This window comes from Collinsella aerofaciens, assembly GCF_040926265.1.
Classification (GTDB): domain Bacteria; phylum Actinomycetota; class Coriobacteriia; order Coriobacteriales; family Coriobacteriaceae; genus Collinsella; species Collinsella aerofaciens_BB.
In genome coordinates, this window is the sequence record NZ_JBCOIL010000013.1 from 1 (window position 1) to 57,671 (window position 57,671).

The 57,671-nt window shown below is 60.4% G+C and carries 47 protein-coding genes and 1 tRNA gene (1 of these 48 running past the window's edge); 18 read left to right on the forward strand and 30 right to left on the reverse strand.

The window, feature by feature from the left end; translation table 11 throughout:
* Window positions 1-344: 344 nt before the first annotated feature.
* The 10 genes from AB5767_RS05180 to recJ all read right to left on the reverse strand — a co-directional run bounded on the left by AB5767_RS05180 (window position 345) and on the right by recJ (window position 12,167).
* Window positions 345-953 carry a helix-turn-helix transcriptional regulator gene (locus AB5767_RS05180; RefSeq protein WP_118081240.1) on the reverse strand — a complete coding sequence of 203 codons (609 nt, stop codon included), beginning with the start codon at window positions 951-953 and terminating at the stop codon, window positions 345-347.
* A gap of 272 nt (window positions 954-1,225) precedes the next feature.
* On the reverse strand, window positions 1,226-1,585 hold the full coding sequence (gene rplT, locus AB5767_RS05185) for a 50S ribosomal protein L20 (protein ID WP_368131992.1): 360 nt from the start codon (window positions 1,583-1,585) through the stop codon (window positions 1,226-1,228).
* 46 nt (window positions 1,586-1,631) lie between these two features.
* The gene (gene rpmI, locus AB5767_RS05190; RefSeq protein ID WP_006234422.1) at window positions 1,632-1,823 is read right to left on the reverse strand and encodes a 50S ribosomal protein L35; all 192 of its coding nucleotides are present in this window, start codon (window positions 1,821-1,823) and stop codon (window positions 1,632-1,634) included.
* Window positions 1,824-1,855: 32 nt separating this feature from the next.
* The gene (gene infC, locus AB5767_RS05195; RefSeq protein WP_195621933.1) at window positions 1,856-2,425 is read right to left on the reverse strand and encodes a translation initiation factor IF-3; all 570 of its coding nucleotides are present in this window, start codon (window positions 2,423-2,425) and stop codon (window positions 1,856-1,858) included.
* A 430-nt stretch (window positions 2,426-2,855) separates the two neighbouring features.
* Window positions 2,856-2,942 (reverse strand) — tRNA-Leu (locus AB5767_RS05200).
* A 39-nt stretch (window positions 2,943-2,981) separates the two neighbouring features.
* Window positions 2,982-4,415, reverse strand: coding sequence for a transglutaminase-like domain-containing protein (locus AB5767_RS05205; protein ID WP_368131991.1), 1,434 nt, complete (start codon window positions 4,413-4,415; stop codon window positions 2,982-2,984).
* Between the two features lie 255 nt (window positions 4,416-4,670).
* Entirely contained in the window at window positions 4,671-5,537 is an 867-nt protein-coding gene (gene fba, locus AB5767_RS05210; protein ID WP_006234429.1) for a class II fructose-1,6-bisphosphate aldolase, read from the reverse strand.
* 194 nt (window positions 5,538-5,731) lie between these two features.
* Complete coding sequence (locus AB5767_RS05215) at window positions 5,732-6,415, reverse strand: MBL fold metallo-hydrolase (protein ID WP_117758818.1); 684 nt, start codon at window positions 6,413-6,415, stop codon at window positions 5,732-5,734.
* An 88-nt stretch (window positions 6,416-6,503) separates the two neighbouring features.
* Complete coding sequence (locus tag AB5767_RS05220) at window positions 6,504-8,864, reverse strand: RelA/SpoT family protein (RefSeq protein WP_138111993.1); 2,361 nt, start codon at window positions 8,862-8,864, stop codon at window positions 6,504-6,506.
* Between the two features lie 15 nt (window positions 8,865-8,879).
* A complete protein-coding gene (gene recJ / locus AB5767_RS05225) occupies window positions 8,880-12,167 on the reverse strand; it encodes a single-stranded-DNA-specific exonuclease RecJ (protein ID WP_368131990.1) in 3,288 nt (1,095 codons plus the stop codon).
* A 274-nt stretch (window positions 12,168-12,441) separates the two neighbouring features.
* On the opposite strand from recJ, the gene AB5767_RS05230 reads away from it, so the two are divergent.
* Window positions 12,442-13,440, forward strand: a complete 999-nt coding sequence (locus AB5767_RS05230; protein ID WP_368131989.1) for a bile acid:sodium symporter family protein — start codon at window positions 12,442-12,444, stop codon at window positions 13,438-13,440.
* Window positions 13,441-13,467: 27 nt separating this feature from the next.
* Here the strand turns inward: AB5767_RS05230 and AB5767_RS05235 are convergent, their stop codons facing one another.
* From AB5767_RS05235 to AB5767_RS05270, 8 genes are all read right to left on the reverse strand, one after another.
* Complete coding sequence (locus AB5767_RS05235) at window positions 13,468-14,268, reverse strand: DUF4931 domain-containing protein (protein ID WP_035137081.1); 801 nt, start codon at window positions 14,266-14,268, stop codon at window positions 13,468-13,470.
* A 3-nt stretch (window positions 14,269-14,271) separates the two neighbouring features.
* Window positions 14,272-14,949: a copper homeostasis protein CutC gene (locus tag AB5767_RS05240; RefSeq protein ID WP_035137078.1), complete on the reverse strand. Its 678-nt coding sequence runs from the start codon at window positions 14,947-14,949 to the stop codon at window positions 14,272-14,274.
* 174 nt (window positions 14,950-15,123) lie between these two features.
* A complete protein-coding gene (locus tag AB5767_RS05245) occupies window positions 15,124-15,837 on the reverse strand; it encodes an ABC transporter ATP-binding protein (RefSeq protein WP_006234438.1) in 714 nt (237 codons plus the stop codon).
* On the reverse strand, window positions 15,838-16,698 hold the full coding sequence (locus tag AB5767_RS05250) for an ABC transporter ATP-binding protein (RefSeq protein ID WP_225093347.1): 861 nt from the start codon (window positions 16,696-16,698) through the stop codon (window positions 15,838-15,840).
* The gene (locus AB5767_RS05255) at window positions 16,688-17,767 is read right to left on the reverse strand and encodes a branched-chain amino acid ABC transporter permease (protein ID WP_368131988.1); all 1,080 of its coding nucleotides are present in this window, start codon (window positions 17,765-17,767) and stop codon (window positions 16,688-16,690) included. The genes AB5767_RS05250 and AB5767_RS05255 overlap by 11 nt, the downstream gene beginning before the upstream one ends.
* A 9-nt stretch (window positions 17,768-17,776) precedes the next feature.
* Complete coding sequence (locus AB5767_RS05260) at window positions 17,777-18,658, reverse strand: branched-chain amino acid ABC transporter permease (RefSeq protein WP_040358647.1); 882 nt, start codon at window positions 18,656-18,658, stop codon at window positions 17,777-17,779.
* 139 nt (window positions 18,659-18,797) lie between these two features.
* Complete coding sequence (locus AB5767_RS05265; protein WP_006234442.1) at window positions 18,798-19,985, reverse strand: ABC transporter substrate-binding protein; 1,188 nt, start codon at window positions 19,983-19,985, stop codon at window positions 18,798-18,800.
* Between the two features lie 215 nt (window positions 19,986-20,200).
* Window positions 20,201-20,452, reverse strand: coding sequence for a hypothetical protein (locus tag AB5767_RS05270; RefSeq protein ID WP_270226216.1), 252 nt, complete (start codon window positions 20,450-20,452; stop codon window positions 20,201-20,203).
* A 251-nt stretch (window positions 20,453-20,703) separates the two neighbouring features.
* On the opposite strand from AB5767_RS05270, the gene AB5767_RS05275 reads away from it, so the two are divergent.
* Both AB5767_RS05275 and AB5767_RS05280 read left to right on the forward strand, forming a co-directional pair.
* A complete protein-coding gene (locus tag AB5767_RS05275) occupies window positions 20,704-22,047 on the forward strand; it encodes a homoserine dehydrogenase (protein ID WP_368131987.1) in 1,344 nt (447 codons plus the stop codon).
* 216 nt (window positions 22,048-22,263) lie between these two features.
* Window positions 22,264-23,013: an SDR family NAD(P)-dependent oxidoreductase gene (locus AB5767_RS05280; RefSeq protein WP_138340724.1), complete on the forward strand. Its 750-nt coding sequence runs from the start codon at window positions 22,264-22,266 to the stop codon at window positions 23,011-23,013.
* Between the two features lie 345 nt (window positions 23,014-23,358).
* Here the strand turns inward: AB5767_RS05280 and AB5767_RS05285 are convergent, their stop codons facing one another.
* Window positions 23,359-24,921, reverse strand: a complete 1,563-nt coding sequence (locus AB5767_RS05285) for a cation:proton antiporter domain-containing protein (RefSeq protein WP_368131986.1) — start codon at window positions 24,919-24,921, stop codon at window positions 23,359-23,361.
* Window positions 24,922-25,105: 184 nt separating this feature from the next.
* Between AB5767_RS05285 and AB5767_RS05290 the strand changes: the two genes are divergently transcribed.
* Both AB5767_RS05290 and AB5767_RS05295 read left to right on the forward strand, forming a co-directional pair.
* Complete coding sequence (locus AB5767_RS05290) at window positions 25,106-28,852, forward strand: phosphoribosylformylglycinamidine synthase (protein ID WP_368131985.1); 3,747 nt, start codon at window positions 25,106-25,108, stop codon at window positions 28,850-28,852.
* Window positions 28,853-28,950: 98 nt separating this feature from the next.
* Window positions 28,951-29,886 carry a DMT family transporter gene (locus AB5767_RS05295; RefSeq protein ID WP_368131984.1) on the forward strand — a complete coding sequence of 312 codons (936 nt, stop codon included), beginning with the start codon at window positions 28,951-28,953 and terminating at the stop codon, window positions 29,884-29,886.
* A gap of 272 nt (window positions 29,887-30,158) precedes the next feature.
* On the opposite strand, the gene AB5767_RS05300 is transcribed toward AB5767_RS05295, so the two are convergent.
* From AB5767_RS05300 to AB5767_RS05315, 4 genes are all read right to left on the reverse strand, one after another.
* Window positions 30,159-31,205: a GGDEF domain-containing protein gene (locus tag AB5767_RS05300; RefSeq protein WP_368131983.1), complete on the reverse strand. Its 1,047-nt coding sequence runs from the start codon at window positions 31,203-31,205 to the stop codon at window positions 30,159-30,161.
* A gap of 201 nt (window positions 31,206-31,406) precedes the next feature.
* Entirely contained in the window at window positions 31,407-32,429 is a 1,023-nt protein-coding gene (locus AB5767_RS05305; protein WP_368132841.1) for a 2-keto-3-deoxygluconate permease, read from the reverse strand.
* 140 nt (window positions 32,430-32,569) lie between these two features.
* Complete coding sequence (locus AB5767_RS05310; RefSeq protein ID WP_225093339.1) at window positions 32,570-32,893, reverse strand: AzlD domain-containing protein; 324 nt, start codon at window positions 32,891-32,893, stop codon at window positions 32,570-32,572.
* Window positions 32,880-33,575: an AzlC family ABC transporter permease gene (locus tag AB5767_RS05315; protein WP_368131981.1), complete on the reverse strand. Its 696-nt coding sequence runs from the start codon at window positions 33,573-33,575 to the stop codon at window positions 32,880-32,882. The genes AB5767_RS05310 and AB5767_RS05315 overlap by 14 nt, the downstream gene beginning before the upstream one ends.
* 137 nt (window positions 33,576-33,712) lie before the next feature.
* On the opposite strand from AB5767_RS05315, the gene AB5767_RS05320 reads away from it, so the two are divergent.
* Window positions 33,713-34,525 carry an HD domain-containing protein gene (locus AB5767_RS05320; protein ID WP_368131980.1) on the forward strand — a complete coding sequence of 271 codons (813 nt, stop codon included), beginning with the start codon at window positions 33,713-33,715 and terminating at the stop codon, window positions 34,523-34,525.
* Here AB5767_RS05320 and AB5767_RS05325 read toward each other — a convergent pair.
* From AB5767_RS05325 to AB5767_RS05335, 3 genes are read right to left on the reverse strand one after another with little or no spacing between them, the layout of a single operon-like run.
* On the reverse strand, window positions 34,522-35,727 hold the full coding sequence (locus AB5767_RS05325) for an FAD-binding protein (RefSeq protein WP_368131979.1): 1,206 nt from the start codon (window positions 35,725-35,727) through the stop codon (window positions 34,522-34,524). The genes AB5767_RS05320 and AB5767_RS05325 overlap by 4 nt on opposite strands.
* Complete coding sequence (locus AB5767_RS05330; RefSeq protein ID WP_368131978.1) at window positions 35,728-36,543, reverse strand: electron transfer flavoprotein subunit beta/FixA family protein; 816 nt, start codon at window positions 36,541-36,543, stop codon at window positions 35,728-35,730.
* A 2-nt stretch (window positions 36,544-36,545) separates the two neighbouring features.
* On the reverse strand, window positions 36,546-38,147 hold the full coding sequence (locus tag AB5767_RS05335) for an FAD-binding oxidoreductase (protein ID WP_368131977.1): 1,602 nt from the start codon (window positions 38,145-38,147) through the stop codon (window positions 36,546-36,548).
* A 343-nt stretch (window positions 38,148-38,490) separates the two neighbouring features.
* Between AB5767_RS05335 and AB5767_RS05340 the strand changes: the two genes are divergently transcribed.
* The 9 genes from AB5767_RS05340 (at window position 38,491) to AB5767_RS05380 (ending at window position 48,218) form a co-directional block, all read left to right on the forward strand.
* Window positions 38,491-38,787, forward strand: a complete 297-nt coding sequence (locus AB5767_RS05340) for a hypothetical protein (protein ID WP_368131976.1) — start codon at window positions 38,491-38,493, stop codon at window positions 38,785-38,787.
* Window positions 38,784-39,293 (forward strand): hypothetical protein, encoded by a 510-nt coding sequence (locus AB5767_RS05345; protein ID WP_368131975.1) that lies wholly within the window; start codon window positions 38,784-38,786, stop codon window positions 39,291-39,293. The genes AB5767_RS05340 and AB5767_RS05345 overlap by 4 nt, the downstream gene beginning before the upstream one ends.
* An 88-nt stretch (window positions 39,294-39,381) precedes the next feature.
* Window positions 39,382-39,981, forward strand: a complete 600-nt coding sequence (locus AB5767_RS05350; RefSeq protein WP_368131974.1) for a hypothetical protein — start codon at window positions 39,382-39,384, stop codon at window positions 39,979-39,981.
* A gap of 4 nt (window positions 39,982-39,985) precedes the next feature.
* On the forward strand, window positions 39,986-40,222 hold the full coding sequence (locus AB5767_RS05355; protein WP_368131973.1) for a hypothetical protein: 237 nt from the start codon (window positions 39,986-39,988) through the stop codon (window positions 40,220-40,222).
* Window positions 40,223-40,263: 41 nt separating this feature from the next.
* Entirely contained in the window at window positions 40,264-41,676 is a 1,413-nt protein-coding gene (locus AB5767_RS05360) for a hypothetical protein (RefSeq protein ID WP_368131972.1), read from the forward strand.
* A 118-nt stretch (window positions 41,677-41,794) separates the two neighbouring features.
* Window positions 41,795-42,511, forward strand: coding sequence for a DUF554 domain-containing protein (locus AB5767_RS05365; RefSeq protein WP_368131971.1), 717 nt, complete (start codon window positions 41,795-41,797; stop codon window positions 42,509-42,511).
* Between the two features lie 88 nt (window positions 42,512-42,599).
* On the forward strand, window positions 42,600-44,360 hold the full coding sequence (locus AB5767_RS05370; protein ID WP_368131970.1) for a TerB N-terminal domain-containing protein: 1,761 nt from the start codon (window positions 42,600-42,602) through the stop codon (window positions 44,358-44,360).
* Window positions 44,353-45,657, forward strand: a complete 1,305-nt coding sequence (locus AB5767_RS05375) for an ATP-binding protein (RefSeq protein ID WP_368132844.1) — start codon at window positions 44,353-44,355, stop codon at window positions 45,655-45,657. The genes AB5767_RS05370 and AB5767_RS05375 overlap by 8 nt, the downstream gene beginning before the upstream one ends.
* A gap of 116 nt (window positions 45,658-45,773) precedes the next feature.
* Complete coding sequence (locus tag AB5767_RS05380) at window positions 45,774-48,218, forward strand: DEAD/DEAH box helicase (protein ID WP_368132303.1); 2,445 nt, start codon at window positions 45,774-45,776, stop codon at window positions 48,216-48,218.
* A gap of 26 nt (window positions 48,219-48,244) precedes the next feature.
* On the opposite strand, the gene AB5767_RS05385 is transcribed toward AB5767_RS05380, so the two are convergent.
* The 4 genes from AB5767_RS05385 to AB5767_RS05400 form a co-directional block, all read right to left on the reverse strand.
* A complete protein-coding gene (locus AB5767_RS05385; RefSeq protein WP_368132302.1) occupies window positions 48,245-49,123 on the reverse strand; it encodes a spermidine synthase in 879 nt (292 codons plus the stop codon).
* A complete protein-coding gene (locus AB5767_RS05390) occupies window positions 49,124-51,031 on the reverse strand; it encodes an elongator complex protein 3 (protein WP_368132301.1) in 1,908 nt (635 codons plus the stop codon).
* A 98-nt stretch (window positions 51,032-51,129) separates the two neighbouring features.
* A complete protein-coding gene (locus AB5767_RS05395) occupies window positions 51,130-52,029 on the reverse strand; it encodes a DUF4097 family beta strand repeat-containing protein (protein WP_195919582.1) in 900 nt (299 codons plus the stop codon).
* A complete protein-coding gene (locus AB5767_RS05400) occupies window positions 52,029-52,751 on the reverse strand; it encodes a helix-turn-helix domain-containing protein (RefSeq protein WP_195919581.1) in 723 nt (240 codons plus the stop codon). Before AB5767_RS05400 ends, AB5767_RS05395 begins: the two co-directional genes overlap by 1 nt.
* 267 nt (window positions 52,752-53,018) lie before the next feature.
* Between AB5767_RS05400 and AB5767_RS05405 the strand changes: the two genes are divergently transcribed.
* The 3 genes from AB5767_RS05405 to AB5767_RS05415 all read left to right on the forward strand — a co-directional run.
* Complete coding sequence (locus tag AB5767_RS05405) at window positions 53,019-53,891, forward strand: class I SAM-dependent methyltransferase (protein ID WP_022094355.1); 873 nt, start codon at window positions 53,019-53,021, stop codon at window positions 53,889-53,891.
* A gap of 118 nt (window positions 53,892-54,009) precedes the next feature.
* Window positions 54,010-54,849, forward strand: coding sequence for a tRNA (guanine(46)-N(7))-methyltransferase TrmB (gene trmB, locus AB5767_RS05410; protein WP_368132300.1), 840 nt, complete (start codon window positions 54,010-54,012; stop codon window positions 54,847-54,849).
* A 309-nt stretch (window positions 54,850-55,158) separates the two neighbouring features.
* Window positions 55,159-57,671, forward strand: the 5' portion of a protein-coding gene (locus tag AB5767_RS05415; protein ID WP_368132299.1) for a DEAD/DEAH box helicase. 169 nt of this gene lie beyond the right edge of the window; 2,513 of the gene's 2,682 nt are visible here — the first part of the coding sequence; it begins with the start codon at window positions 55,159-55,161; its stop codon lies off the right edge, out of view.

Below are 57,671 nucleotides of genomic sequence, written 5' to 3' on the forward strand. Positions count from 1 at the left end.
GCCTCTCGGCGGCCTTGCGAAAAACAAATCCAAGTTAGACCATTTCAAATGGTTCGATGTCTGCCCGGATGCGACACTCGGAAGTGTCCATCCTCGCAGTATCCGGTTCTCAAGGTGCACGCCTGCGCCGGTTCCCGGTTGCACCGGGCCGCGCGGCAAGGAGATATATTGCCAGACCGGAGGGCCCCCGTGGGCGGGAATCTGGGACTCCACGGTTCCTACACAAATGAGGATGGGACCCTCTCTGTGAGAGCCTAGAAAGAACAGGGCCGCGGCCCCCTATTAGAGCGGCCCTTCGGTTTTCCAACGGTTAAGCTTCGGCCGCATTAATGGCTGTATACCCATTAGAAATGGGACATAGCAGCGTTAACGAGTTCAAAAACGATTAGTCCAATAAGAGCCGCTGCGGCAAACTTGATGGCATTCGCAAGCTGTGGATGCTCATAAGCCCAGCCCGTCCTCGTCTCTTCGCTGTCCGCCTTCTTTCCGTCCAAGAAGTCGGATATCTCTTGATACGTCACCAAATCATTCTTCTTCTTGATATGTTCCGCTGCAAGCGCGCAGCACATTGCGCCAGCACCAAAGACGCCTGCCAACACCATCGTCGGAACGCACTGGACCATCCCCCACCCGTGGTTTTGTTGCCACATGAGCCAGGCCATAGAGACGGTAAACGCAAGAAGCCCAGCCAACATCCCCGCACCCAAGCGATAGAGCGTGCCCCTATCGCGTTCAACCCTTTCTCTAATTATTGAAATGTCGCCTTTAACAAGCTCGTCAATCGTTACATCCAGTTGTTCAGACAGCAGTAGGAGACTCTGGATGTCGGGGTACGTTTTACCGCGCTCCCAATTACTGATGGTCTGACGTGTTACAAAAATGCGCCTTGCAAGATCCTCCTGGGACAAACCAGCATCGAGTCGATACTGTTTAAGGTGTTTTGGCAGCTGCATGGCATTCCCTTCGAATGCATCTCAACTCTTATTGGGCGGCTACACAACAGAAGCCGGCAAGCAAAGCGTAATCCCAAAATCAAACCCATACGGATGGCTGCGCGCAGATTAGAGTGTCAAAAATCTTTGACACATACGCTACCTGCTCTTTCTTGCAACTCGGACACTATCGAATTGATCGGTTTGGCTACGTCCCAAATCGATCACATCCCTAATCAATCAAAAAGGGGCGCTTCCGGATTGGAAGCGCCCCTTTAAGATGCAAGAAGCAATTAAGCCTCGAGAGCCTTCTTGGCAATGGCAGCCAGCTCGTTGAAGGACTCGATGTCCTCGTAAGCCATCTGAGCCAGGACCTTACGGTCGAGCTCGATGCCGGCAACCTTCAGGCCGTGCATGAACTGAGAGTAAGAAATATCGTTCAGGCGAGCGGCAGCGTTGATGCGGGTGATCCAGAGAAAGCGGATCTCGCGCTTCTTGTTGCGGCGATCACGATACTGATACTGCAGGGAGTGCTGGACCTGCTCTTTAGCATGCTTGTAAGTACGCGAAGCGGCACCGTAGTAACCCTTCGCACGGTGCATAACGGTACGGCGCTTCTTCTTGGCGGCAACAGCGCGCTTAATACGTGCCATGTTCTATCAACTCCTAGACGGTAAAACGAAAAACGGGAACGCGAACTTAGGCGAGACGCGACTTGATGACCTTGCGGTCGGCAGCGGCGATCTCGGTCTCCTGACGGAAGCCACGCTTACGCTTGGTGGACTTCTTGCTCAGGATGTGGCTCTTGAAAGCCTTGGCGCGCATAAGCTTGCCGGTACCAGTCTTGCGGAAACGCTTCTTGGTGCCGCTGTGGGACTTCATCTTAGGCATGAAATACTCCTTAATCGGTTACAGAACACTAGTTACTTGGTATCGCTTGCCGCTTTATCCTCATCGAAGGCGCCCTTAATCGGGGCGAGCAGCATAAGCATGTTACGGCCTTCCATCTTAGGCTTGGACTCGACCGTAGCGTAAGACTTGAGATCCTCGGCGAGACGCTCGAGAACGTTAAGACCCTGCTCCGGGTGAGCCATCTCACGGCCGCGGAACATGATGGTGATCTTAACGCGTGCGCCCTTCTTGAGGAAACGCAGAACGTGGCCCTTCTTGGTCTCGTAGTCGCCAACGTCGATCTTGGGTCGGAACTTCATTTCCTTGACCTCGACCTTGGACTGGTTCTTACGAGCGGCCTTAGCCTTCATGGCCTGCTGGTACTTGAACTTACCGTAGTCCATGACCTTGCAGACCGGCGGCTCCGCGTTGGGAGCGATCTCGACCAGGTCGAGACCCTGATCGTCAGCGACGCGCTGGGCATCGCGGATGGCGAACAGGCCGAGCTGAGAGCCATCGACGCCAATCAAACGGCACGAAGATGCGGTGATCTCGTCGTTGATGCGGGTGTCATCAGACTTAGCTATTTTCCCTACCTCCATTCATAAAAAAATAACCCGGCGCTTCTTTGCAACCAGGTCGTACACATAGACATCCTCGGTATGAGGAAGGGAATCTAGGTTGTATGACCAGTCAGCTGCTCATTGGCGCCAAAAGGTGGGAACCCTCGGGTTCCTCTTTAGGGCATTGCGGGAACAACGCCTTGCGAATAATAACACGTACCGCGCGTTATCACATTACGTACACGAAAAAGGGGGCCTTGCCCCCTTGAAGCGCAGGTGCATGTATGGCGCCCGAGGCGAGACTCGAAGGGACTTCGCTTCGCGAAGCCCCGGGCTTCGGGCGCATGGCGCCCTCGCCACGCTCCGCTACAAACAGGCCACAGGCCTGTTTGCTTAACGCTCCGCGCGCTCACGCGAGTTCGGCACGAAAAAGGGGGCCTTGACCCCCTTGAACGCTCACTTGCATGTATGGTGCCCGAGGCGAGACTCGAACTCGCACGTTGTTGCCAACGGTGGATTTTGAGTCCACTGCGTCTGCCAATTCCGCCACTCGGGCACGTAATGCGTGAGTTAGTTTATCACAGCTTTCTGTTGATTAGTCCGAAAATGGAACTTCGAGCATTTCGATAAGCTCAACCTTGCGCAACATCTCCCGCTTACGACATCCACGCCCATCAACCGAGGCCTCGCCCATCTGGTTGTCATAGGGATCCTCGCGCATGCCATCGAAAGCAGGCACAAATTCAGCCTGGAATCGATTGTTGGCCACCATACGCCACGGGTCGAGGTTGCCAAAGTAGTGCTGGCGACGCCACTCCTCCCCCATCCTGCGCGCCGAGGAACCGAACGATACGTCGGCGTTAAGCCAACCGGTCTGTGGCGTATAGAACTCAGCCCAATCGTGCGGCCCCACCGAATCGGGAGCAACATACAGGCCGCTCTGCCAACGGGCAGGCACGCCCGCGATGCGGCACATGGTGATAAACGTGAGCGCCATAACGCCGCAATCGCCGCGTAAAGAATGCGCACAGTCGTCGGCAATAGATCCCAAAAGCAGGTACGGTGGCTGATAGCGATAGTCGATATGCTGTGTCAGGTAATCATAGATAGCACGAGCGCGATCGAGCGGATCCTCGAGTCCGTCAACAACACCGGCCGTCAGCTGCTGCAGATACGGCGTGAATGCAATGTGCGGACGGTCCTCGGAAATATCCTCGGGCAGAGGCGCGTCCATACGCGGATGAACCGGAAGTGTGCCACCGTAGACATCACAATAAGCAGCATCGATGTGATAACGATAAGTCACCGAGAATGAGCGCTCACTCGAAGAAGACCACGAGGCGGTACGCGCCGAAGCGTTCGCGGGAGCAACAGCACCCTCCGGCGTCATGTCGAGAATCTCGACCCGAGACTGCTGACGGCAGGCGGCGGCTACGGGAAGCCAAGCGCGAACGGTCTCCCCCTCTAGAGCGCCGGGGACAGACAAGGACGCCTTAAGCGTAATAACGCGAGTCAATCCGTTTTGTGACTCCATCTCCTTGAGCATCTCGCTGCGCAGTGCAATTCCGTCCGTAGGATCGGGACGCATGCCGGGAACCTCTTTGGGATATACGCGAAGCGAATCGAGGAAGTTGTCGAGAACGAACAGCTCGCCATCGATAAAGCGCCAGTCAATACGCTTACGGTCAATCAGATCGTCAAACTGCTCCTCGGTAAACCCAGGCCACTCCTCGCGGATCATCTCGATAGCCCGATCACGCGACACCGAAAAATGAAGCGGCGTCTCGATCATGCGATACCGCTCGGCGCGAACGCAGGCAGCCAGCGAAGGCTCAGGGTTCTGCTCCAAAAGGCGATCGCAGGCGGCAACAGCCTGCGTCAAATACCCGGCATCCTTAAGACGAAGAATCTCAGGCGGTAGCCCAATATCGAGATGGCGAAAGTCATCGCAGCAAACATCAACAGAGCAACCAACAGGACCCTCGTCAATAACCTTCCCATCCGAAGGCAGCACATTAATAACAGCCATACCAAACTCCAAGTCATTAGAACTCTTGAAGTCCATTGTAGCGAGATAAAAAAGAAAGCCCCAACAAGGGAGCCATCAACACCGCCGAGCGGTAGTCAAAAAATGAATTCAGCCCAGTAACCCTGTAGCGAGTTAACGAAGGAGGCCCCGTTCACCCGAAGCTTTTCCCATTGCGCGACTTCTGGCAAAGCCAGGTGAGCGCAAGGGAAAAGCGTAGGGTGAACGGGGCCTCCGACGGGAAAGTTAAACCGCTACTTACGCCTTGTTGACGGAGCCAAACTCCTCCATGAGCTCCTTGGTGCGGGCAACGATGTTGTCGCGACCAGGCTTGAGGAGCTTACGGGGGTCAAAGCCCTTGCCCTGCTGATCCTTGCCGGCCTCGATGTACTCGCGAACACCCTTGGCGAAGACGAGCTGCAGATCGGTGTTGACGTTGATCTTGGAGATACCCAGGGAGATGGCCTTCTTGATCTGATCCTCGGGGATGCCGGTACCACCGTGCAGAACGAGGGGCAGGTCGCCGGTCTGAGCCTTGATCTCGCCCAGACGCTCGAAGGAAAGGCCAGCCCAGTCGGCGGGATACACGCCGTGGATGTTGCCGATACCGCAGGCGAGGAAGTCGACGCCCAGGTCAGCAATCTGCTTGCACTCAGCGGGGTCAGCGAGCTCGCCGTTGGAGGTCACGCCGTCCTCGGTGCCGCCGATGCCGCCGACCTCGGCCTCGATGGACATGCCCTTGGAGTGGGCAAGCTCAACGAGTTCCTTGGTGCGGTCGAGGTTAAGCTGGAAGGTCTCCTCGTGAGAGCCGTCATACATGATGGACGTGAAGCCGGCCTCGATGCACTTGAAGCAGTCCTCGTAAGAACCGTGATCGAGGTGAAGGGCGACGGGGACGGTAACGCCCGTGGCCTCGACGGCAGCCTTGACCATGTCGGCGCAGACCTTGAAACCGCCCATCCACTTAGCGGCACCAGCGGTGCACTGAAGGATCAGCGGAGACTTGGCCTCCTCGGCGGCCTGGAGAATAGCCAGGGTCCACTCGAGGTTGTTGGTGTTGAAGGCACCGAGAGCGTACTTGCCGGCCTCGGCCTTCTTGAGCATGTCTGCTGCGTTGACGAGCATAAAAGAAACCTCCTGTAAGGTTGCTCCGATAACGCCTGAGATTTTACCACGACATACCCGAGCATAAACGTTCGTTTGTTCACGAATACCATCCGATTGGACAAATTTTGACCGTTTGCCCCACAGAATCGACCCACTGGGGAAAATAGCTTGACGATTGAGCGGTCTTCGTGATTCGAAAGACGGCTTCGAGCCTACATCTGCATAAACGGATTCTGCATAAGTTCGCGCGCCATCGTGGTCGAATCGCCATGGCCCGTCAAGCAAACGGTATCGGGCGGAAGCGTCTTGGCAAGTTTGGAGAGCGAGCGCATAATCGCCGCCTCGTCACCGCCGGAAAGATCGGTACGACCGTGGCTGCCCGGGAAAAGCGTGTCGCCCACAAAGGCGATGTTCCCCTGCTCGGTCGCGGCGAACAGGACGATGCCGCCCGGCGTATGCCCCGGCGTCTCGATCACCTGCAGGCAGATATCGCCCAATTCAATCGTATCGCCCTCGGCAAGCAGCCGCGTCGGCTCGCCCGGATCGGGCGTCTCAATACCCCACATGGCGCGCTGCTCCTCGATATTTGCGCGAGGCACCGTCACGTCCTTAGCGCACAACTCATATAGTGCGCTGTCGCCAACGACAGCTCGAACCCCGGCGACCCCGCCAACATGGTCGGCATGACCGTGCGTGCAGACAGAGCCGAGTACGCGAACTTCGGGATGCGCAGTGCGGATATGCTCCACAAGACGCTCGCCCTCCCACGCCGGATCGACGATTAAGCACTCGTCATTCGAAATCACGGCGTAACTGTTGGTCTGAATCGGGCCGTTGACGAGTGCCTCAATCGAAGCTGCACCTCGGGGTGTCAGGTCCAAAGTCATATCGCCCATGCGCATACCCTCCTTCTAAAATACGTTCGAGGCACCAAACGATGCCTCGAACGTAACCAATATCTATGATGCTGAGAGGCTCTCGCACCTACACACGGCGCTTGAGCTGAGCTCCGCCTTCGCCGGGCATAAGACGGCGAGCGTCGTAGACCGAATCGACACTGCTGATGGAAGCCAGCAGCGGATCCAGACCGCTCGCGTCCGAGATCTCGACCATAAAGCGCAGGGTTGCAATACCCTCGCGGTTGGTCGACGTGGCGGCAGAAAGGATATTGCCGCCCGCATCGCCAATGGCAATGGTGACATCCTTGAGCAGGCCCATGCGGTCCAGGCACTCGACCACGATCTCGACCTGGAAGAGGGTGTCGGCAGCGCCGTCCCACTCCACATCGATCATGCGCTCGGGATGTTCCATAAGACCCTTGACGTTGGGGCAGTTGGCGCGATGCACCGAAACGCCACGGCCGCGCGTGATGAAGCCGACGATGTCATCGCCCGTCACCGGATTGCAGCAATGCGCCAGACGGACCAGCAGACCGCTGTTGCTCTCGCCCTTGACGATAATGCCGTTGCTGGCGCTCTTGCCGCGCTTTTGCGGCTTGCGGTTGGAGCCGCGGGCAGGCTGCTTGACGATCTCGGCAATGGCTTCGGTCTTGGTGAGCTGCTCCTCGGGCTTGGGGTCCAAGATTTGCTCGACCTTGTTACCCACAGCGCGCGGGGCAACCTTGCCGGCGCCGACGGCGGCAAACAGGTCCTCGAGCTGCTTGTAGTTAAACTGCTCCGCCACGGCGTTGAGCGCACGCGTGGATCGCGGCGTAGAGATGCCATACCCGCGCTTGCGCAGGTCCTTGGCCAGTATATCGCGGCCGGCAGCAGCGTCATCGTCTTTGGTCGCGGCGGCGAAGTAACGGCGGATCTTTGACTTGGCGGAAGGTGTCTTAACGATCTTGAGCCAATCACGCGACGGCTTGGAACTCTTGTTGGTCAGGATCTCGACACGGTCACCCGTCTTAATCTCGTGCGTGAGCGGAGCCACCGCACCGTTGATTTTGGCGCCGACGCAATGGTTTCCCACCTCGGTGTGAACGGCGTAGGCAAAGTCGAGCGGTGTAGAGCCGGCACGAAGCGCCATGACCTCGCCCTTGGGTGTAAAGACAAAGATCTCCTGGTCGAACAGATCGACCTTCAGCGAGTGCAGGTATTCCTTGGCGTCCGTAATCTCGTCAGACGCTGCCCAATCGAGCGAATGTTTGAGCCAGTTAATCTGGTCGTCCAGACGCTGGGCATCATTGGTCTTAGACGCAGACGATCCGCCCGACTTCTTATAGAGCCAGTGGGCGGCAATGCCGTACTCGGCCTGCTCATGCATCTCGTAGGTTCGAATCTGAATCTCGAGCGGGCGGGCCGTGGGGCCGATAACCGTCGTATGGAGCGACTGGTAGTTGTTGACCTTGGGCATGGCGATATAGTCTTTGAAGCGACCGGGCATGGGGTGCCACAGCGTATGCACCGCGCCGAGCGTGGAGTAGCAATCGCGCACCGAATGCGTGATGACACGCAGTGCCACCAGGTCGTAGATCTCGGAGAATTCCTTGCCCTTGCGCTTCATCTTTTGGTAGATGGACCAATAGTGCTTGGAACGGCCATTGATCTGGAAGCCCTCCAGGCCAATGCGGTTGAGCTCGTCGGTGAGCGTCTTGATAGTCTCAGCCAGATAGCGCTCGCGAACCTCGCGCGACTCAGCCACCATGCGCGCAATGCGCTGGTAGGCATCGGGCTCCAGGTAGAAGAAGGACAGGTCCTCGAGCTCCCACTTAATAGAGCTCATGCCCAGACGGTCGGCCAGGGGCGCATACACGTCCATGGTCTCGCGAGCCTTAAACAGGCGACGGTCCTCGCGAAGGGCCGCCAGCGTACGCATGTTATGCAGGCGGTCGGCAAGCTTAACGATAATGACGCGGATGTCCTTGGACATGGCGAGGAACATCTTGCGCAGCGTGAGGGCCTGCTTCTCGTCCATGCTGTCGACTTCGATGTTGGTGAGCTTGGTCACGCCATCGACGAGCTCGGCTACCGTATCGCCAAACAGGCCGGACACATCGGCAAGCGAGGTCTCGGTATCCTCGACGGTATCGTGCAGCAGCGCGGCGCACACCACATCGCAGTCCATCTTGAGATCGGCCAAAATGATGGCCACCTCGACGGGATGGTTAATGTACATCTCGCCCGAGCGGCGCTTTTGGTTGCAGTGCTTCTCGGCGGCAAAGCAATAGGCCTGCTCCACCTTAGAGAAGTCCTCCTCATTCATATATTTGAGGCACAGGCGCTCCAGCTTGTCGTAGCTGTCCGCCATAATCTCGGGCGGCAGCTCATCGGCATGCTTATAGTGCTCCATCTCCGAAAACGGCTGGAGGGTGGAATCATGGGCGGTACGGGCTGCGGCATCCATCGAGGTCCCCTTCCCCTAGGCCCGCGGTACGATCGGGCGGTTAACTTTGGCTAGCATATCAGAAGCGCACGAATCGAGTGCCCAGCTCCGGAAAGCCGAGAACTCCATGCGCGAGCGCAAGCCCTCCAAATAGCGAATTGACCTGCTCAATTGCACACGGCCGGGGTTTTCGGCCATCGCGATGCGACGGGTGTCGTCAAACCCCGAAACGCGACAGAAACCAAGCTCTTCGAAGATTCCCAGGCCGCTTTCCACCGAGCGCTCGTCGACCGGCGTGCGGGCATCGATGGCAAGGCACATCTGCGCGATGTCGATATCGCTCGCGCTAAACGAGTCGTCTCCGGTCTTGCCGCGGTTGGAGCGCCACATAGTCTGCAGCGCTCGATAGAGCGTGACGAGTTCATCGCGCTCGGGCGCGTAGCAGTCGAGCAGGCGCTCGTTAATGCGAGCGTCACGCGACGAATAGAGCAAGTGAATCACGGCAGGTTGGCCGTCGCGACCGGCGCGTCCGCTCATCTGGTTAAATTCAATGCTGCCAAACGGCATGTGGTAGAGCACGACATGGCGAATATCGGGCAGGTTGACGCCCTCACCAAAGGCAGAGGTCGAAACGATGCAGCTGAGGCTTCCGTCACGAAACGCTTCCTCAACACGGCGACGATCGGAGCGCGCAAGCCCCGCGTTATAGAACGCGATGCGGGTCGCGCAATCGGGCACCCGCTTGCGCAGTGTCTTGGCAAGCGCCACGGACTGATCACGCGAGTTGACGTAGATGACGGTCTTCTCCCCCGTAGCCACGATTGACACCAGGCGGTTCTCGCGGCTCGCAAGATCTCGGTCATCCTCGAGCTGCAAGTTCTCGCGCACCGTCTCGTCGACCACCGTACGGGTAATCGGTAGAACACGGGCGAGCTCGGCCACAACCGGAGCCGTTGCGGTGGCAGTCGCGGCCAGAACGACCGGGTCGCCCAGGGCCTTGAGGATATCGGGCATGTCGAGATAGGCGCTGCGGTCGCCGCCCTTGGCAAGACCGGCATGATGCGCCTCATCGATAACGACAAAACCGATGCGCCCCGAACGCGCAAAGCGGTCGCGGTGAATGGACAGGAACTCGGGCGTCGTGAGCACGATGCCAGTGCGGCCCGAAGCCAAGCCGGCAAACACGTCATCGCGCGCCGCCTCCACGGTCTCGCCGGTCAGCACGCCCACGCCAATGCCGAGCGCGGCCATCGTCGACGAGAGGTGATAGGCCTGGTCGGCAACAAGCGCGCGCAGCGGATAGACAAAGATGCTCGCACGTCCGCGAAGCACCGCCTCACGCGCGGCATGCACATGGAAGATGAGCGACTTGCCGCGCCCCGTTCCCATAACGGCCAGAACACTTTGGTGATCGGCCAGGGCATCGAGCGCCTCGACCTGCGCGCGGTGCGGCTGGTTCGAGCCGATAAAGCTATGGATAAGCGAGCGCGTGAGCTCGGTATAGGAAAGCTGGGCGAGCGTCTCGCGCTTGCGCGACTCCAGGCGCAGGCCAGAATCCGCCGGCTGCACGCCACGACGAAGCTCGCATGCCGGATCGTCGACGCCGGGCAGCGTGGTATCGCGGACCAGAACATCCTTGATCATGAGCTTGGGCTTCACACGCCCCTGCCAATGCTCGGCAACGGCCTCGAACACCAAGTCGACAGCGCTATCGCAGTTGATGAGCTTATCGATTTGCGGCACGCGGAACATGATGGCCGGCACGCTCGCGGCGCCATCGGTCGCCACAAAGCGCATGTGCTCGCCGGTTTTGCCCACCACGGCGCGATCGCACATCGTCACGCCCTCGGCGGCCAGCAGCGGCACCTTGTTGCCCTGGCCAAACGGCTCAAGACGGGAAATCTGCTCTATAGTCTCGATATTCAGCTCGGAAAGGTCGACCGTGGCGGCAACCTCGTCGATGTCTTCAAAGTCCTCAGCGGGAATCTCCGATAGCACGGCGGAAAGGCGACGACGGAATTCATCGAGCTTGGATGCCTCGATGGTCACACCCACCGCACCGGCATGTCCGCCGCGACGAATCAGCAGGTCGGAACAGCGCTCGACGGCGTCAAACAGGTTAACTTTGCCCACCGAGCGACCAGAGCCGCGCGCGATACCGTCCTCGATCGAGAACAGCAGCGCCGGCACGTGATAGCGGTTGGTCAGACGGCTTGCCACGATACCCTTGACGCCCTCGTGCCAGCCTTCGCCGCCCACAACGATCGCGCGCCCGCCGTCATAGGTCTCCTCGACCTTTGCCATGGCATCGCGCGTGAGCTCCGCCTCGATCTCACGGCGCTGGCGGTTGATTTCCTCGAGCTCAGCCGCCAGCGCGCTTGCTTCGATGGGATTGCGGGCAAGCAGCAGGTCGAGCGCCAGCTTGGGATCGGCCATGCGGCCGGCAGCGTTTAAGCGGGGAATGAGCGAGAATGACAGGCCATCCGCCGTAATGCTCGAAAGGTCCGCCTTGGCAAGCGCGGCAAGCGCGATATAGCCGGGGCGAGCGGTTACGCGCATCTGCTGGATGCCCTCGGCAACCAGCGCGCGGTTCTCGGGCGTGAGCGGCATCATGTCGGACACGGTGCCCAGCGCCGCGACCTCGATTAGCGAACGCCAATACGACGGCTTGCCCAGGCGCTCACCCAGGACTTGCACCAGCTTGAGCGCCACACCAGCACCGGCAAGCTCGCGCGAGGGGCCCTCGTCCTCGAGCTTGGGGTCGGTCAGGGGCACACCCTGCGGCACCTGGTCGGAGGGCTCGTGATGGTCCGTGACCACCAAATCGATCCCCAGGTCCTCCAAATAGGAAACCTCTTCCTTGGCGGCAATGCCGTTATCGACGGTCACGATCAGCTGGGGGCGAGCGAGCTCGTTAACGCGATCGAGTGCCGCGCGCGAAAGACCGTAGCCCTCATCAAAGCGATGCGGAATAAACGGCGTGACATCGGCGCCAAACGTGCGCAGCGCCTCGGTCAACAGGCAGGTCGACGTAATACCGTCAACGTCAAAATCGCCAAAGACCGCAATGTGCTCGTGGTTGCGAATAGCACGCTCGACGCGGTCGGCAACGACCGACATGCCCGGGATAATGAGTGGGTCGGCCCAGTCGCGATCGAGCGAAGATGTCAAAAACAATTGGCCCTCTTTGATGGAGTCAATGCCGTGCGCGACCATAATGCGCGCCACCAGCCCGGGAATGCCCAGACCAGCCGAAAGCTCCTTTTCGAGCTCGGGGTTTTGCTGAGCGACCGCCCAGCGATGCGTCGTCTTAAGCGATGACATAGGCACCCACCCCTGATAGGGGCAGGTCGCCGCGATACCTCTCACGGTTCATAGCGATGAGTCCTCTGTGTATGCCCGCTTCGGCAGGCAGATCTGTTGAACGGATTTATTATACCGTGCAGCGCGGACGCAAAACGCCGCGGTGCGCCGCGGTTTCGGCAAACGATGGCGGTAATGGCCTCGAAATAATCGAGCGTTTCAGCCGCACGGACGCATACGAGCGTCTAGCATATCCATACAAACGAGTTCGCGGATAAAGGGAGTCACGGGACATATGAAGCAATGGGCTGGACTGGGAAAGTTCCTCGCGGGGCATATGCAGATCATCGTTCCGATTTGCGTGGCGCTCGGCGTGCTCTTTCCCCAGCAGATCGGCGTGCTCAAGCCCATTGTTCCCGCCCTCTTCGCCTTTATGACGTTTCAGGGCGCGCTCAGCAACACTTTTCACCAGGTAGCCGAGGTGTTCCACCGTCCGCTGCACCTGATTCTGGCGCTGCTGGTCTCGGCAGTGCTTATTCCCATCGCGGCGTATGCCATAGGGTCACTCTTCTTTGGCTCCAACCCCAACCTTGTCTGCGGCATCGTGCTCGAGTACAGCGTGCCCGTGGCCGTCACCGCTTTTATGTGGATCAGCATGTTCGGCGGCAACGGCCCGCTCGCGCTCACCATCATCCTGACGTCCTCGGTTATCTCCCCTGTGACGATTCCGCTCACGCTTAAGCTCTTGCTGGGTGCCACCGTCTCGATCGATGTGCCGAGTATGATGCAAGACATGGCCTTTATGATCGCCATCCCCGCCGTGCTCGGCATCGTGATCAACGAGCTCACGCGTGGATGGGGACACGAGAAGCTCTCCCCCGTGCTCTCGCCCGCCTGCAAATTCATGATGATGGGCGTTATCGCCTCCAACTCCACCGCCATGAGCGAGTACGTGCTGCGCATGAACGCGGTGCGCTTGGAAGTCGCCCTCTTTATTTTGGTCTTCGCCATCAGTGGCTTTGTCGTCGGTTTTCTGGTCGCCCATGCGCTGCATCTGCCATATAGCGAGACGACCACCATGTGCTTTACCTGCGGCATGCGTAACATCTCTTCGGGCGCCGTCATCGCCACGCAGTACTTTCCGGGCGAAGTCGTGTTTCCCGTCATGTGCGGAACGCTGTTTCAGCAGGTACTCGCCTCGCTTATCGGGCATCTCTTTGAGCGTCTGACCGGCGAGGAGCGCGCCGCCCAGTGCAAGCGGGTCGAGGCCGGCCGCAACGCCATGGCACGCTAGACTGCCCGCAGTGTGCGGGCGCTCACTTTACGATGTGAGCGCCTCCAGATGTGCACGGAGTCGCTCTGCATCGACATCGAGCGTGGTCTCAGCATTGACCTGAGCCAGCCGATACCCGACAAAGTAGGGCGAAACCACCCAACGCGGCAGCGCCTTGGCAATGGTCCGACCGCCCAGGTGATAGAAGAACAGGTTGTACGACTCTGCGCGACCGCCGTGGTGCTCGTTCAGGATATAGCGCAGAGCCACCTGGATCGCATCGGCGAAGAGATCCGCCTCGGCTTGGTCTCTAGTGTCATCGCTGGCAGCGATTCCCTGCGGGGCTGAAACGTTGACCTCAAAGAACCCCATGATGGGTTCGGTTGAGATGTTGACCGAAATCCTCCCCTGTTGCCAGACATTGATGCCTTCGAAATTGGCAGAAGTCAGCGAAGTGTAGCCGTCTTCCTGCTCCAAACCCACAATCTGCATGTGCGGATGAACGAGACTGCCGCCCGAAAGCGGACCCTTGTTCTTGTACATGAGCACGCTTCGATACTGCTGCGAGTCGATCATCCGCTGCCAGCAACCCAGAGCAAACCGCATCACATGGTGGAGTTCATCCGGCTCATAGGTCACCAGGTCGGCATCGTGATCGGCCGACTCGATCAGCACGGTTTGATGGGTGGCGCGCAGGGTTTTGAACTTATTCTCGAGCCAGATGCAGTCACCGTCGCGCTGGATGATGTTGGTGAGCCCCTCCGTGTTGCAAAAGGGGCACGCGGTACCGGGGCGACGGTTGTCGTCGGGCTTGCCGCTCGCCTGCTGAACATCGAATACAAGCGCCACGGGCTACACCCCCAGCGGTACGATCCTTGTGCCATGGAGCTCGGAGACGCCCAGTGCCGCCGCCACGGTATCGCGGTTGGCCGTGGAAATGCCGCCGCCGGGAAGGATGGTCAAGCGGTCGCCCGCATACTCGATCAAGCGGGCCAGGTTTTCGAAGTTGTCCTCGATCGGCGTACCGGCAGCGCCACCATGCGTCAGGATGCGTGTGATGCCGCAGTCGGCGAGTGTGTCAATCGCGTCGAGCTGAGCCTCGGGCGAGAGCTGATCAAACGCCATGTGGAAGGTGATGTCGATGGGCTCACGCTTGCATTCCTCGGTCGCGCAGCCCGCGGCCATCACGAGAGCGCCCAACGTAAGCTCGTCGAGCGCCCATCCGCCAGCGCAGGGCTTGCAGCTGCCAAAGACCAAGCCGTCAACGCCGGCGCTTACGGCAAGGCCCAGGTCCATCTCCATCATGCGCAGCTCGTCTTGGTTGTAATGAAAGTCACCGCCACGCGGGCGAATCATGCACATCACTCGCGCGTCATGCTCGTGAGCATAGCTGACTGTAGCGCTGATAACACCGGCCGAGGGTGTAGTGCCACCGACGGCAAGGTTGTCGCACAGTTCAATACGCCTTGCACCGGCATCGATAGCCGCCGGCACCCGCTCAAAGTTCTCGGCACAAAACTCGTACAGCATAGATAGACCCCCAAAGACAGCAGATGTTTTCCGACGGGCATTGTCACACATCCCCATGAAGTTGCGGTGGAATAGGGACTCATTTGGCCTCTGGAGCCCGTATTCAGTCCCTATTTCACCGCAACTAAAAAGGGGCGCTGACTGAGATAGTCAGCGCCCCTTTTGTTAGGTGGGTTAGCCTCCGAGGTAGGCCTTGCGGACGTTGTCGTCGTGCAGGAGCTCTTGGCCGGTGCCGGTCATGGTGATCTTGCCGGTCTCGAGCACGTAACCGCGTGTGGCGATGGAAAGCGCCATCTGCGCGTTTTGCTCGACCAGAAGCACCGTGGTGCCGGCCTTGTGCAGGTCCTCGACAATCTGGAAGATCTGTTCGATCAGAATCGGTGCCAGACCCATGGAAGGTTCGTCGAGCATAAGCAGTTTGGGGTTACTCATAAGGGCGCGCCCCATAACGAGCATCTGCTGCTCGCCGCCTGAAAGGGTGCCGGCGACCTGGCGACGACGTTCCTTCAGGCGCGGGAACTGCTCGTAGACGCGCTCCAGGCCCGGAGCCACCGTGGACTTGGGCTGCGTATAGGCGCCCATCTCCAGGTTCTCCTCAACCGTCATCTGCAAAAAGGCGCGACGACCCTCGGGAACCTGAGCCAGGCCCTTACCAACCAGCTTATCAGCGGGCGTATGGGTAATGTCCTCGCCCATAAACTTGATGGAACCGGTCTTGGAGCGAAGCAGGCCCGAAACGGTCTTGAGCGTTGTGGACTTGCCGGCACCGTTCGCACCGATCAGGGCCACGATCTCGCCCTCGTTGACGTTAAAGGAGATGTCCTTGATGGCGTGGATGGCGCCGTACCAGACGTTGATGTTGTAGACGGAAAGCATCGGCTCTGCCATTTAGTTCTCCCCCTTATTCTGCTTGCCCAGATACGCCTCGATAACGGCATCGTTGTTCTGGATTTCCTCGGCCGTGCCCTTGGCGATGACCTTGCCAAAGTTAAGCACGCAGATACCCTCGCAAATATTCATGACGAGCGACATGTCGTGCTCAATAAGCATGATGGCGATACCAAAGGTGTCGCGAATCTTAACGATGTTCTCCATGAGCTCGGCGGTCTCGGACGGGTTCATGCCTGCGGCAGGCTCGTCGAGCAGCAGCAGTTTGGGGTTGGTGGCAAGCGCGCGGACGATCTCCAGACGACGCTGAGCGCCGTAAGGCAGCGATCCGGCCTGCTCGTTTGCCAGATGCTCCATATCAAAGATGGACAGCAGCTCCATGGCGCGTTCGTGAGCAGCCTTCTCGTGCTTCCAGTACGTCGGCAGGCGCAGCACGCCCTCAAAACCGGAGTAGCGCTCCTGATTGTGCAGACCGACCTTGACGTTGTCCTCCACCGTCATGGTGTTGAACAGGCGAATGTTCTGGAATGTACGGGCAATACCCATGCGGTTGACCTGATAGACCGACTTGCCCGAGGTGTCCTCACCGTCGAGCAGGATGGTGCCGTGCGTGGGCTGATACACCTTGGTGAGCAGGTTGAAGACCGTGGTCTTACCGGCACCGTTGGGGCCGATCAGACCGGCGATCTCGGTCTTGCCGATAGTCAGGCTAAAGTCGTCGACTGCCTTAAGGCCACCGAACTCAATGCCCAGGTGGATGCACTCGAGTGCCGGGCGCTGACCCAGGTCGCGGTCGGGAACGATGGCGCCAGAAGGATACGGGACCATCTTGCCCTTGTTGAACTCAAATTTACTGGGCATCGGCTGCCACCTCCTTCTTGGAAGCAAAGCGGTCCTTGACGCGACCGAAGAACGCCTTGAGCTGCGGGTTGTTGGTAAAGATCATGACCAAGATCAGCACGATGGCGTAGATGAGCATGCGGTAGTCCGAGAACTGACGGAGCAGCTCGGGAAGCACCGTGAGCAGCGCCGCGGCGATAACGGAACCGCGCATATTGCCCAGACCGCCCAGGACCACGAACACCAGGATGAGGATGGACGTGTTGAAGTCGAACTTGGTGGCGGAGAGCTGCGAGAAGTTACCGCCGAAGAGAGCTCCGGCGGCACCGGCGAGGGCAGCGGAAACCACGAAGGCGATCATGCGGTACTGGGTGACGGAGATGCCCACGGACTCGGCAGCGATCTTGTTATCGCGCACGGCCATAATGGCACGGCCGGTACGGCTGCGAACCAGGTTGAGCACGATCACGAGTGCGACCATGACCAGGATGGCACCGGCGAGGAAGGTCGAATAGGTCGACACGCCCGATGCGCCCTGCGCGCCCTTGATGATGGCGGTGCCGTCCTCGAGCAGGTGCAGGTCGTCAATCGTGGAGTTGCCCGTGATGTTAAAGATCACATGCAGGCCGCGGGAATCGACGCCCACGATAAGGCAGGTGACGATCTCTTTGATGATCTCGCCAAAGGCCAAGGTCACGATGGCCAGGTAATCGCCGCTCAGGCGAAGAACCGGGATACCGATCAGGAAGCCCAGAATGGCAGCGGCGATAGCGCCGACCACAATGCTGATGATCAGGCGCATCGGATCGGACGGAACGGCACTCTCCAGCGCGACGGCGGAGACGATGCCCGTATAGGCGCCGACACTCATAAAGCCCGCGTGGCCCAGCGACAAGTCGCCCGCGATGCCGACGACGAGGTTAAGGGAGATGGCCATGACGATATAGGCCGTGATGGGAACCAGCTGACCGGCAATCATGCGCGGAATCATGTGGTTAGACTGCATAAAGAACACGATGGCGAACGCCACGATGCACATGGTGTACGTGACAAAGTCGTGACGCGTCTGCCTGTCTTTAAGAAACTTCATAACGCTCACCTATACCTTCTCGGGAACGTACTTGCCCAAGAGGCCGGCAGGCTTGACGAGCAGGACGATGATCAAAACACCAAAGACGATGGAGTTGGCAAGGCTCGTGGAAATGTAAGCCTGCGCCATTGCCTCGATGATGCCGATGAGAATGCCGCCGACAAAGGCACCGGGGATGGAGCCGATGCCGCCGAAAACGGCAGCGTCGAAGGCCTTGATGCCAGGCATGGCGCCCGTGGTGGGCTGCAGGACCGGCGAGTAGGAGCACAGGAGCACGCCGGCGATGGCAGCGAGGGCGGAGCCGATGGCAAACGTCATCGAGATGGTGCGGTTGACGTTGATGCCCATGAGCTGAGCGGCGGCCTTGTCCTCGGACACGGCGCGCATGGCCTTGCCCATCTTGGTCTTACCTGTAAAGAACATCAGGCCGGCCATGATAACCAGGCAGGCGACGATGGTGACGAGCGAGACGGCGCTTACGTTAAACTTGGCCAAGAACTCCGGCACCGGGAAGGTGACGAGCGAAGTGAAGTTCTTGGGCGTGGCGCCCCACAGAAGCTGCGCGGCGTTCTGCAGGAAGTAAGACACGCCGATGGCCGTGATCAGAACGGCCAGCGGGCCTGCTTGGCGCAGTGGCTTATAGGCCAGACCCTCAATGAGAACACCGAGAACCGTGCAGACCACACAAGAGAGAACTACAGATGCCCAGCCCGGGAGGCCGAGATACGACGTGGCGCAGAACGAGACATAGGCACCGACCATGATGACATCGCCGTGAGCGAAGTTGAGCATCTTGGCGATACCGTAGACCATGGTGTAGCCCAACGCGATGATGGCGTAGACGCTGCCCATGGACAGGCCGTTGACCAGGTATTGGATAAAGACCGTCATGTTCCACATCCCCCTTTCGAATAGGTTTCCAGTTAATGTATGAAACAGGGACGTTACACTGTCCCTAGATACCAAGCAAGCAGGGAAGGCCAAAACCTCCCCTGCTTGGGATCAAAACCGCTCTATGTAAGGCGGCCAATTAGGCCTGTACGTACTTGCCGTCGGTGATGACGTACGCCGTGGGCTCTTTCTGGACCTGGCCCTTATCGTTCCAGGTGAGCTTGCCGGTCAGACCGTCAACGGTAATCTTGAGCATAGCCTTGGACAGCTTCTCGGCGACCTCGGTCGGATCGGCGTCGACACCAAGACCGGCCTCCTTGACGGCCTCGGCCACCGCGTGCACGCCGTCGTAGGCGTCAGCGGCAAACTGGTCGGGGGTATCGCCGTACTTATCCTTGTATGCGTTAACGAAGTCGGCGTTCTTCTCGTCGTCGGCGGAGAACGGGGTCATGAGCAGCAGACCCTCAGCAAGAGAGGTATCGAAGCCCTCAACGCCCAGGATGCCGTCCATGCCGTCGCAGCCCATCATCTTGACGTCGTAGCCCATGTCCTTGGCGTTCTTGAGCAGGACGGACGCCGGCGTGTAGTAGATCGGCGCAAAGATCATGGTGGCGCCGGCCTGCTTGGCCTTGGTCAGCTGGTTGGTAAAGCTCGTGGCGGAGTCGTCCTTAAAGGTCTCCTCGTCAACAATCTCGAGCTTGGACTCAGCGGCCTGGGCCTTAAAGGAATCTGCGATGCCCGAAGAATAGGCGTCGCCGGAGTTATAAAACAGCACGAACTTCTCGTCCGCATACTTCTGCGCCAGGAACTTGGCAGCGTTGACACCCTGGTTGGGGTCGGTGAAGCAAACCTGGAAGACGCAATCCTTGCCGTCGGTGACGTCCTCGGAGGACGCGGACGGGGTGATCATGAACGTCTTGGGGTCGTTACCGCACTCGGCGGCAACGGCAACCGACGCACCCGTGGTGGTCGGGCCGACGAGGGCCTGCATGCCCCAGTCGAGCAGGGTGTTGAAGGCGTTGACGGCCTTCTCGCCGTCGGCCTGGTCATCCTCGGCCTTGCTGGCAAGCGGCAGCTCCTTGGTCGAGAAATCCTTGCAGCCAAGCTCGACACCCTGGGTAACGGACTTGCCGTAGGACGCGTTGGCGCCGGTCAGCGGGCCGATGGTACCGATCTTAAACGAAGCGTCGCTCGAAGCGGAACCGCTGTCGCCGCCGTTGGAGGAGCAGCCAGCCAGAATGGACATCGCCCCCAGACCTGCTGCGCTCGCGATAACGCTCCTGCGATTCATAACAGGGTTCAATGACTTACCGGTGAGGCTCGACATGCGGCTCTCCTCTCAAATCTCGTCGGGTTTCGGTTACCCGACAGGCCATCCTTCGCCGTGTTCGGCGTTCGCAAAATACTAGACGCTTTAGTTAAGGAAAGTGGCGATTATTTCAACTTTTCTTTGGATTTGTTCATTTATCCATAATTCTGCGTATTTCTATTACTTTATGCAGTAATGCCACTTTATTGTGTGAAAGTAATGTTTCCGTTCTGTTACAGGCGTCCCTGCCCTGAATAAAACGGCCTCACCGGTCGCGCTTTATGCGCACTTAGGCGGCGATGTACTTGCCGTCCTGGATCACATAGGCTGTCCATGCCGTCGACACCCATTAGTGCCATGTCGTAGCTCATGTCCTTGGCGTTCTTGAGCAAAACGGACGCTGGGGTGTAATAGATCGGGGCAAAAATAAGCGTGGCTCCGACAAGGAAACTCCTGCGGTTAAGTACGTTGTTGATGCTAAACATGGTGTCCCCCTTTTTCGCTGGCCGCAGTGCGGCCGTCTTGCGGTACGGGGCAAACCTTATGGTGCAAACGTTGACAGTTTGTTACGGAAGTTCGTTTGTAGCGAGCATGTTTCCAATGTTTCCGCAGCGTTTCGGGGGTGCCGTTTTGTGCGACTCCTGTTGCCTAGCGAGCACGCGCCCTCGGTTCACGCTAGAATGCACTCAACCTTTAAGCGGTTAATCCATCCATAAGATGCACGAAGGAGCTATCTATGAGCGAACCCCTGCGCACCGTGAACGTCGGCCTCATCGGTCTGGGAACCGTCGGCGGCGGCGTGGCCCGTCTGATCAAGAGCCACCACGATGAGTACCTGGCCGCCTACGGCATCGACCTTAAGCTGACCCGCGCCTGCGCGCTTGCCTGGGAGCAGGCCGAAGCCGCCGGTATTGAGCGCGAGGCCTTTACGAGCGACTGGCACGACGTCGTCACCGACCCCACCGTCGATATCGTCGTCGAGCTCATCGGCGGCGAGCACCCCGCGACCGAAATCTTCACCACCGCCTTCGAGAACGGCAAGCACGTCGTCTCTGCCAACAAGGCCCTGCTGGGCCGTCATGTCGAGACGCTCGCCGAGAAGGCGCGCGCGTGCGGCGTGCAGATTAAGTGCGAGGCCAGCTGCGGCGGTGGCATCCCCATTGTCAGCACGCTCGAGCACGACCTGGTGGGCAACAAGATCCTGACCATCGCTGGCATTCTCAACGGCACCACCAACTACATCCTGTCGCGCATGGACGCCGAGGGCGCCGATTACGCTGACGTGCTCGCCGACGCCCAGGCAAAGGGCTATGCCGAGGCCGACCCGTCCGCCGACGTCGACGGCTTCGACGCCGCCAGCAAGACGGCAATCCTCGCTTCCATCGGCTTTGGCACCCGCGTGACCACCGACGATGTCTACCAGCAGGGTATCCGTACCATCGGCGCCGAGGACATTGCCCAGGCCCGCGAGCTCGGCTACACCATCAAGCTGCTGGGGATCGCACGCAACACCGACGCCGGCGTCGACGTCCGCGTGCATCCCACGCTCATCCCGGCAGACCATATGCTCGCCAAGGTCAACGGCGCCATGAACGCCGTCTACGTGGTGGGTGACGCCGTGGGCGAAACCATGTTCTACGGTGCCGGCGCAGGCTCCTTCCCCACCGCGAGCGCCGTCGTGGGCGATATCCTGTCGCTCTCCGAGCAGATCAGCCGCGGCGTGGCTCCGCTGCCCGAGATTGAGCCCTATGGTCACAACCTCGCCTTTAAGCCCATGGACGAGCTCCAGACCAAGTACTATGTGCGCCTGAAGGTCGCCGACCGCGTGGGTGCCCTGTCCGAGACGGTCGACATCTTTGCCAAGCACAACATCTCGATCTCGCTCATCAACCAGGTCGAGGACGGCAAGTCGGGCGCCAGCGATACTTGCTCGGTCATCTTCCTGACGCACCGCGCGCTCGAGAAGGACGTCCAGGCTGCCACCGCCGAGCTTGCCAGCGTCGACTGCGTAGCCGAGGTCGCCAACGTCCTGCGCATCGAGGACGTGGAGGCTTGGACCGAAGGCGTCATGGCGAACTAGTTCGGTTTACACCCCACAACGCATTTGCTCGAAGGGCTCCCGTCCGATGTGGGATGGGAGCCTTTTTGTCTCCTGCCCTAAGCACAACGACAGGGCACATTTGCGCGAGCCGCTCATCGGTAACGCGGGCTACCGTTCACCGATATGCAAACACGGCCGATTCCAGTTACGGCTACGCTGTGCTGCGAATGTCCGCCCGCGATGAGAGGAAATACCATGTTGCTCGAGGGCAAGAAAGCAATCATCACCGGAGGCACGCGCGGTATCGGCTATGCCATCGCCTGCCGTTTTATCGAGGAAGGCGCCGCCGTCACCGTCTTTGGCTCGCGTCAGGAGACCGCCGATGCGGCCGTTGAGAAGCTGACAGCCGCCTATCCCGACGCCAAGGTCTGGGGCCGCTCCTGCGACCTCACCTCACTCGAAGCCGTGACCGAGGCCTTTACCCAGGCTGCAGCCGACATGGGCGGCTTGGACACGGTCGTCAACAATGCCGGCATCTCCCAGCGTTCACCCCTCTTGGACTACACGGCCGAGGAGTTCGCAAAGGTCATGGACCTTAACGTCGTCGCCGTCTTTAATGGCCACCAAGCTGCCGCCAAGATCATGACCGAGGCCGGCCACGGCGGCACCATCACTACCACGAGCTCGATGGTTGCCAAGTACGGCCAGCCCTCTGGCGTCGGCTATCCAACGTCCAAGTTTGCCGTCAACGGCATGGTCCAGTCGCTCTCGCGCGAGCTCGCCCCCATGGGCATTCGCGTCAATGCCGTAGCACCCGGTGTAACCAAAACCGACATGGTCGCCAACCTGCCTGAAGAGGTTATTAAGCCCATCGTCGCCACCATTCCGCTGGGTCGCATGGGCGAGCCCGAGGATGTCGCCAACGCCTTTGTTTTCCTGGCGAGCGACATGTCCTCCTACGTCACGGGCGCCGTGCTCCCCGTCGACGGAGCCGCCCGCTCTTAAGGGACCACAAGCCTCAGCTCCCAGCCTCAACATAGTCCAACAAAGAAGGCGCGCCGTCTGCATCAACTGCAGGCAGCGCGCCTTCTTCTGTTTGAAAGGGAAGCTGTGTCCCGCAGTCCCGACTCAGACCGGGACGCAGCTTCCCTCAGGGCCATGTTTCGGAAAGAGCGCCCCGTTTTGAACGCCGATTCTGGGATACCGTTTCCGCAACGGATCTCTCGCGGAAACTGCATCCCACTCTGAGCGCCCATTCCGGGACACAGTTTCCCAACGGCCCCCGTTTCGGAAACCACATCCCGTTCCGAGCCTTCAAAGCGGGACGCGGCTTCCCCGAGAGAGTATCGACTACTTGCCGTCGTCGTCCTCGGCTTCTTCTCTTGCATAGAGCTCCAACATGCGGCGGCGGTATTCGCGCACGGCGAGCTTGGCGCGCTCCAGGCGGCGACGCTCGCGCGGGGTCAGCTCGGACGGGTCGACCTCATCACCATAGGTCTTATCGGCAAGAAGATGCGCCGCGTCCACGATGCGGGCATCGATGTGGCCGCTCGCCGCCTCGGCGGAAAGACGCTCGGCAATCGTATCGAGCGTAGGCAAGCCCTCGAATACGCGACCATGGCCATGCGAAGTCAGCAGCTCGTGCTCACGTGCGAGCAGGCTCGCCAAATCGTGATGGGCGCGCAGGATGTCGAGCGCATCGGATGGATGCTCGGCAACTTCTGCCACGGCGGCGACCGGCGCGGCGTCGACCACGCGGTAGAAGAGCTGCGCGAGCAACGGCATCAAGAACACCGTGATGGCACCGGCAGCAACCATGACCGACGCAATATCTTGCGACAGCGCGCCCGCGTTGACGGCAACGCTTGTCACGGCAACGATGATCGGCAGGGCCGTGGTGCAGTACAGGGCCACGGTAATGCGACCATACGCCGACACATCGCGCGTCGCAGGACAAATGCTCATAGAAATAAGAATGGGCACGGCACGAATAATCAACAACGCCACGATAAAGCCCACGAGCAGACCCGGGCGCGACGCCACGGCCGTCAGATCGATCTTTGCGCCCGATACGGTAAAGAATACCGGAATCAAAAAGCCGCAGGCCAGGCCATCGAGCTTGGTCTCGAGCGTATGGTTGCCCTCGGGGATGATATAGCGCAAGACAAAGCCGGCGGCAAAAGAACCCAACACGATGTCGAGATCAAAGACAGCCGAGAACGCCACGAGCGTGACCAGGATGAGCACCGTCAGGCGCACGAAGGTCTGCGACGTGGTATCGGCGCGTTCCTCGACAAACGCAAAGAAGCGACTGCCGACGCGCTTGGAGCGGCTCGGGACCACGGCCAGCAACACGCAGACCACCGCAAACAAGCCAAGGATTACAAGCGTTTGGATGCCGGTGCGGGCAGACAGCAGCACCGACATGGCAAGCACAGGGCCGAGCTCACCCCAGGTGCCATACGCGAGAATCGAGTCGCCCACGCGCGTGCCGGTGAGCGAGCGCTCACGCATGATGGGCACGAGCGTGCCGAGCGCCGTCGAAGTGAGGGCAAGCGTCACGGCGATACCGTCGAAATGACTGACCGAGAACCACGGGGTAAAGCGCACGGCAAGCCAGGCGATACCAAACGTGACGACCCACGTCGCCAAGCCGTAGCGCCCCACGACGCCCGTGATGCTCTTGGGGTCGATCTCAAAGCCGGCAAGCAGGAACAAAAAAGCCAGGCCGAGCTCGGACACCAGCGACACCTCGGCATCCACATGGATAAGGCCGAGCATATGCGGGCCCAGCACCGCACCGAACACGAGCAAAAAGACCGTCTCGGGAACGGGTTTTCCAGGAATCGCCGAGGCGATGAAGGGGCTTGCAAAGGCCACGAGTGCGATGATGGCGAGCGAAGCGAATGCCATGTGATGCCTTTCTCTTGTTTGCGCTTCACTGTAGCACCCTCGCCGTCCTCAACGCACCGCGAGCTGTCGTATCATAGTGAGGTTTACAAACATGTGGCTCAAGGCGACCACGAGGTTTGCCCCGTAAACCGACCGCTGCCGCATACCGTACCGTACGCCCAACCGATCAGGAAGGCAGGAACCAATGGTCTCTCGTATCTACGTGGAGAAGAAACCCGGGTTCGACGTCGAGGCTCAGCAGCTCAAGGGCGAGCTGACCGAGATTCTCGGCATCAAGGGCATCGAGGCCCTGAGGATCATCAACCGCTACGACGTCGAGGGCATCGACGAGGAGCTTTTCCGCTCCTGCGTGCCAACCGTCTTTAGCGAGCCCCAGGTCGATGTGACCTACGACGAGCTCCCCGCAAGCGATGGCGCCGTCTTTGCCGTCGAATTCCTGCCTGGCCAGTTTGACCAGCGCGCCGACTCCGCCAGCGAGTGCGTGCAGCTCATCAGCCAGGGCGAGTGCCCTGCCGTGCGCTCCGCCAAGGTCTATATGATCTCGGGCGCCCTGGACGAGGCCGCCATCGAGGCCATCAAGCACTACGTGGTGAACCCCGTCGAGGCGCGCATCGCCTCGCTCGACCTGCCCGAAACGCTGTACATGGAGACACCCGAGCCGCAGCCCGTCGAAGTGCTCGACGGTTTCCGCGAGCTCGACGAGGCCGGCCTTGCCGCCTTTATCACCGAGCGCGGCCTTGCCATGGACGAGGCGGACATCGCCTTCTGTCAGCAGTACTTCCGCGATGAGGACCGCGACCCCACCATCACCGAGATCCGCGTGATCGACACCTACTGGTCCGACCACTGCCGCCACACCACCTTCGGCACCGTCCTGGATGACGTGACGATCGATGACGCCGTGGTGCAGCAGGCCTTCGACCGCTACATGGAGATGCGCCACGAGCTCGGTCGCGACGCCAAGCCCGTCTGCCTCATGGACATGGGCACCATCGGCGCCAAGTACCTCAAGAAGACCGGCGTCATGACCGATGTCGACGAATCCGAGGAGATCAACGCCTGCACCGTCAAGGTGAAGGTCGATGTCGATGGCGAGGACCAGGACTGGCTGTTCCTGTTTAAAAACGAGACCCACAATCACCCGACCGAGATCGAGCCCTTCGGCGGTGCCGCCACCTGCGTGGGCGGCGCCATCCGCGACCCGCTCTCGGGCCGCAGCTATGTGTACCAGGCTATGCGCGTCACCGGTGCCGGCGACCCCACCGTCCCGGTTTCCGAGACGCTCGAGGGCAAGCTGCCGCAGCGCAAGCTCGTGACCACTGCTGCCGCCGGCTACTCCAGCTACGGCAACCAGATCGGCCTTGCCACCGGTCAAGTCAACGAACTCTATCACCCCGGTTACGTGGCCAAGCGCATGGAAGTTGGCGCCGTCGTGGGCGCTACCCCGGCAAACCACGTTCGTCGCGAGTGCCCCGCCCCCACCGACAAGATCATCCTGCTGGGCGGCCGCACCGGCCGTGACGGCATCGGTGGCGCCACCGGCTCCTCCAAGACCCAGAACACCGAGTCCATCGAGACCTCGGGTGCCGAGGTCCAGAAGGGCAACGCCCCGGTCGAGCGCAAGCTGCAGCGTCTGTTCCGTCGCGGCGATGCCTGCCGTCTGATCAAGCGCTGCAACGACTTTGGCGCCGGCGGCGTCTCGGTCGCCGTGGGCGAGCTTGCCGACGGCCTGTATGTCGACCTTGATACCGTAACCAAGAAGTACGACGGCCTGGACGGCACCGAACTCGCCATTTCCGAGTCCCAGGAGCGCATGGCCTGCGCCGTCGCCGACGGTGACGTCGAGGAGTTCATGGGCTACGCCGCCGAGGAGAACCTGGAGGCAACCGTCATCGCCGAGGTTACCGCCGAGCCGCGCATGCGCATGGCCTGGAACGGCGTCGCCATCGTCGACCTGTCCCGCGAGTTCCTCAACTCCAACGGTGCGCCCAAGCACCAGGTCGCCCACGTCTGCGCCCGCAGCGTGTGGCAGCCCAGCTGGGCCGGCACCACGCTCGCCGAGCGCATGACCTCGCTTGTCACCGACCTCAACGTCGCCTCCAACAAGGGCCTTTCCGAGCGCTTCGACTCCACCATCGGCGCCGCGACCGTGCTCATGCCCTTTGGCGGCAAGACGCAGCTCACCCCGAGCTCTGCCATGGTCGCCAAGTTCCCCGTGGACGGCGAGACCACCACGGCGAGCGCTATGGCATGGGGCTTCAACCCCTATCTGATGGAGGCCGACCAGTTTGCGGGCGCCTACCTGTCCGTGGTCGAGTCCATCGCCAAGCTCGTTGCCGCCGGCTTTGAGCACAAGCGCGCCTACCTCTCCTTCCAGGAGTACTTCGAGCGTCTGCACACCGAGGCCGAGCGTTGGGGCAAGCCCATGGCAGCCGTCCTGGGCGCCCTTATGGCCCAGGTCGACCTGGGTGCCGGCGCCATCGGCGGTAAGGATTCCATGAGCGGCTCGTTTGAGGACGAAGCCGGCGAGCTCAACGTTCCGCCGACCCTGATCAGCTTCGCTGTCTCCGTAGGCAAGGCGGCCCGCGCCGTCTCCCCCGAGTTCAAGGGTCTCACGCATCGCGTCGTCCGTATCGCCCCCGCCACCTATGGCGAGGACTACCGTCCCGACGCCCAGCAGTTGCTCGCCGCATTTGACGCCGTCGAGGCGCTCACCGCCACCGGCGACGCCCTGGCCGTCTCCACGCCCGGCTACGGCTGCGGCGCCGAGAGCCTCTTTAAGATGTGCGTCGGCAACCAAATCGGTATCGAGCTTGCCGAAGATGTGGACGTGGAGAGCCTCTTCACCCCGCTCTATGGCAGCTTTATCGTCGAGCTCGCCGAGGATGCCGAGCTGCCCGAGGTCGCCGACGGCGTTGTCGTCGAGCCCCTGGGCACCACTGTCGAGGGCTATGTCATCGACACCGGCTCCGAGGTCATTGAGCTCGCCGAGCTCCAGGAGGCCTGGGAGAGCGGCATCGAGGGCGTCTTTGCCTACCGCAGCGCCGGCGAGACCCCCGAGGTCGAGACCATCGACTTCCGTGCCAAGGACATCCATGTGTACAGCGGTGCCAAGATCGCCCGTCCGCGCGTGATTATCCCCGTGTTCCCCGGTAACAACTGCGAGTACGATAGCGCCCGCGCTTTCCGCGCCGCCGGTGCCGAGGCCGACACCTTCGTGATCAACAACCTCACACCCGAGGCCGTCGCCGAGAGCACCCACGAGCTTGCCCGCCGCATCCGTGCAAGCCAGATCGTCATGATCCCCGGCGGCTTCTCGGGCGGTGACGAGCCCGATGGCTCCGCCAAATTCATCACGGCGTTCTTCCGCGCTCCCGAGGTCACCGAGGCAGTCCGTGACCTGCTCAAGGCCCGCGACGGCCTGATGCTGGGCATCTGCAACGGCTTCCAGGCCCTGGTCAAGCTCGGCCTGGTGCCCTACGGCGACATCGTCGACGCCACGCCCGATGCGCCCACGTTGACGTTCAACACCATCGGTCGCCACCAGAGCCGTCTGGTGCGCACCCGTATCTCGTCCAACCTGTCCCCCTGGCTGTCGCAGTGCAGCCTGGACGACCCCTACACCGTCGCCATCAGCCACGGCGAGGGCCGCTTTGTCGCCAACGATGAAGTGCTCGCCCAGCTCATCGCCAACGGCCAGGTCGCCACGCAGTACGTGGGCGAGGACGGCAAGCCCAGCATGGACCTTTCCGTCAACCCCAATGGCTCCGCACTCGCCATCGAGGGCATCACGAGCCCCGACGGCCGCGTCCTGGGCAAGATGGGCCATGCCGAGCGCCGCGGCGACAACCTGTACCGCAACGTGCCCGAGCATGTCCCCGGCGATAAGTTCATGCCGATCTTTGAGAGCGGCGTGGCCTACTTCGCTTAATGCGTCCCATCGGGTACAATCCCCTCGGGTAACAACACCCGCCACCGGCATGCCCGGTGGCGGGTTCTTTTTTGCTTCGCGCATACAGGAAGGACATCATGGAAAGCCGCAAGCCGTATCTCGCCACCTTGCCCGGACTCATCCTGGGCTGCCTCGTCTGCTGCGCGCTCTGGGGGTCGGCTTTCCCCTGCATCAAGATCGGTTACGGGCTCTTTGGCATCCCCGCTCACGATAGCGCCTCACAGCTGCTCTTTGCGGGCTTGCGCTTCACGCTTGCCGGCGCCCTGGTTATCGTTGGGATGAGTGCGGCCCAACGCCGCGCCCTCATTCCGCAGGCACGCGACATCAGGCCCATCTTTGTCTTGTCACTCTTCCAGACTATCGGGCAGTACTTCTTTTTCTACCTTGGACTCTCGCGCGCCAGCGCAATGTCGAGTTCCATCATCGAGGCCAGCGCCAACTTTCTCGCAATCCTCTTTGCCGCCCTGGCATTTCACACCGAGAGGCTCAATACGCCCAAGGTGCTTGGCTGTGTGCTGGGCTTTGCCGGCGTCGCGCTCGTCAACCTTTCGGGCGCGGATGACACCTTTGGCTTTACGCTCGACGGTGAGGGATTTATCTTGGCTTCCACTGTTGCGGGCGCCCTGTCGACCTGCCTCATTGGCATCTTCTCGCGCGAGCATGACGGCGTCTTGCTCGCCGGCTGGCAGTTTTTAGTCGGTGGCGTGGTCCTTACCGCCATCGGGTTTTTGATGGGCGGCACGTTGTCCCCCACCGAAATCGCCCCCGCCATCGCGCTCATCATTTATATGGCACTCATTTCCGCCGTCGCGTACTCGCTGTGGTCCCGCCTGCTCGCCGTCAACCCCGTCAGCCGCGTTTCGGTCTTTGGCTTTATGAACCCGGTCTTTGGCGTGCTGTTGAGCGCACTGTTGCTCGGCGAGGGCGCTGGTACGAGCCCCGTTACCGTACTTGTTGCCCTGCTGTTGGTCTGCGGCGGCATCATCATCGTCAACAAACCCAAAAAAGCCTAGCGAGCTCACCTTTTTAGGGAGGGCGTTCGCACACTTTAGCTTAATGGGGTGCACTGGTTCTCGTAGATTTCGTACCGAGTCGCGGCGGCAGACGCCCGTCTTGCCGCAACGCGCCTGGCCATTATGGCCAGAGGCCCCCGCAAACGCAAAAGGGGCGCACGACCATCACAACGGTCGTGCGCCCCTTTTTTCTAGCGTATCTGGACGCCGGCTTTCTTTTTCTCGGCCTTGACGCGGTAGAGCTCTGCGTCGGCAGTGCGAAGCAAGTCTTGTCAGGTATCGACGCCATCACCAACACGTGCGTAGCCGATGGACATCCGCAACAGATACGGAACCTCAGCGCGCGCGAGCTCGTCGTTGATTGTCGTGCACAGATGCATGATATCCTGCTCCGCCGTCGCCTTTTGAAGCACCACGAACTCATCGCCGCCATAACGTGCGATAAAGCCACTAGACGCCGAGCAGACTTCTTTGAGCGCAGCGGAGATGACCTGAAGCGCATGGTCGCCCTCAACATGTCCATAGCGATCGTTAATCTGCTTAAAGCCGTCAGCGTCCATCATAAGCAGATACACATCTTCGGCCTGATCAACATTTGAGAAGAGCGACAGCATATAGGTCTCAAAACGGTTGCGATTGTTGAGGCCAGTCAACGGGTCGGTCGAGATGAGCTGCTCCTGGTAGATGATATAGAGCAGCAACATGCTAATCATTATGCCGACACAAAGGCCGGGCACCGAGTATACGACCTGAAAGGTACCGCCCACCAGGGCCGGAATGGCGAAAAATGCCAAGGTTCGATAGATGGCCTTCGTCTGCAGACTCTCGACCCTGCGAGATTGCACAAACGCATGCAGGGACGTATGAATGACGTAACAGTAGCTGACGATGGGCTGGATCATATAGGCAAAGCCGCGACGATACACACCCTGCGAATCGATATAGAACAGGGCGTGCGTCCAGTAACTGGTAAACGCCAGCACGACCACCAGAGCCGTAGGCAACGCTACAAGCACCACCCTATAGCGCGAGGTCAAAAGGCGAGAACCCTGCACCGTCTCGGAATAGATAAACCAAATGAGACACACGACGGCAAAGAGCGAAAACGAAACCGCGTTAGAAATCCAGTTGGCAGCAATGCCCAACGTGCCGTCCACACCGTCCGAAAGCGTCCAGATCATATCGAATAATATGTACGCGGCAGAGGTGTAGCCAAGCATGCTAAACAATAGCTGCTGGGTGCTCGAGAACAAGGAGCGACGACTTCGCACGGCAAGCCCGATAAGAACAATCATGCATAGCACGAATATCTCAATCATGAGTGCCTTAACCACTAACCGCCATCCCCTCAATATCCAAGTGGTCTGAATCGGCCAATTCGAATCTGGGCAACAAACACCCCTACCCGCAGGGGTAAGGGGAATAATAGCAGAGCGCCCGAACGTCACTGCAAGACAGCTCTCGTTCGGGCGCTCAAACGGCGCGAGTTGCACGCCGGAATCAATTATCGGTAACGGACGTTACTCACCGTCGATATCGGTTGCGACAGCCTCCTCGATGGCCTCGACGCCAGCAGGCGACAGGTCTTCCTTACCCTGACAGAACTTCTTGTCGACCCAGCCGGTCAGAATCGGAGCCATGATCGCCGTGATGATAACGGCGGTGGCGATCTGGGCGTACGCAGTGGGCGCAAGTTCGGCGTAGCGCGGTGCGACTTCGGCGAGAGCAACCGGTGTGGTCATGGCCGTGCCAGCAATAGTAGAGCAAGCCACGGCTGCCTTGCCATTGCCGCCGCACAGGCGCTCGAACGCAAAGGTGATAGGGCCGACGACAAACAGCGTGAAAAGGCCCAGCAAGATGCCGGAAATACCGCCGGTGATAAAGCTCGACAGGCTCATGGACGCACCAAGCTGAAATCCGATGACGGCGATCGCGGGATTGGCGCCGGGAACCAGCAGGTTCTTGATGAACGGGAAGAGGTTGCCCAGAACCATGCCGATAACGAGCGGCAAAATGGAGCCGATGATGGTACCGACAGGGATGTTGGCGAGACCCGAAACGCCCAGGATGATCATGGTGACGGCGGGGCCAGCCGTAAAGAAAAGGATACCCACGGCGCCCTGCTCGGATTCGTCGCCGAATTCGCCCATGATACCCGTGTAGAGCGCCATGTTGCAAAACGTAATGCCGCCGATGATGGAAACCGAGCTCAGGCCCAAAAGGTTGTCGTTAAAGAAATACGCAACGCCCAGACCCAGCGCGGCTGCCACCACAAGCTTAGGAATCAGCACGACGATGCCGGTCTTGATGGCACCCGGCGTGGACTTAAAGCTGATGCCGGCGCCCACAAACAGCAGGATCGCGGCGACGATGGTGTTGGAACCGCCGCGGCAGGCAGCGGTAAAGAAGCCGCCGATCTCGAAGACCTGTGGGCAGAAGGTATTGAGCAAAAGGCCGACGATCATCGGGTAGATCATGATGTCACCCGGAATGCGCGGTACTTTGAATTTCTTTTGCTCGTTGGCGTTCGCTTCCTGTGCCATGAAACCCCCATTTCCGCTGACGCGGAACAAAAGCCCACGTCATACTTTGCTACAGTAAAGTTTGACCATGGTACCAGAAGAAGCAGACCGCCTCGGTGAGAAATTGGATTCGTTGGCCGGGATGATAACGCGTCCTGCTCTTATACGAGGCTCAAAACGATATAGAGCACGATGCCCGAGACACAGCACCATAGCATCGACTTTGTCTTGATTGCCACCGCCACGACGCCGGCAGCCGCGATCCAGGGAATCAAGCCCTGCCACAAGCCGGCGTCAAAAGCGCCAGGGCTTATCAAATCGTTAGCAACCAGCGCCGCGAAGGCGGCGGGCGGAATATAACCCAAGGCCTCGGTAACGCGGGGCGACAGCGTTCTCCCGCGCAAGGCGAACGCCGGGGCAATGCGGAAAAATGCGATGGCCGCCCACGACGACAGCCACAGGACCAAAAACTCATTCACGGGCATCGCGAGCACCCCTTCCTTCGGCGAGAGCATCGCACGCAAGCGCCGCGACAACGCCGACGAGCACGCTTGCCGGCACGGCGATATTCGTCCACCCCAAGAACTTGCATATGGCGACGGACACCGCAGCCAAACTGGCAGCTACGACATTGCCGCGCGACAACCTCTGCGAAAAGAGCAGGCAGATAAAGAGCGATGTGCAGACAAAACCCGCAATAGCGGTGGGAACATCGACAACGGCGCCGACGATGGCGCCCATCGTACACGAAACGCCCCATGTTGCGATGAGGATCACGTTGAGCACAAAGGACTCGAGCGGACCCCAATCCTCCCCTTTAACCAACTTGGCAAGCGAAATGCCGTATGCCTCCTCGGTAAGTGTCGCGACAACAGCCAGCGTCTGACGCTTCGAAGCACCCCTCAAATGCGGTGCGATCGATGCCGAATAAAGCGCAAAGCGCGAGGAGATTGCGGCGACGCTCGCGACGATCGATGCTGCAGGCACACCTGCCAGCCACAGATTGCAGATCATAAACTGCCCGCTGCCCGTCACGAACGTGCTGCTCAGGGCAAAAACCATCCAGGGTTCCATTCCCGTCTGCGCCATAATCATTCCGCACGGCGCGGCTATCGCAACATAGGTAAGCATCACCGGCCAGACGGTTTTAACGATTTTGAGCACCATAGCATTCCTCGTCCCGACAAGATTTCCGAGCCGCATTCAACGACGCGGCAGAATCATCGCCCGATGGTAACCGAGTTCACCTACAATTGCCCCCGGATCGAAAGACACAGAAAGACACAACTTTTTAGGAAGTCATTATGACAGCTATCGATCGAACGCGGGCTGCCGCGGCCTTCAAGACCTACACCGATGCCTACGATGCCGCCAATCCGCGTATCGCGCTCAAAATCGAGCATACGTACCACGTTGCCGAGGCATGCGATGCCGTGGCACGCGAACAGGGCTGGTCACCGCAGGACATTGACCTGGCGTGGCTTTGTGGGCTGTTGCACGATATGGGCCGCTTTGAGCAGCTGCGACGCTGGGATACGTTTAATGATGCCGAAAGCGTGAGCCATGCGGCGTTGGGCGTCGAGGTCCTCTTTGGCGAAACACCTGCAGATGCGCCCGCGGCGACAAGTATCCGCGACTTTATCGACGATCCGGTAGAAGACGAACTCATTCGAGCGAGCATTGCCTATCACAGCGATTTCCGTCTGCCCGCGCAGCTCGACGAGCGCACGCGGCGCTTCTGCGATATTGTGCGCGATGGCGACAAGATCGACATCATGCGCACCATCGCCGACAGTACCGTCGACACCATCCTCAAAGTGAATGAGGACGCGTTTCTTGCCAGCCGCTTCTCGGTACCAACGCTGGCCGCCTTTGACGAGCACCGCTGCGTCACGCGCGATGAGCGCGATGAGCCCGCGGACTATTTGGTGGGGCTTATCTGCTTTATGTTTGAGCTCGTCTATCCGGCAAGCCGCGCGCTGGCGCGCGAGCAGGGCGATATCTACCGCCTGCTCGACGAACCCTTTGGCATTGTGCGCCCCTTTACCGATCCCGCCACGCAAGCGACCTGGGAACGCCTAAAGAAAGAGATGCGAGCCTGGCTGGCCGGCGCCTAGCGCTCGAGCTGGGCCAGAAGCTCTTCGACGACTTCGACGGCATCGCCGACAACTTTGTACTGTGCAGCGCCGAAGATGGGGGCATCTGGGTCCTCGTTGACGGCGATGATGCACTCCGCGCCGCCGATGCCGGCTAGGTGCTGGATAGCACCCGAAACGCCAATGCTCACGAGGAGCTTAGGCGAAACCGACACGCCGGTCTGGCCGATCTGGTGGCGGTACTCCAGCCAACCCGCCTCCACGACGGGACGCGTGCAACCAAGCTCGGCACCCAGCGCATCGGCGAGTTTTCGCATCAAGGGTAGGTTTTTCTTGGAGCCAATACCGCGACCCACAACAACTAGACGCTCGGCATCGGCAATCGAAGCCTGCTGGCCCCATTCCTCGGCGGGAATCGAAATCTCGACACGAGCCTTGGCGTCTTCCGCAAGAAATACCTGGGCAATCGTTCCGGAGCGGCTATAGTCAAAGTCGGGCGCCTTAAAGATGCCGGGACGCACCGTTGCCATCTGAGGGCGGTGGTTGGGGCAAATGATGGTGGCCATCAAGTTGCCGCCAAACGCCGGACGCGTCTGTTGCAGCAGGCCCGTCTCCGTATCCATCGAAAGCACGGTGCAGTCGGCCGTAAGGCCCGTCCGCAGGCGCACGGCAACGCCAGGCGCCAGCTCGCGGCCAAAAGCGGTCGCACCGTACAGAATGGCTTCGGGCTTGCGCTCGGCTACCAAATCGCAGATGAGGCGAGCATAGACTTCCGCGTCGTTCTGACGCAGGCGCTCGTCACGACAGATCAGAACTTCGTCCGCGCCGACGCAAACCAGATGCTCCAGGTCCCCGAGCGAGCCCTCGGGGCCCATGCCGACCAGCGCCACCAGGCGACAGCCGCGTGCATCGGCAAGCTCGCGGCCCTTGCCCATGAGCTCGAAGGCCACGGATGCCACGGCATCGCACTCGTCAGTTTGCACGAAGACCCAAATGTCTCGATATGCGTCAAGGTCTACCGCACCGGTGGTCTCATCGCGCTCGATTGAGATGGCGTTGACGGGGCAGGCGTCGACGCACCCGCCGCACAGGATGCAGCCGTCGGTTACGTGGGCACAGCGATTGGGGCGCTCGCCCTCCACCACAATACCGCCCGAGGCGCAGGCGCGAACGCAGCGACCGCAGCCAATACAGGCTTCGCTATCGATAATCAGTCCGCTCATCTATGCCATCTCCTCGATAATTTTGGCGAGTATTGCCGCCTGCTCGGACGCCGTGCCCTCAACAGCCTCACACGTTTGATCGCGATCGGGCACAAACGAGCGCACGACCTGCGTCGGCGAACCGGCAAGACCGCAACGCGAGGGGTCGGCGTTCACATCGGCAGCACCGACCACGCGCACGTCCGCTTCCTCGGCCGCGCGAATACCGGCAATACTCGGCATACGCAGCTGGCCAATCTCCTTGGCAGTCGTCATCACGCACGGCATCTCCAGATAGACCGTCTCCTCGCCGGCGTCACAGCCGTGGACAAGCGCCAGCGAGCCGCACGTCGTAAAGCCCGCGCTCTGCACACAGCTCACATCGGTTACGCAGGGAATCTCGAAGGCGCCGGCCAGCTCGGGGCCAATCTGGGCAGTATCGCCATCCACCGCCATCTTGCCGCAGATGAGCAGGTCGAAGTCCTCATCGAGCGCCTCGATGCCGCATTTGAGAGCATAGGTGGTCGCCAACGTGTCCGCGCCCGCAAAAGCACGGTCGGTCAGCAGCAGCGCGTCATCGGCGCCGCGGGCAATGCAGTCGCGCAGCAGCGATTCGGTTGCAGGGATGCCCATCGACACCACCGTCACGCGTACATCCATGCCAAAACCGATAAAGTCGTCCTTGAGCGCCAGCGCGCATTCGAGGGCACTTGCATCGAAGGGATTAATGACCGCCTGCCTGCCATCACGCACGATGGTATTGGTTTTGGGGTCCATCTTGACCTCAGTGCTTCCCGGCACCGCCTTGACGCACACCACCATATGGAATTCGCTCATCTTCACGCGCCCCCTTTCTGGACGAGTTCATCCAAGAGCTTCTCCGAAAACAGGTTGCCGCGGCCGAGCTGCCCGGCAGGGTCGAGCTGCAGCTTGAGTCGAGCCGATTCGACCATGGCCTCGTGGCCGTACATCGTCTCCAAAAATCCTGCTTTGATCTTGCCGACGCCATGCTCGGCAGAGACGGCGCCGCCCATAGCCGTTACCTCCGCAGCCCACCGGGCAAACAGCTCGCCACCGGCGCGATAGTCCTGCGCATCGCGCGGCAGGATATTCACATGCAGATGGTTGTTGCCGATATGTCCCCAGGCGGCAGACTCAAGCCCGCTTTCGGCCAACGTGCGGCGATAGAGGGCAACGACATCGGCCAGGCGCGTGTTGGGCACCGACATATCCGACCCCAGCTTGGTAATGGTGGGGTCGGTGCGGCGACGCTCGTCGATGAGCATGTTGACACTCTCGGGGACGGCGTGGCGGAAGAACCGCTGGCATTCGCGATCGACCTCGGTGCGCGCAACCCAAGTCGCGTCGTCGCGGCCGCCCGCAAGCTCCAAAACCCATCCCAAGTGGTACAGCTCCTCGGTCGCCTGCGCCTCGTCGTCGCAGTCGAGCTCCACATAGACACAGACCTTTGCCTCGTCGTCGAGTGCCGGCAGCGAGGCAAACGCGGTCGACTGCTCGCGCTGGCGGCGAAGAATATCCAAGGCGCCGGCATCGAAATACTCGATAGCGGCGGCATGAGACAGCACGGGGCGCACGGAATCGGTAAAAGACACCGCCTTGTCCTCGCTGTCGAAGAAGCAGCTCACGCCCCATACGACCGAAGGTGCCGCCTGCAGGGCGATCTCGAGCTCGGTAATGACGCCGAGTGTGCCGCACGCACCGATAAAAAGATCGATGGCGTCCATGTCGTCCGAAACGAAATAGCCCGACGCGTTTTTGGTCTTGGGCATGGTATAGCCGGGAAGATCAAGCTCGAGCGCGCGACCCCCTGCCGTCACGAGCGACAAGCGGCGTGCGTCAGCGTGCGCCCGACCTCGATGAAGCTCGAGCAGGTCGCCATCCGCCAGTGCCACGTGAAGCCCCGTAACGTGCGGGCGCATGGGACCATAGGCGTAGCTGCGGGCACCGGAGGCATTGCACGCCGCCATACCGCCCAAGCAGGCAGATGCCTCGGTGGGATCGGTGGGAAAGAACTGCTCGGGAGCTGCCTGGAACTCCTCGTAGGCCTCAAGCGATGCCTGATCCCAGCCAGCGGTCGGCAATGCCTTCTTACCCAGCTGCTTGCGTAACTCCGAAAGCACGACGCCCGGCTCCACGCGCAGCAGAAAACGGCCTTGCTCGTCGCGGCGAAGACCCAGGTAGCGATTCATACGAGAAGTGTTGAGGATATGCCCGCCGTGGGGCACGGCACCGGCAGCCAGACCGGTCCGAGCACCCTGGACCGTTATCGGAACATGCTCGGCATGGAGCTTTCGCAGAATGGCGCGGACTTCGTCCTCCTTTGTCGGAAACGAGATGCTCGACGCCTCGCCCGATGTGCGAGATTCATCGCGACCATATTCTTCGAACTCGTCGCTGAAGGGTTTGATGGCTGCAGACACGCGAACTCCCCCTTTAGTTAACTACAGTGTTTGCAGGGAGATGTTACCGCATCGTTTCGTCGACGTAACCGAGACCGTCTCCATAATTGGCGAATTTTACGTTTGTGCAATTCGGCGAACGGCGACGTTTTCTCGGCAGACGCTCTATTTAACGCGCCCCTCCCATCGCAGCCACGCGCACAATTGGCGCTTGAAAAAACTTGAGATTTTTTTAGCGTCTCTCACCTGCGACGATGTAAACCCGTCAAGCATTTGGTCAGAAATTGGTCAAGCTGTGGCTGATACGGTCGGCATCGACAGCCAAAACCAATAGAAGGTTTGGCCCAAAAGCAGGGAGGTTCCCATGGCATATTACTGGCCCCAGTACGGCATCGCCATCGAAGTTGACGATGACCCATATCTTCTGCCCTTCGACGAGGAGGCGTTTCCCGATGCGGCCGTCTATCACGTCACCACCGACGTGATCTGCGATCCCGAATCGTTTTCGGCACTCGCCCACCATATCGCCCACATCCACGACATCAAACTCGACCCAAACTTCGACGAGCTCATCTACTCGCGACGCCTCATGCTCCACATGCTCTTTGGCGCCGATCCGTCCACGTTCGTGCGCGTCTATACCACTAAGGATGCCGCATGAACGCACGGAAGCGGTCAAGCCCCCTGGGGTCAAAACATCGAAAAAGGCTCGGCGCCGTCTGTTTGGCCATCGCCTGCGCCCTTATCGCCGTCGGCCTTTACGCCTGGCAGTCAAAGCCTATCGCCGAGACGGGTGCCTCGGTCACAGCGGCAGAGGGTAAGTCGCGCCAAGAAATCCAGGACGAGCTCGATGCCATCGTCCGCGACAACATGATGACGATCTCGGTCGCACCGGTCGCCCAGCTACAAAAAGGCGGCAAACTGCGCGTCAACGTACAAAACGTCCAGGATAACAAGTTTCCCCAGCGTTTCCGCGTGATCCAAAACGACGAGACCGTCTATGAATCGGGCGTGGTCGAGACCGGCAAGACCGTTGAGACCTGCCCTGCAGGCGACATCAAAGAAGGTGAGGCGTATATCGAGATTCAAGCGCTCGACGCCAAGACCTACGACGCCCATGGAAATCCCACGCGCATCAAGGTGCGGGTTGCGCAGGCCGAAGACTAGATCTGCCGCCTGTTATGAAAATGCGCACCCGTGCCGTTTTCGTCTAACCCTCACGGAAACGTTCCGTGACGAATAGAAAGGAACGATTATGGACATCACCAGGAACTTGAGCGGGACCAGGGCGCTCGTCGTGGGCGCAGGGCTGGCGCTCGCACTCGCAATGGGTGCCGCGCCGACCACCGCTCTGGCGGAGGGACGTGTTGGAACCACCGACGTGACCATCAGAACCGAAATCGACAACATCGCGTTTAAGACTCCGACCGTCATCCCATTTGTCGCCAAGGCCGATGGCACGCTTCAGGGCCCTTCCGAGAATACAACCACCATCGACAATCTTTCGGCCTATGGCATCCACGTTACCAACATGAAGATCGGCGCCAAGAACTCCTGGAGCATCGTCGCCGACGCCAAGACGGGAACCGCCCAGAACTCCATCGATTTTAAGGTCGGCCCCGACAAGGCACTCCAAGACGCTCATGCCGCGACGCAGGAAGCGGGCCTCGACCTTTCCAAAAATGCATCCTTCGACATGGGCTACCAGGGCATTGCCGATGGTACGGACAAGATTAAGCTTAAGACGAACGGCACTGTCGCCCGCGTCACGCGAGACATCTTCCATGTGACCGGCACGGGCGACCAGGTCGCAACCATTACGTGGACGGTCGAGCCCGGTGCGCACACGGCCTAAGGCGATGGTCCTTGCCGTAATCATCGGCGTTGTAACGTTTGCCCCGATCGCCGCCTTTGCCCAACAAGAGCAGGCGCAAGCTGCCACACAGGTGACTGTCGATCTATCGGAGCTCGAACGCAGCGGCCAACATGAACCCCTAGCGCAAACGGGCGACACGCGACAGCTCCTGGCAGCAGGAATCGCCGCGGCAGGTGCAAGCGCCATCGGCCTTGGCCTGCACATCAAACGCAGCCAGTAGCCACACAAATCGAGACCGTCCAGAACAGGTAAGGAGAGCCCATGGCATCAAAGAACCTTTTGCCCGTTGCCGCGCTCTGCAGCGCGCTTGCCACCGGCATGCCCGTCGCCGCTCTAGCGACACCCGCCGTAGACGCCCCCTTACCTGCCGTCAACTGTCTCGTCACAAACCAGATGAGCACCATCGCGCGCCAACGCCTCTCGCTTGCGCAGGCAAGCATTTCGACCTCGGGGTGCCTCCGTCGCCGCGCAAATAGCTCGATAGTCGTGGATACCGAGCGCTCGCGCAAAGCAGACGGCCCCCTAACGGGATGCGCTATCTGCACATGGCGCGCGGTTGCAACTGATGCCGATGGCGATTCCTGTGACGTGGAGCTGCGCCTCGACATCACCCTGTCCGATGACTCGGCAGACGGGGCAACGGTCGCCTTCGACAGCACATTTTTCGAAGACGGAGGAGGTGTATGCCTGGGCTGCGTCCCCTCGAGCGCCGATGGCACGCAGCCCGCCATCTCATTCACCGCATCGCTGAAAATGACCAAGGCGGGCACCGACGCCACGGCGAATGGCGAGATCACCCTGATGTTCTACGCGAGCGACACAGAAAGCCAGGAGATTCGGGGCAAACAGCGGACCGGATCGCTCAGCCTGACGCGAGGGGCAAATCCCGGTCCTGTCGATATCAGCACTCAGACGCAAGATGTGCATCACGTCCTTGCCGATCCGGCACTCCTTGAGATGGAATGGAGCGGAGCGGGAGCGGTCGGACTCGCCCCCTCGACAGCTGACATCGCAAGCGACTCCAGCGAGAGCAGCGGTGAAATGGCGCCTGGGGACAATGGAACACCAGGCGACATAACACCGCCATCGAGCGGTCCTTCAGCCACTTTCAGCGAGCCAAGCGAAACAACCGCCGCAGTGGGCGGCACGCAAGCCGGCGAAAACTTGGGGTATCCCATGCCGGCGGACATCGACGAGGGCAATTGTTGCATGATGGTCGCGCTCGACCGCACGGAAACCGTCGACGCCGCGAGCATTGAGGTCGTCGCCGCCGATAAACCCGTCCGCAAAGCAGCCATTATCGCATTCCCTAAAACCGTCGAAGTTGTTTTTCTGCCATCGGGCGAGGTCGTAGCCCCCACCCTGCTCACCTTGCTTGGGGCAAAGGGCACGGCCAACCAAATCGACAACCTCACGGTCATCGACCCTGCGACCACCGCAAAACTGCACCTGTATGCCGTAACCTCGGACGGGGGCAAAACCGAGGAATTCGACGGTGAGAACCTCCTGAATAACCGGATACTCCATAAAATGGAAGACGTCTCGTATCAAATTGAGCTCGAAGGATTTGACCGAGCTCGAGATGCCGATATCATCGCCGCGGCCATTGAGTCCCCGCAGCGACTCATGACGCTGCGTTTCGATTACAGCCCCTATGTCGTGATGGGAGGCTGAGGCTTAGGCACCAAATGCCGTCATTAACACCACTTATATAACGTATAGGATGAGTCATGACGCACCCTGCAGCCCGTTCTGCTACGATTGCCAGGTTGGCATCAATATGGGAGGGCTCATGCCGGGTTTGGGAACGATCATCAACGTCGCGCTTTTGATTGCGGGCGGACTGCTGGGCCTTATAGGCGGACGTTTTATCACGCCCCGCATCCAAGACACACTCATGAAGGCGTCGGGGCTGTGCGTTCTGTTTATCGGATTGGGCGGCACCATGCAAAAGATGCTCGTCATTGACGGGAAAACGCTGGCGACCACCGGCGCTGCCATGCTCATCGTCTCGTTTGCCCTTGGCTCGCTCATCGGCGAGGCCATAAACCTGGAAGCCGGCATCGAAAACCTGGGCGAATGGCTCAAGCGCAAAACCGGCAGCGAGGGAGACAACGAGTTCACCAATGCCTTTGTCTCGACATCGTTGACCGTCTATATCGGTGCCATGGCTATCGTGGGATCAATCCAAGACGGTCTGCTCGGCGACTGGTCCACGCTCGCCCTCAAGGGAGCGCTGGACTGCATCATCGTCTGCACCATGACGGCCTCACTCGGCCGCGGCTGCATCTTCTCCGCCCTTCCCGTTGCCGTATTCCAGGGAACGATTACGCTGTTTGCCGGCGCGCTCTCCCCCATCATGACCGCCGCCGCCCTCGACAGCCTATCGCTCGTGGGCTCTATACTCATCTTCTGCGTCGGAGTCAACCTCATCCGTCCTCAGACCTTCCGCACGGCCAATATGCTCCCCTCCGTTGTCATAGCCGTCATCTATGCCCTCCTGTTCTAAATCTATCTACGTAGCGGTATCTCGAACACCTGTTTGATGCTGTGCTATGATATGAGGTCACCGAAGCTGCGTTAGGAGAGGAGAGACGGTGGCCGACCAGGACATCAAGATGCTCATCGAGCGCATTATGGCCGAGGCCCGGACCCATCAGTCTGCTCGCTTCTCAAACGAAGTCTATGCTGACGAGCCGATTCTCAAAACTGGTCGTCAGATGCAGAACTTCCTCCCCGACCAGTACCGCAAGATGCGCGAGATATCGCGCTGGCAGGATGACCCCAAAGGCGGCGCGGGTCGCTGGCTTTCGGAAGCCGAGCTTTTCTACCGCCAAGGCCTGCTGATGGCCGACTTTGAGGACGACTGCCCCTACAACGGTACGTTCAAGTCGTACTTTCCCACCTATAACGCCATGAGCGATCGGCAGTTGCGTGGCTATTTTACCTGGCGTGCCCAAGTGCGCCGCGGAACCGTCGAGGAAACGTCTACGTCCTTTGCCTTCCTGTATCTCTATGAGCTGATCTGTGGCATTGGCGTAGATGACCCACTCGATGGTTTTAACAAAATCAAGGCCTTTTGGGATGCCTACCGCGCCTTCGAGCCCGGCATCGACCGGTTTGCACGCGTGTGGCTGCAGGACTACGCCGTGTTCCACGGACTCGACCCCAAGCTGCTTCGCGACTCTAAAACCGTCATGTTCGACAACGCCCTCATCGAGCTGCGCCGCGCGGCTCGAGACCTTGCACCTACACCGACGCCGTCGGCCCAAGTCCCCAAGCGTCGCAAAACCTCCGAGCCCACGCTCCCCCTTCCGCCCGACGAGGCAGGCGAGGAGCGACTCATGACCGCTATAAACGCCCTCTCCACGTACAACCTGAATAACTCACGGCTCGACCGTTCCCACCATCGCGACCTGCGCCACGTGGCATGCGCCGTGTATGTCCGTATGGCGCGCTACTATGACACGCACCGAAAGACCGGCATCGTAGCGAGCTTGTTTGGGGAGGAGACGGCCATGCCCTACACCATGTTTGCCTCGGCCGTGTTCTTTGCGCCCGAGCGCCACGAGGACTGCGAATATCGCCTGGACCCCATTCACATCTACCGCTGCCAAAATGGCTTTTGGGAATGCATGCGCATCCACGGCAGCAGACAAAAAAGCAGCAAGCTCGGTGAGATGATGCGCGCCTGCGACCAACGCCTGCGCCTGGCCCTAGACCCCACCCATCCCCTGAAGGAGGAGAAGGTCCCCAAATATCTGGCCAAGATCATCGATGACGAGATCGTAGCATGGCTTTCGTGGGACGCCGCGCACCAGCCCGTCAAGATCGATATCGATTTGAGTCAGCTGGGGCACATTCGGAGCGCCGCCGCGCAAACGCGTGAAGCGCTTTTGATTGATGAGGAGCGCGAGGATGATGTGCTCGCAGAGGTCGATACGGCGGGTTCCGAGCAGCCGAAAGCCGAGCCCGCAGCAGACGCGTTTGTCGAGCTGGTCGCGGCACCCATTCGGCAGGACGAGGCCGACGAGCCGACCATATCCACCGAACAGTTTGGTGTCGTGGCGCCGCTGCTCGCACCGACGCCAGCGGTCGTATCGACTGCACCCGCTGGCACCGCAACCGCACTCGATCCCGCCGCAGACGCCTATCTTCGAGCACTACTCGAGCAAAACGCAGCGCAGACGGCATCGGCAGTGGAGAGGTCGGGGCAGAGCGAGGACATGCTCGTCGATACCATCAACGAGGCGCTCTTTGACCTGGTGGGTGACACCGTAATTGAATTTGACGCAGCGGCACCGCACATTATCGAGGACTACGAAGCAGACGTGAGAGGATACCTAGACCATGAGTGATAACGCATCCGCAGCACCCCGCGTGCCCAAGCGCGTCGCTGCCGTCATTCTCAACTCGCTCAAGGGCGGCGTGGTCCCGCGCATCGGCCTTCCCTATATCACCGTAGGACGCGAGGTCGAGATCCGCGCCCTGCTCACCGACCTGAGTCTCATCGCCGGCGGCGGCGCAAGCTTCCGCTTTCTGGTCGGTCGTTACGGCGCCGGCAAGAGCTTTTTGCTCCAGACCATCCGCACGCACGCCATGGGCGAGGGATTCGTCGTGGCCGATGCCGACCTATCCCCTGAGCGCCGCCTGCAGGGCGGCCAGGGACAGGGCCTTGCCACCTACCGTGAGCTCATCCGCAACATATCGACTAAAACGCGCCCCGAGGGCGGTGCGCTCAACCTTATCCTGGATCGCTGGGTCGCCTCGTGTGCCGATGCCGATGAGTCTGCCGTCAATGCCCAACTGGCCCCGCTCGAGGAAATGGTCCACGGCTTCGACTTCGCCCGCATGCTCCGCCGCTACCGCGCGGCAGTATCCGAGGGCGACGAAGAAGCCATGAGCCGCGTGACCAAATGGATTCGCGGCGAGTACCGCACCAAGAGTGAGGCACGCGCCGAGCTGGGCTCCTCGGCCATCATCAGTGATGACGACTGGTACGACTACGTTAAGCTCATTGCGCGCTTTTTGGTCTGCAGCGGCTACAAGGGCATGCTGGTGCTCATCGACGAGCTCGTGAATCTGTATAAGATTCCCAACGCCATCACACGCCAATACAACTACGAGAAGATCCTGACCATGTACAACGACACGCTCCAGGGCAAGGCGCAGTACCTGGGCATGATCATGGGCGGCACGCCAACCTCCATCGAAGACCGCCGCCGCGGCGTGTTCTCCTACGAGGCCCTGCGCAGCCGACTCGCTCAGGGCCGCTTTGCGCGCGAGGACCTTAAGGACATGCTCGCGCCCATCATCCGCCTGCAGCCACTCACCTATGAGGAACTGCTGGTGCTCATCGAAAAACTCATGCAGATCCATGCCGGCTACTTTGGCTGGACGCCCACGCTTACCGAGAACGACTTGGTGGACTTTCTCAAGATTGAGTTTGGCCGCGTGGGAGCCGATACGCACTTAACGCCGCGTGAGGTCATCCGTGACTTTATCGAGCTGCTCGATATCCTGTGTCAGAACCCCGATGCAAATGTGGCGGAGCTGCTGCAAAGCGTCGGCGGCGACGCGCTGGCGCCGGCAGCCGCAACAGGCGACACCGGCGCTGCAGACGGTGACCGCAACTTCGCCGAATTCACCATCTAACCTGCCAAAAAGGGACAGGTTTATTTTGGCAGGTTTTATCTGGGCAAACGTTGAAGCAGCAATGCAGCAAGCCGTTGCCAGCCGCGTTGAGAGATTCGTTTTTGAGAGGAGGCCCCGTGAACGCCTTTGACAGATATGCTCCGTTTATCCAAGACTTCATCTACTCCCACGATTGGGAGAGTCTGCGCTCTATCCAGGTTGCAGCGGCAGACGCCATCTTTAACACGCAAGATAATGTGCTCCTGACGGCATCCACGGCTTCCGGCAAAACCGAGGCAGCCTTCTTTCCCATCCTGACCGAGTTTTGGGAGAACCCGCCCGCAAGCGTGGGCGCCCTCTACATCGGCCCCCTCAAGGCGCTCATCAATGATCAGTTCGTCCGTCTCAACGACCTCTGCGAAGAGGCCGATATCCCTGTCTGGCACTGGCACGGCGATGTCTCTCAGTCGCACAAGGCTAAGCTCATCAAAAAACCGAGCGGCATCTTACAGATTACGCCCGAGTCACTCGAAGCGCTCTTAATCCATAAGCACATGGCGATCCCGCGCATGTTTTGCGACCTGCGCTACGTGGTCATCGACGAGGTCCATTCGCTCATGCGCGGCGACCGTGGCGGGCAGACGCTCTGCCTTATCGAGCGGCTCTCGCGCATGGCCGGCGTGCAGCCTCGACGCATTGGCCTTTCGGCCACCATCGGCGACCCCGAGCGCACGGGCGCTTTTCTCTCACAGGGAACGGGGCGCGACTGTGTTATCCCCCGCTTTGAAGAACCGCGCCGCGTGTGGCGCATCTCCATGGAGCACTTCTACAACTCGGGTCCCCAGGCACAGCAGCGGGGATTCGAGAGCACGGGTCCTCAAGAGGCCGAAGTGCTTGCGTGCGAGCGTATCGAGGCGGCGGCATCCGCGGCACTGCCCGCCGGCGCCCAAGACATGCGTCACAGCGGACAGCTCACACAAGAGGAGCGCCGTCAACGTCGTGAGCGGGCACGGGGCAAGGCCGCTCCCAAGGACCGCCAAACTTCCTCGGCCCCCGAGGGCGAAGTCGACATCCCACGAGCGACCGAGCAGGCGCTTCTCAACCCCACCGACACGGCGCCCGACAACGCCGACCCCGGTATGGGCTATATCTTTGAACATACGCGCGGCCGTAAGTGCCTGGTCTTTGCCAACTCGCGCGAGGAGGCAGAGGCCGTGTGCTCCATGCTGCGCAGCTACTGCGAAAGTCGACACGAGCCCGACCGTTTTCTCATCCACCATGGCAATCTTTCGGCATCGCTACGCGAGACGGCCGAAGAACTCATGCGCGATGAGGAGCAGGCACAAACGACCGTCACCACCTCTACGCTGGAGCTCGGTATCGATATCGGCCGTCTGGAGCGTGCGTTTCAGATCGATGCGCCATTTACCGTCAGTTCCTTTTTGCAGCGAATGGGCCGCACGGGACGCCGCGACCTTCCGCCCGAGATGTGGTTTGTCATGCGCGAGGAAGAGCCCGAGCCACGCACGATGATGCCCGAGACCATTCCGTGGAAGCTCCTGCAGGGCATCGCGCTCGTACAACTCTATCGCGAGGAAAAGTGGGTCGAGCCGCCCGAGCTCGATCGACTCCCCTACAGCCTGCTCTACCACCAGACCATGTCGACGCTTGCCAGCACCGGCGAGCTCACGCCGGCAGAGCTTGCCCAGCGCGTGCTCACACTCAGCTATTTCCATCGCATCTCGGCCGATGACTATCGCGTACTGCTGCGTCACCTCATTAAGATCGACCATATCCAAGTCACCGAGGGCGGCGGACTCATCGTGGGTCTCGCGGGCGAGCGCATCATTAACAACTTTAAGTTCTACGCCGTATTCCAGGAAAACGAAGAGTTCACCGTTCGCAGCGAATCGGCCGAGCTGGGCACGATCGTCAATCCGCCACCGCCCGGTGAGCGCATCGCCATCGCCGGACACTGCTGGATTGTCGAGGAAGTGGACTGGAAGCGCCACACCGTCTTTGCCACGCAGGTCAAGGGCCGGGTGCCGGCCTACTTTGGCGACTGCCCCGGCGACATCAATACACACGTACTCGAGCGCATGCGCAAGGCGCTCAACGAGCACGCAGTATATCCGTACCTTATGGGTAACGCACGGGCACGCCTTGCACAGGCTCGTCATACCGCCGAGATTTCGGGTGCGGGAACTAAACCGCTCATTAACCTGGGCGGCGACACCTGGGTGCTCTTTCCCTGGCTAGGCAGCTACGCCTTTTTGGCGCTCGAGCGCATGCTCAAGATTAAATGTGCCGCGGAGCTGGGCCTTCGCGGACTCGACCCATCACGCCCGTACTTTATGCAGTTTAAGATGAAGGCCGACGAGGAGACGTTCTTTGAGGTGCTCGCCGCCGAGGCCGAGAAGGACTTTGATCCCATCGAGCTCGTCTATCCTGGCGAGGTGCCTTACTTTGACCGCTACGACGAGTTTGTTCCCGAAGAGCTCGTGCGCAAGGGCTTTGCCGAAGGCGTGCTCGACACCGAAGGCATGAAGCAGCGCGTTCTCGGCTGGCGCGACCACACATAAAACCAGTCTTTTTGGGACGGGGAGACTTACTTGTCATGAAGGGCAGTGCCGAGGAAGTCGACGTCAAAAGGCACGGCTTCGGCAAAGGCATAGTCGCCGTCGCTGGCGATGAGCAGGTAGTTCTCCTCGCCGCCGAACTCTGTATCGCCACATGGGACCACCCAGGCGCGGGCGAATACCTCGAGTGCCGTGGCGACGCAATCGCGCAGGAACGTCACGTCGCTCCCCCTGTTCGCACTCACGATATTGGCAACATAGATGCCCCCGGGGTTCAGGCTACCTCGCACCAAACGCAACGCCTCAACCGTCGCCAGCTCGCGTACGGGCTCGGCACCGCCAAAGCAATCGCTCACGACCACGTCGTAGCGACGATGGCCCACGCTCGTCACACCCAGATACGAGCGAGCCTCAGCGGTAATCACCCGCAGGTGATCGCCCACCGCGCGCTCCAGCTCGTCCAGGTAGAACCAGCGGCGCGCCAGGCGCGTAATCTCGGCATCGTACTCAATGACGTCCATGCGCAAGCTCTCGTGCGACATCAGCGCGAACTTGGGATAGGCAAACCCACCGCCGCCCAGCATAAGCATACGGTCGATGCCGTGACCATAAGCGTCGCGCATCGCATCCTCGGACTCAAACACGTCGTCAAACGCACGATAGTACGCAAAGACGGGCTCCGCCCAACGCTCGCCAATGTAGCTTGCGCTTTGGTAGACGCCGCCTTGCACCAACACGCGAATCTCATCGCCGCCCTCATCGTGCACGCGTTTCACACGTGCCAACCCATTGCGGGTTCGCGCAACCTGCAGACAGGCAGCACGAACAGCGACAGCGGCCGCACCAAGCGCCGCGGCTCCCAGAGCAACGCCGGCAACGACACCAGCAGAAACACTCGGCTTGTTCATCTAGAGCTCCTTTTGCAGATAAAGGCCATGGTCATAAAATCCAAGATGGCGATAGTACTCGCGTGTGCCAATCGCGCTAATCACGTTGATGCGCGCATAGCCCGCGTCCCGGGCGATCTCGCATGCATGCTCTACGAGCAAACGCCCCAATCCATGGTGCTGGGCCGCCTGGCCTTGATCCCCCACGCGCGCCGCCATGCCATACACGTGCACCTCGCGAATCATCGCCTCGTCCGGCGTCGTCGGTAACTCGTCCGCATGCGCGGCAACAAAAGTACGATCGGGCAGCGACAGGCGCAAAAAGCCCACGATCTTACCCTGCGGCGTCACCCACTGCAAAAAGCGCTCGTGCGTCACCGGCGTCTCGTACGCCACCTCCTCGTCAAGGGTCAGCTCATCCAGGTCGGCACCCGCCGTGCTGATCTCGCGATAGCGGATCTCGCGCACTGTCGCGCCTTCCCCACGAGCCGCCAGGCGGTTCTCAACGAGCTGACGCAGGTTGGGCTTCTTGTTGCCCACCATGATGTCGTCGGAGCTAAAGTCGCGGATCATGCGACTGATACGGCAGAACGCCGGCGTCACCACGATGTCGTCGGCCAGCACATCGAGCAGCTCATCCTCGGTATAGGGGCGCCACTCGCCACGCTCATAGCAGCCCACCAGACGCGAGCCCTCGATGAGCGCACACGGGTAGACCTTGACCTCGTCGGGCATAAAGGCCCCTTCGGTCATAAAGCGCTCGTAGTCGCGCTTGTCCCCCTCGGGTGTGGCGCCCAGCAAGTTGAGCATAAAATGAGCGTGGATCTTAAAGCCAAACAGGCGCGCGAGCGAAAACGCCCGCTCGATCTGCGCCACCGAAATGCGGCGCTCGTTGATATCGAGCAAATGTTGGTCGAGACTCTGAATACCCATCTGGATCTTGGTGCAGCCCAGGCGGCGGATGAGCGTGAGGGCCTGCGGCGTTACGGCATCGGGGCGCGTCTCGATAACGAGTCCCACCACGCGATGCTTCGCCGTCTCGTTGATTCGTTGCTGCCGCTCGAGCTCTTCCATCGTTGCTGTCTGCCACACGGCGACCTCGCCCCACGGCGTACCGGGGCCGTACAGACGACGCACTGCGCGGTTATAGCCGCCCACGGCAGCATCCACACGCCCCTGCTCGTCGGCAACGCCGGCAGCAAGCTCGACCTCGTCTGTCGCAATGCCGGCGGCCCGATAGCGCTCGCGGCGCTCCGCCACCACCGGCGGCAGCGCATCGGCGGGCGCGTCATCGAGCAGGCGCTCTGCCTCGGCACGGCTGATGCCCGGACGCGCCAACATGGGGTTTGCCGCCACGCTCGCCACCGCATCATCATTGAGCGCCCGGAAGAGCTCCGACATAAACCATGCCTGATAGCCTTCCGGATAGTCGCTCCAAGTACCGCCAAGAACGATAAGCTCGATCTTGTCGGTTGCATGCCCCATTTGCGAAAGCGCGGTCAAACGAGCACTCACCTGCAAATACGGATCAAAGCAATTTTGCTCCGCACGGGCACACGCCGGCTCGGCATGCAGATAGCTTTTAGGCATGCGCAGATCGTTGGGGCAAAACAGGCAATCGCCCGAGCACGGCCAGGGCTTGGTGATGACGGTAATGGTCGCCACGCCCGAGGCCGTGCGACGAGGCTTCATACGCAGCACCTGCAACAGTCGACGTTCCAGCTCGGCATCGACATTCCACCCAGCCCAACGAGCCGGCTCCTCACGTTTTACCCGCTGGTAGAACGGCAGCAGACGGCGCTTGGCCAAATCGCGTTTGTCAGCACCCTCACGGCGCGCCTCGGCATGTATCAGTTTGACGAGCGCTTTGTCATCCACGGTCTCGCCGCGACGCAGAGCCTCGAGTATGTTCAAGATAATCTGTTCCATGCCCCCATTGTAAAGGCAAAGGCGCCGGAGCCGATCTCGGCTTCGGCGCCTTCATCAAACAGCGCAGCTATGGTATATAAGTCTTCGATAACCGCCCGTCACTCTGAATCAAATGACATGTCGCCCGAACCGACCTCAAAACGATACGTAGCAGACTTATCGCCGTTATCGAATTCAAGATTCAAAATGGTCTCGCCGTCGTAGCCAAGCGGAAGGAAATCGCTCTCGAAGTCGCCGCTGCCCAGGGTAAGGCTCGCCTTAAAGCCCGTCGAGTTCGGAACCATCATCTCCACATCGCCCGAGCCCACACTCACGTCCATCGACTTCGCGGGGGCCTGGTAGAGCTCGAACGTCACATCGCCCGAACCGACCTCAGCACTGAGCGCATCAGTCACGCTGCCCGCAAACTCTACATCTCCCGCACCCAGGAAAAGGTCGAAACCATCACAGGTGACACCGGCAATCTGCAGATCACCCGAGCCCACGTGCGCGTTGACTCCCTTCAGATGTTCGGCAACACGGCGCGGCAGCTCGACCGTAACTGAGCGATCGATTGCCTTACCGTCATCACTTCCAAACTGGGAAACCTTGAGCGTCGAGTCCTCGACGGATGCGATGTTCTGCGTCGCGGCCTTGGAGGCATCCATACCATTGGCAACGCGTCCCCGCTCGATAACGCGAGCCTTGTTACCATCAATAACCTTGACGTCCACCGTAGCCGCATCGATATCGAAATCGAGGTAGCGAAACTCATCGGCATCAAAGGTCGTACACGAAAGCTGCTGAGGCCGAGCGGAATAGTTACCGCCATCGTTCATAAAATCGTCGTCATCAACCACATCGTCCATACCGGACAAGCCGGGTATAACATCGTCGAGATCCCACGGGCCATCAAAATGAATCAAAGTCCGCGAAACGCCAAAAACAAGCCCGATAATCAGTACAAACGCTCCGATGCCGACGCCCAGGCGCAGCTTGGATTCATGCGAAAGCTTCATCATTCGTCACCTTCTTTGGCACATGGCTCAGCGGTGGCCGCGGTAGCCACGTCAGCATCAGGTTCCGCAGAAGTATCCTTCCCCTGGGCCCTGACCGCCACCGGTGCCGGACCAACCTGAATATCCCCGCGCGCCCAATCGCCATCGAGTGCACGCGCCACCCAGTGATAGATGGGAATCGTGAAGAAGATCAGCGCAGCAAAGGGGCCGGCACCAAACAGGAACATCAGTAAAAAGAACAGCAGCCAGCACACGGCCCAATACGGGAATGACTGGAACGGACCCTTCACCGGAGTCGGACCAGCCGCACCGGTACCCGTCACCTGAGCCGTCGCCGCATTGGCAGCCTGCGCACTCCAGCTTGCCGCCTGCGCCGCCTTGGCTGCCGCGTCACTTGCCTGCGTTGCCGCCTCGGTGGCGCGCGCCGCCGCCTCATGGGTGCGGGCGCGCTCTGCCGCCTCGGCCTCGCGCTGACGAGCGCGGTCCTCGTTCTCAAACTCGATATCGTCCTCAATCTCATCGCTCGGATTGAGCAGCTCGTCCAGACTCACACCATAGAGCTTGGCGAGCGAGATCAGGTTCTCGGTATCGGGCGAGCTCTCCGCACGCTCCCATTTACTAACCGCCTGGCGCGACAGCCCCAGCTTTCGCGCCAGCCCTTCTTGGCTAAAGCCCTTGCTGCGGCGAAGGTCGGCGAGCCGCTGCGCAGTTTCTACATTCATGGTTCCTCCTATGTGATGCCAGCCGTGCCGCCGGACCGTTTTTGTTCTTAAGGCGCCTTGCACAGTTAAAAATCTATCCGCCACCGCCAAAAGCATGCCACCTATTCTAGTGAGATTTTTGACAACTGGCGGTTGCGGGCACATATGAGCTGCGGAAATGTGTCCAAACAAAGCAATGAGCCGCAGCTCGGTTGTCCCCGTTGCGACGTTAACGGTAGTATGGTCATACTGTTTATTCCGCACCGCCAACGGAGGGAGTTCCGCGCCGTGAACCGCGATTTCGCCTCATCGCTCATCCAGCTCAACAACACGTTCTATCGCGAGCACTCCGCCTCCTTTTCCGATACGCGCCAGGCCCCGTGGCCCGGCTGGGTGCGCACCATGGACATCGCGCTCGAACAGCTCGACGTCGCCACGATCGAGCATCCCGTCCGCGTCTTCGATCTCGCCTGCGGCAATATGCGATTCGAAAACTTTGCCGCCGGCGGCGCACTTGCCGCCAAGGGCGTCGACGGCGCAAACCCCTCGGCAGATGCCAGCTGCCCGTTTGAGTTCTATGGCGTCGACTCGTGTCAAGACCTGGCCATCGATGCACATGGCCACGCGCTGCGCATTCCCAACCTGCACTTCCAGGAACTCGACGTGCTCGACGCCCTCATGAAGCTCAACCCCGCCGAAACACCCGACGTGCTTTTCGACGCCCCGCTCGCCGATATCTCGGTCTGCTTTGGCTTTATGCACCACGTGCCGTCGTGCGAGTACCGCGTACGCGTGCTCGACGCCCTGGTGCGGCAAACGCGCCCGGGCGGCATCATCGCCATCAGCTTTTGGGAGTTTATGAATGACGAGCGCATGGCGCGCAAAGCCGTTCGCGCCGAAGCCCGCGCCGAGCTCACCCCGCCGTTTGAGGGTTACGATTCCGCCCAGTTTGAAGCCGGCGACCACCTCATTGGCTGGCAAAACGACCGCCACGCCTACCGCTATTGCCATCACTTTGACGATCAGCAGATCACCGACCTGGTGCGCGGCGTCCGTACGTTCTACAAGAGCGGCGAGGTTCCCGTGCGCGAGCTTGAGCGCTTCCATGCCGACGGTCGCAGCGGCGAGCTCAACCGCTATGTGATTCTCAAGCGCCTGTAGGCATCGACGACTCGCCGCCGAGCCGCACCGCATCTTCCGGGCAAACTATGCCCGCCCTTTTTCAATCCATTGACGGAACGTGCAGCTATGCGTTCCATACTTATGACCAAGGAGCCTCATGGGAGCCATCCACGTTCGCACGCCTAAGAACTTTGTGCTCGAGGAGCGCCTGGAACGCTACGCCGATGCGATTGAGACAAACCCCGAGGCTTATGCCGGAGATTGGCGCAAGGCCTGTGCGCCCGCAGGCAGCAAGCCCTTTGAACACCTTCACCTGGATCTTGGCTGTGGCAAGGGAACGTACCTTGTAGAGCGCGCGGTCCACGAGCCAAACACCCTCTTTATCGGTATGGACCAGGAACCCATCTGCATCGCCTATGCCGCACAGAAAATCTGCGAGCAGGAACTGACCAACGCACTCGTCCTGCCCCGAGGCGCCGCATCGCTGCCGCAGCTGTTTGCCGCAGGCGAGCTCGATGTCATCACCATTAACTTTCCCACGCCGCAGCCCAAGGCCAAGTACGCCAAAAAACGACTCGTCCATGTCGACCATCTGATGCTCTACCGCCCGCTCTTTGCAGCCGGCGCCACCGTCACGCTGCGCACCGACAGCAAGCCATTGCGCGACTACGCCCTAGGACAGTTTACCGCGGCCGGCTACGACACGCTTTGGGTAAGCGACAACGTCCGCCGCGACCATCCCGAGCATCCCGAGACCGAATATGAATGCCGCACGCGCGAGATGGGCGCCGCCGTCTATGGCATTTGCGCTACGCCCGGCGCGGAACCCATCGAAGAGCAGCTCGCGGCGGGCCGCGCGCAGGAGCAAAGCCTTGCCTGCTACCTGCCCGAAAACCTCGATGAGCTCACCTACGTGCCTCTCGGCATGGAAGAGGCCGTCGAGAACTTCAGAAACCGTGCCCGCAAGGGCAAGAAGCGCCTGCCGCAAGAGTCCTAGGGGCTTCTGATGGTCGCGGCGTCAGCAAATAAGCGCGAATAGGCGCCAGCAAACAACCCTCAAACCTAAGTGAGTAGACTTTTTTGCAATAGCCAAGCACAACCCGCATAACGAAAACTAAAACCGCAGATAGAACCCTTGTGCAAAATCCATGTGCTCGCGACATCGCAAAAAGTCTACTCACTTAGCTGGCAACTGCACCAAACGGCCGGGCAGAACGCCCATTTCCTGCATTTTCTTGCCTGCAAACGCATCGATGCGCCGCTACGCCATAATAGTTGGCGGACAATCGCGAGAGAAAGCAACCACATGGCACAGACCACGACAGATACCGCCGCCAGCACCGTCTCCGGCGCCGGCGCCGCCAGCTCATTCTCGGGCGGCACGGGAACCGAAGCCGAGTTTGGCTCGCTCGGCGCGCTCTCCCCCACCTGGTGGGAGCCCGAGGACGGCAGCGAGCCCGAACCGTGGCTCACGCCCGATCAAGCCTTCGAACGCTTCTTTGAATGGACGAGCGATCGCGGCATTGAACTGTGGGATCACCAAGAAGAGGCCCTCATGGACCTGGCTGCCGGCGATCACGTCATTTTAGGCACACCGACCGGATCGGGTAAATCGCTCGTCGCGCTGGGCATGCTCTTTATGGGCATGGCGCAGGGCAAGCGCTGCTACTACACGGCTCCCATCAAGGCTCTGGTCAGCGAGAAGTTTTTCGACCTTGTGCAGGTGCTCGGCCGCGATAACGTAGGCATGATTACCGGCGACACGCATATCAACACCAAGGCACCCGTCATCTGCTGCACGGCAGAGATCCTTGCCAACGACGCACTGCGCGAGAGCGAAGATGCCGACGTGGGCTGCGTGGCCATGGACGAGTTCCACTACTTTGCCGACCCCGACCGCGGTTGGGCTTGGCAGGTGCCGCTGCTCACCCTGCCCCACACGCAATTCATGCTCATGAGCGCCACGCTCGGCGATGTCACTGCCATCGCCGCCTCACTCGAGGAACACACCGGTGCTACCTGCGACTTGGTCGTCGATGCCCCGCGCCCCGTGCCGCTGAGCTACGACTACGTGACGACCTCCCTCGAGGGCACGGTCGAGCTCGCCATGCGCCGCGGCGAGGCCCCGCTCTATATCGTGCACTTTAGCCAGGATGCCGCCCTTGCAACGGCACAGTCGCTCGCCAATTTTGGCATCGCCAGCAAGGAGCAGCGCGAGGCCATCAAAGAAGCGGCAAAGGGGACGAGCTTCTCCACGGCCTTTGGTAAGATTCTCAAACGCCTGCTTGGATGCGGCGTCGGCGTGCACCATGCCGGCATGTTGCCGCGCTATCGCCTGCTGGTGGAGCGCCTGGCGCAGCAGGGCCTGCTGCCCGTCATCTGCGGCACCGATACGCTCGGCGTCGGCATCAACGTACCCATCCACACCGTGGTACTCACCGCGCTCACCAAGTTCGACGGCTACAAGATGCGTCGCCTGCGCGCCCGCGAGTTCCATCAGATTGCCGGTCGCGCCGGCCGCTCGGGCTTCGATACCGAGGGCATGGTCATCGCCGAGGCCCCGGAGCACGAGATCGAGAACGCCAAACTCATGGCCAAGGCGGGCGACGACCCCAAGAAGCTCCGCAAGATTAAAAAGAAGAAGGCCCCCGAGGGCTTTGTCACCTGGAACAAGCAGACCTTTGAGCGCCTGATCGAGACGCAGCCCGAGACGCTCAAGCCGCGCCTTCGCATCACGCACTCCATGGTGATTAGCGTGGTCGAGCAGGGCGGCGATGCCCGAGCCCGCGTACACGACCTCATCGAGACGAGCTTGCAGACCCCCGAGGAAAAGGCCAAGCTCGAGGTTCGCGCCGACGAAATCTTCGCCACGCTCATCGATTCCGGCGTCGTCGTTCGCACCGAGGTGCCGCCCGCGCCCGACGCCCCGACTGACGCCGCGCCAGACATCGACTATGCACTGACGGTCGATCTGCCCGAGGACTTTGCGCTCGACCAGCCGCTCTCGCCGTTTTTGCTTGCCGCACTGGAGCTGCTCGACCCCGAGAGTGAGACCTATACCATGGATCTGATCTCGATGGTCGAGGCAACGCTCGAGGACCCCAAGCAGGTATTGCGCGCGCAGGAGCGCGCCGCGCGCGACCGCGCGATGGCCGAAATGAAGGCTGACGGCGTCGAATATGAGGAACGCCTGGAGCGCATCCAGGATGTCACCTACGAAAAGCCGCTCGAGGACTTGCTCGATGCCGCCTTCGACAAGTACTGCCAAGAAGTACCTTGGGCCAACGACTACCAGCTCTCGCCCAAGAGCGTCCTGCGCGACATGCTGGAGAGCGCGAGCGACTTTAAGGGCTATATCCAAAAGCTCGGCATCGCCCGCTCCGAGGGCATTTTGCTGCGTTACCTGGCAGAGGCCTACCGTTCACTCGACCGCACCGTGCCCATCGAGAAGCGCGACGAGCGCCTGCGCGACATTATCTCGTGGCTGGGCTTTGTGGTGCGCTCGGTGGACTCGAGCCTGGTGGATGAGTGGGAGAACGCCGGCAACCCGGCAGCCCTCGATGCTGCGCCGCCGCAGGGCATCGACGAGGTCGTGGCGGACCGTCGCGGCTGCACGCTATTGGTGCGCAACGCGCTCTTCCGCCGCGTGACCCTTGCCGCCCGCGAGCACGTTCGCGACCTGGGCGAGCTCGACGACGACTGGGGCATGAGCGAGATCCGCTGGCAAAAAGCACTCGACGCTTACCACGAGCAGCACGAGGAAATCCTCACCGACGGAGATGCCCGCAGCGCCGCGATGTTTTCCATTGACGAGTCCGA

Bases quoted from the DNA above. Each gene is read 5' to 3' on its own strand.
- rpmI (WP_006234422.1), bottom strand. From the start codon at position 1,823: ATGCCTAAGATGAAGTCCCACAGCGGCACCAAGAAGCGTTTCCGCAAG.
- AB5767_RS05400 (WP_195919581.1), bottom strand. From the start codon at position 52,751: ATGAATGTAGAAACTGCGCAGCGGCTCGCCGACCTTCGCCGCAGCAAG.
- AB5767_RS05220 (WP_138111993.1), bottom strand. From the start codon at position 8,864: ATGGATGCCGCAGCCCGTACCGCCCATGATTCCACCCTCCAGCCGTTT.
- AB5767_RS05260 (WP_040358647.1), bottom strand. From the start codon at position 18,658: ATGACGGTCTTTATCCAATACCTGGTCAACGGCCTGTCCATGGGCAGC.
- AB5767_RS05250 (WP_225093347.1), bottom strand. From the start codon at position 16,698: ATGCCCAGTAAATTTGAGTTCAACAAGGGCAAGATGGTCCCGTATCCT.
- AB5767_RS05205 (WP_368131991.1), bottom strand. From the start codon at position 4,415: ATGGCTGTTATTAATGTGCTGCCTTCGGATGGGAAGGTTATTGACGAG.
- AB5767_RS05320 (WP_368131980.1), top strand. From the start codon at position 33,713: ATGACAGCTATCGATCGAACGCGGGCTGCCGCGGCCTTCAAGACCTAC.
- AB5767_RS05290 (WP_368131985.1), top strand. From the start codon at position 25,106: ATGGTCTCTCGTATCTACGTGGAGAAGAAACCCGGGTTCGACGTCGAG.
- AB5767_RS05365 (WP_368131971.1), top strand. From the start codon at position 41,795: ATGCCGGGTTTGGGAACGATCATCAACGTCGCGCTTTTGATTGCGGGC.
- AB5767_RS05330 (WP_368131978.1), bottom strand. From the start codon at position 36,543: ATGAGCGAATTCCATATGGTGGTGTGCGTCAAGGCGGTGCCGGGAAGC.
- fba (WP_006234429.1), bottom strand. From the start codon at position 5,537: ATGCTCGTCAACGCAGCAGACATGCTCAAGAAGGCCGAGGCCGGCAAG.
- AB5767_RS05325 (WP_368131979.1), bottom strand. From the start codon at position 35,727: ATGAGCGGACTGATTATCGATAGCGAAGCCTGTATTGGCTGCGGTCGC.
- AB5767_RS05355 (WP_368131973.1), top strand. From the start codon at position 39,986: ATGGTCCTTGCCGTAATCATCGGCGTTGTAACGTTTGCCCCGATCGCC.
- infC (WP_195621933.1), bottom strand. From the start codon at position 2,425: ATGGAGGTAGGGAAAATAGCTAAGTCTGATGACACCCGCATCAACGAC.
- trmB (WP_368132300.1), top strand. From the start codon at position 54,010: ATGGGAGCCATCCACGTTCGCACGCCTAAGAACTTTGTGCTCGAGGAG.
- AB5767_RS05345 (WP_368131975.1), top strand. From the start codon at position 38,784: ATGAACGCACGGAAGCGGTCAAGCCCCCTGGGGTCAAAACATCGAAAA.
- AB5767_RS05215 (WP_117758818.1), bottom strand. From the start codon at position 6,415: ATGGGCGATATGACTTTGGACCTGACACCCCGAGGTGCAGCTTCGATT.
- AB5767_RS05255 (WP_368131988.1), bottom strand. From the start codon at position 17,767: ATGAAGTTTCTTAAAGACAGGCAGACGCGTCACGACTTTGTCACGTAC.
- AB5767_RS05275 (WP_368131987.1), top strand. From the start codon at position 20,704: ATGAGCGAACCCCTGCGCACCGTGAACGTCGGCCTCATCGGTCTGGGA.
- AB5767_RS05180 (WP_118081240.1), bottom strand. From the start codon at position 953: ATGCAGCTGCCAAAACACCTTAAACAGTATCGACTCGATGCTGGTTTG.
- AB5767_RS05280 (WP_138340724.1), top strand. From the start codon at position 22,264: ATGTTGCTCGAGGGCAAGAAAGCAATCATCACCGGAGGCACGCGCGGT.
- AB5767_RS05265 (WP_006234442.1), bottom strand. From the start codon at position 19,985: ATGTCGAGCCTCACCGGTAAGTCATTGAACCCTGTTATGAATCGCAGG.
- AB5767_RS05350 (WP_368131974.1), top strand. From the start codon at position 39,382: ATGGACATCACCAGGAACTTGAGCGGGACCAGGGCGCTCGTCGTGGGC.
- AB5767_RS05340 (WP_368131976.1), top strand. From the start codon at position 38,491: ATGGCATATTACTGGCCCCAGTACGGCATCGCCATCGAAGTTGACGAT.
- recJ (WP_368131990.1), bottom strand. From the start codon at position 12,167: ATGTCATCGCTTAAGACGACGCATCGCTGGGCGGTCGCTCAGCAAAAC.
- AB5767_RS05360 (WP_368131972.1), top strand. From the start codon at position 40,264: ATGGCATCAAAGAACCTTTTGCCCGTTGCCGCGCTCTGCAGCGCGCTT.
- AB5767_RS05270 (WP_270226216.1), bottom strand. From the start codon at position 20,452: ATGTTTAGCATCAACAACGTACTTAACCGCAGGAGTTTCCTTGTCGGA.
- AB5767_RS05295 (WP_368131984.1), top strand. From the start codon at position 28,951: ATGGAAAGCCGCAAGCCGTATCTCGCCACCTTGCCCGGACTCATCCTG.
- AB5767_RS05395 (WP_195919582.1), bottom strand. From the start codon at position 52,029: ATGAAGCTTTCGCATGAATCCAAGCTGCGCCTGGGCGTCGGCATCGGA.
- AB5767_RS05375 (WP_368132844.1), top strand. From the start codon at position 44,353: ATGAGTGATAACGCATCCGCAGCACCCCGCGTGCCCAAGCGCGTCGCT.
- AB5767_RS05390 (WP_368132301.1), bottom strand. From the start codon at position 51,031: ATGGAACAGATTATCTTGAACATACTCGAGGCTCTGCGTCGCGGCGAG.
- AB5767_RS05305 (WP_368132841.1), bottom strand. From the start codon at position 32,429: ATGGCACAGGAAGCGAACGCCAACGAGCAAAAGAAATTCAAAGTACCG.
- AB5767_RS05385 (WP_368132302.1), bottom strand. From the start codon at position 49,123: ATGAACAAGCCGAGTGTTTCTGCTGGTGTCGTTGCCGGCGTTGCTCTG.
- AB5767_RS05310 (WP_225093339.1), bottom strand. From the start codon at position 32,893: ATGCCCGTGAATGAGTTTTTGGTCCTGTGGCTGTCGTCGTGGGCGGCC.
- AB5767_RS05285 (WP_368131986.1), bottom strand. From the start codon at position 24,921: ATGGCATTCGCTTCGCTCGCCATCATCGCACTCGTGGCCTTTGCAAGC.
- AB5767_RS05300 (WP_368131983.1), bottom strand. From the start codon at position 31,205: ATGATTGAGATATTCGTGCTATGCATGATTGTTCTTATCGGGCTTGCC.
- AB5767_RS05230 (WP_368131989.1), top strand. From the start codon at position 12,442: ATGAAGCAATGGGCTGGACTGGGAAAGTTCCTCGCGGGGCATATGCAG.
- AB5767_RS05245 (WP_006234438.1), bottom strand. From the start codon at position 15,837: ATGGCAGAGCCGATGCTTTCCGTCTACAACATCAACGTCTGGTACGGC.
- AB5767_RS05240 (WP_035137078.1), bottom strand. From the start codon at position 14,949: ATGCTGTACGAGTTTTGTGCCGAGAACTTTGAGCGGGTGCCGGCGGCT.
- AB5767_RS05315 (WP_368131981.1), bottom strand. From the start codon at position 33,575: ATGGTGCTCAAAATCGTTAAAACCGTCTGGCCGGTGATGCTTACCTAT.
- rplT (WP_368131992.1), bottom strand. From the start codon at position 1,585: ATGGCACGTATTAAGCGCGCTGTTGCCGCCAAGAAGAAGCGCCGTACC.